Source organism: Rhodococcus sp. Z13_19A, assembly GCF_058133575.1.
The window spans coordinates 167,821-223,996 of the sequence record NZ_JBYUNN010000004.1 but is presented as its reverse complement, the minus strand read 5'-3'; the positions used below and the strand labels follow the sequence as shown (position 1 = coordinate 223,996).

Annotated in this window: 53 protein-coding genes and 1 riboswitch (2 of these 54 running past the window's edge); of the genes, 31 read left to right on the top strand and 22 right to left on the bottom strand. The window is 74.2% G+C overall.

Annotated features, from left to right (window positions below; all coding sequences use genetic code 11):
- A protein-coding gene (locus AC3YNX_RS16015) for a DUF2382 domain-containing protein (protein ID WP_489996121.1) crosses the window boundary here: on the bottom strand, nt 1–126 show its 5' portion. The gene continues 765 nt to the left of window position 1, outside the view; 126 of the gene's 891 nt are visible here — the first part of the coding sequence; the start codon lies at nt 124–126; its stop codon lies beyond the left edge, outside the window.
- Between the two features lie 311 nt (nt 127–437).
- On the opposite strand from AC3YNX_RS16015, the gene AC3YNX_RS16010 reads away from it, so the two are divergent.
- From AC3YNX_RS16010 to AC3YNX_RS16000, 3 genes are all read left to right on the top strand, one after another.
- Complete coding sequence (locus AC3YNX_RS16010; RefSeq protein WP_489996120.1) at nt 438–860, top strand: ChaB family protein; 423 nt, start codon at nt 438–440, stop codon at nt 858–860.
- A gap of 71 nt (nt 861–931) precedes the next feature.
- The gene (locus AC3YNX_RS16005; RefSeq protein ID WP_127783587.1) at nt 932–1,672 is read left to right on the top strand and encodes a histidine phosphatase family protein; all 741 of its coding nucleotides are present in this window, start codon (nt 932–934) and stop codon (nt 1,670–1,672) included.
- A gap of 10 nt (nt 1,673–1,682) precedes the next feature.
- Nucleotides 1,683–2,540 (top strand): NAD(P)H-hydrate dehydratase, encoded by an 858-nt coding sequence (locus AC3YNX_RS16000; RefSeq protein WP_489996286.1) that lies wholly within the window; start codon nt 1,683–1,685, stop codon nt 2,538–2,540.
- 10 nt (nt 2,541–2,550) lie between these two features.
- Here AC3YNX_RS16000 and AC3YNX_RS15995 read toward each other — a convergent pair whose 3' ends face one another.
- The 5 genes from AC3YNX_RS15995 to AC3YNX_RS15975 form a co-directional block, all read right to left on the bottom strand.
- The gene (locus AC3YNX_RS15995; protein ID WP_489996119.1) at nt 2,551–3,378 is read right to left on the bottom strand and encodes an MBL fold metallo-hydrolase; all 828 of its coding nucleotides are present in this window, start codon (nt 3,376–3,378) and stop codon (nt 2,551–2,553) included.
- A 71-nt stretch (nt 3,379–3,449) separates the two neighbouring features.
- Complete coding sequence (locus tag AC3YNX_RS15990) at nt 3,450–4,358, bottom strand: polysaccharide pyruvyl transferase family protein (RefSeq protein ID WP_489996118.1); 909 nt, start codon at nt 4,356–4,358, stop codon at nt 3,450–3,452.
- Nucleotides 4,359–4,371: 13 nt separating this feature from the next.
- On the bottom strand, nt 4,372–5,268 hold the full coding sequence (locus AC3YNX_RS15985; RefSeq protein WP_489996117.1) for a glycosyltransferase family 2 protein: 897 nt from the start codon (nt 5,266–5,268) through the stop codon (nt 4,372–4,374).
- Nucleotides 5,261–6,115, bottom strand: coding sequence for a glycosyltransferase family 2 protein (locus AC3YNX_RS15980; RefSeq protein ID WP_489996116.1), 855 nt, complete (start codon nt 6,113–6,115; stop codon nt 5,261–5,263). The genes AC3YNX_RS15985 and AC3YNX_RS15980 overlap by 8 nt, the downstream gene beginning before the upstream one ends.
- Nucleotides 6,115–7,539, bottom strand: a complete 1,425-nt coding sequence (locus AC3YNX_RS15975; protein ID WP_489996115.1) for an aldehyde dehydrogenase family protein — start codon at nt 7,537–7,539, stop codon at nt 6,115–6,117. The genes AC3YNX_RS15980 and AC3YNX_RS15975 overlap by 1 nt, the downstream gene beginning before the upstream one ends.
- A gap of 185 nt (nt 7,540–7,724) precedes the next feature.
- Here AC3YNX_RS15975 and AC3YNX_RS15970 point away from each other — a divergent pair, with 185 nt between their 5' ends.
- Genes AC3YNX_RS15970 through AC3YNX_RS15930 form a run of 9 tightly spaced genes read left to right on the top strand, consistent with a single transcriptional unit; the run spans nt 7,725 to nt 17,867 of the window.
- On the top strand, nt 7,725–9,386 hold the full coding sequence (locus AC3YNX_RS15970) for a carbamoyltransferase family protein (RefSeq protein ID WP_489996114.1): 1,662 nt from the start codon (nt 7,725–7,727) through the stop codon (nt 9,384–9,386).
- A complete protein-coding gene (locus AC3YNX_RS15965; RefSeq protein WP_489996113.1) occupies nt 9,379–10,941 on the top strand; it encodes an HAD-IIIA family hydrolase in 1,563 nt (520 codons plus the stop codon). Before AC3YNX_RS15970 ends, AC3YNX_RS15965 begins: the two co-directional genes overlap by 8 nt.
- Entirely contained in the window at nt 10,938–11,963 is a 1,026-nt protein-coding gene (locus AC3YNX_RS15960) for a glycosyltransferase family 9 protein (RefSeq protein ID WP_489996112.1), read from the top strand. The genes AC3YNX_RS15965 and AC3YNX_RS15960 overlap by 4 nt, the downstream gene beginning before the upstream one ends.
- Nucleotides 11,963–12,937, top strand: a complete 975-nt coding sequence (locus tag AC3YNX_RS15955) for a glycosyltransferase (RefSeq protein WP_489996111.1) — start codon at nt 11,963–11,965, stop codon at nt 12,935–12,937. The genes AC3YNX_RS15960 and AC3YNX_RS15955 overlap by 1 nt, the downstream gene beginning before the upstream one ends.
- The gene (locus AC3YNX_RS15950) at nt 12,937–14,166 is read left to right on the top strand and encodes a glycosyltransferase (protein WP_489996110.1); all 1,230 of its coding nucleotides are present in this window, start codon (nt 12,937–12,939) and stop codon (nt 14,164–14,166) included. Before AC3YNX_RS15955 ends, AC3YNX_RS15950 begins: the two co-directional genes overlap by 1 nt.
- Nucleotides 14,163–14,774 (top strand): D-sedoheptulose-7-phosphate isomerase, encoded by a 612-nt coding sequence (locus AC3YNX_RS15945; RefSeq protein WP_489982755.1) that lies wholly within the window; start codon nt 14,163–14,165, stop codon nt 14,772–14,774. Before AC3YNX_RS15950 ends, AC3YNX_RS15945 begins: the two co-directional genes overlap by 4 nt.
- Nucleotides 14,771–16,189, top strand: a complete 1,419-nt coding sequence (locus tag AC3YNX_RS15940; RefSeq protein ID WP_489996109.1) for a PfkB family carbohydrate kinase — start codon at nt 14,771–14,773, stop codon at nt 16,187–16,189. The genes AC3YNX_RS15945 and AC3YNX_RS15940 overlap by 4 nt, the downstream gene beginning before the upstream one ends.
- Nucleotides 16,186–16,908 carry an SDR family oxidoreductase gene (locus AC3YNX_RS15935; RefSeq protein WP_489996108.1) on the top strand — a complete coding sequence of 241 codons (723 nt, stop codon included), beginning with the start codon at nt 16,186–16,188 and terminating at the stop codon, nt 16,906–16,908. Before AC3YNX_RS15940 ends, AC3YNX_RS15935 begins: the two co-directional genes overlap by 4 nt.
- Nucleotides 16,905–17,867, top strand: coding sequence for a glycosyltransferase family 9 protein (locus AC3YNX_RS15930; protein WP_489996107.1), 963 nt, complete (start codon nt 16,905–16,907; stop codon nt 17,865–17,867). Before AC3YNX_RS15935 ends, AC3YNX_RS15930 begins: the two co-directional genes overlap by 4 nt.
- Here AC3YNX_RS15930 and AC3YNX_RS15925 read toward each other — a convergent pair.
- The 3 genes from AC3YNX_RS15925 to AC3YNX_RS15915 form a co-directional block, all read right to left on the bottom strand.
- Nucleotides 17,839–18,837, bottom strand: coding sequence for a UDP-glucuronic acid decarboxylase family protein (locus AC3YNX_RS15925; RefSeq protein WP_489996106.1), 999 nt, complete (start codon nt 18,835–18,837; stop codon nt 17,839–17,841). The genes AC3YNX_RS15930 and AC3YNX_RS15925 overlap by 29 nt on opposite strands.
- A gap of 99 nt (nt 18,838–18,936) precedes the next feature.
- Nucleotides 18,937–19,830 (bottom strand): HAD family hydrolase, encoded by an 894-nt coding sequence (locus AC3YNX_RS15920; protein WP_489996105.1) that lies wholly within the window; start codon nt 19,828–19,830, stop codon nt 18,937–18,939.
- Nucleotides 19,831–19,852: 22 nt separating this feature from the next.
- On the bottom strand, nt 19,853–20,728 hold the full coding sequence (locus AC3YNX_RS15915; RefSeq protein WP_489996104.1) for a glycosyltransferase family 2 protein: 876 nt from the start codon (nt 20,726–20,728) through the stop codon (nt 19,853–19,855).
- Nucleotides 20,729–21,063: 335 nt separating this feature from the next.
- Here AC3YNX_RS15915 and AC3YNX_RS15910 point away from each other — a divergent pair, with 335 nt between their 5' ends.
- The 4 genes from AC3YNX_RS15910 to AC3YNX_RS15895 all read left to right on the top strand — a co-directional run bounded on the left by AC3YNX_RS15910 (nt 21,064) and on the right by AC3YNX_RS15895 (nt 24,756).
- Nucleotides 21,064–21,987: an NAD(P)/FAD-dependent oxidoreductase gene (locus tag AC3YNX_RS15910; RefSeq protein ID WP_489996103.1), complete on the top strand. Its 924-nt coding sequence runs from the start codon at nt 21,064–21,066 to the stop codon at nt 21,985–21,987.
- 114 nt (nt 21,988–22,101) lie between these two features.
- Nucleotides 22,102–23,028 (top strand): ectoine hydroxylase, encoded by a 927-nt coding sequence (gene thpD / locus AC3YNX_RS15905; RefSeq protein WP_489996102.1) that lies wholly within the window; start codon nt 22,102–22,104, stop codon nt 23,026–23,028.
- Between the two features lie 190 nt (nt 23,029–23,218).
- A complete protein-coding gene (locus tag AC3YNX_RS15900) occupies nt 23,219–23,998 on the top strand; it encodes a GAF and ANTAR domain-containing protein (RefSeq protein ID WP_489996101.1) in 780 nt (259 codons plus the stop codon).
- 78 nt (nt 23,999–24,076) lie between these two features.
- A riboswitch (SAM riboswitch) is annotated at nt 24,077–24,188 on the top strand.
- 58 nt (nt 24,189–24,246) lie between these two features.
- Nucleotides 24,247–24,756, top strand: coding sequence for a cysteine dioxygenase (locus tag AC3YNX_RS15895; protein WP_489996100.1), 510 nt, complete (start codon nt 24,247–24,249; stop codon nt 24,754–24,756).
- Nucleotides 24,757–25,141: 385 nt separating this feature from the next.
- On the opposite strand, the gene AC3YNX_RS15890 is transcribed toward AC3YNX_RS15895, so the two are convergent.
- Nucleotides 25,142–26,044, bottom strand: coding sequence for a matrixin family metalloprotease (locus AC3YNX_RS15890; RefSeq protein WP_489996099.1), 903 nt, complete (start codon nt 26,042–26,044; stop codon nt 25,142–25,144).
- Between the two features lie 147 nt (nt 26,045–26,191).
- On the opposite strand from AC3YNX_RS15890, the gene AC3YNX_RS15885 reads away from it, so the two are divergent.
- Complete coding sequence (locus tag AC3YNX_RS15885; protein ID WP_489996098.1) at nt 26,192–26,779, top strand: isochorismatase family protein; 588 nt, start codon at nt 26,192–26,194, stop codon at nt 26,777–26,779.
- Nucleotides 26,780–26,798: 19 nt separating this feature from the next.
- Here AC3YNX_RS15885 and AC3YNX_RS15880 read toward each other — a convergent pair whose 3' ends face one another.
- Genes AC3YNX_RS15880 through AC3YNX_RS15860 form a run of 5 tightly spaced genes read right to left on the bottom strand, consistent with a single transcriptional unit; the run spans nt 26,799 to nt 31,097 of the window.
- Complete coding sequence (locus AC3YNX_RS15880; RefSeq protein ID WP_127783610.1) at nt 26,799–27,617, bottom strand: ABC transporter permease; 819 nt, start codon at nt 27,615–27,617, stop codon at nt 26,799–26,801.
- The gene (locus AC3YNX_RS15875; RefSeq protein WP_489996097.1) at nt 27,614–28,789 is read right to left on the bottom strand and encodes an ABC transporter substrate-binding protein; all 1,176 of its coding nucleotides are present in this window, start codon (nt 28,787–28,789) and stop codon (nt 27,614–27,616) included. The genes AC3YNX_RS15880 and AC3YNX_RS15875 overlap by 4 nt, the downstream gene beginning before the upstream one ends.
- The gene (locus AC3YNX_RS15870; protein WP_489996096.1) at nt 28,786–29,535 is read right to left on the bottom strand and encodes an ABC transporter ATP-binding protein; all 750 of its coding nucleotides are present in this window, start codon (nt 29,533–29,535) and stop codon (nt 28,786–28,788) included. The genes AC3YNX_RS15875 and AC3YNX_RS15870 overlap by 4 nt, the downstream gene beginning before the upstream one ends.
- Nucleotides 29,511–30,575, bottom strand: a complete 1,065-nt coding sequence (locus tag AC3YNX_RS15865) for an acyl-CoA dehydrogenase family protein (protein ID WP_489996095.1) — start codon at nt 30,573–30,575, stop codon at nt 29,511–29,513. Before AC3YNX_RS15865 ends, AC3YNX_RS15870 begins: the two co-directional genes overlap by 25 nt.
- 6 nt (nt 30,576–30,581) lie before the next feature.
- Complete coding sequence (locus AC3YNX_RS15860; protein ID WP_127783614.1) at nt 30,582–31,097, bottom strand: DUF4242 domain-containing protein; 516 nt, start codon at nt 31,095–31,097, stop codon at nt 30,582–30,584.
- Nucleotides 31,098–31,486: 389 nt separating this feature from the next.
- On the opposite strand from AC3YNX_RS15860, the gene AC3YNX_RS15855 reads away from it, so the two are divergent.
- From AC3YNX_RS15855 to AC3YNX_RS15825, 7 genes are all read left to right on the top strand, one after another.
- Nucleotides 31,487–32,032 carry a TetR/AcrR family transcriptional regulator gene (locus AC3YNX_RS15855; protein ID WP_489996285.1) on the top strand — a complete coding sequence of 182 codons (546 nt, stop codon included), beginning with the start codon at nt 31,487–31,489 and terminating at the stop codon, nt 32,030–32,032.
- Nucleotides 32,033–32,278: 246 nt separating this feature from the next.
- Complete coding sequence (kdpF, locus tag AC3YNX_RS15850; RefSeq protein WP_127783616.1) at nt 32,279–32,377, top strand: K(+)-transporting ATPase subunit F; 99 nt, start codon at nt 32,279–32,281, stop codon at nt 32,375–32,377.
- Entirely contained in the window at nt 32,377–34,062 is a 1,686-nt protein-coding gene (gene kdpA / locus AC3YNX_RS15845) for a potassium-transporting ATPase subunit KdpA (RefSeq protein ID WP_127783617.1), read from the top strand. The genes kdpF and kdpA overlap by 1 nt, the downstream gene beginning before the upstream one ends.
- On the top strand, nt 34,059–36,167 hold the full coding sequence (kdpB, locus tag AC3YNX_RS15840) for a potassium-transporting ATPase subunit KdpB (RefSeq protein WP_489996094.1): 2,109 nt from the start codon (nt 34,059–34,061) through the stop codon (nt 36,165–36,167). The genes kdpA and kdpB overlap by 4 nt, the downstream gene beginning before the upstream one ends.
- A 5-nt stretch (nt 36,168–36,172) precedes the next feature.
- Nucleotides 36,173–36,811 carry a potassium-transporting ATPase subunit C gene (locus AC3YNX_RS15835; protein ID WP_489996093.1) on the top strand — a complete coding sequence of 213 codons (639 nt, stop codon included), beginning with the start codon at nt 36,173–36,175 and terminating at the stop codon, nt 36,809–36,811.
- A 55-nt stretch (nt 36,812–36,866) separates the two neighbouring features.
- Nucleotides 36,867–39,383, top strand: a complete 2,517-nt coding sequence (locus AC3YNX_RS15830) for a DUF4118 domain-containing protein (RefSeq protein ID WP_489996092.1) — start codon at nt 36,867–36,869, stop codon at nt 39,381–39,383.
- A complete protein-coding gene (locus AC3YNX_RS15825) occupies nt 39,380–40,060 on the top strand; it encodes a response regulator (RefSeq protein ID WP_127783620.1) in 681 nt (226 codons plus the stop codon). Before AC3YNX_RS15830 ends, AC3YNX_RS15825 begins: the two co-directional genes overlap by 4 nt.
- An 82-nt stretch (nt 40,061–40,142) precedes the next feature.
- Here the strand turns inward: AC3YNX_RS15825 and AC3YNX_RS15820 are convergent, their stop codons facing one another.
- Nucleotides 40,143–40,835 (bottom strand): PaaI family thioesterase, encoded by a 693-nt coding sequence (locus tag AC3YNX_RS15820; RefSeq protein WP_489996091.1) that lies wholly within the window; start codon nt 40,833–40,835, stop codon nt 40,143–40,145.
- Nucleotides 40,836–41,193: 358 nt separating this feature from the next.
- Here AC3YNX_RS15820 and AC3YNX_RS15815 point away from each other — a divergent pair, with 358 nt between their 5' ends.
- Nucleotides 41,194–41,883 (top strand): ANTAR domain-containing protein, encoded by a 690-nt coding sequence (locus tag AC3YNX_RS15815; protein WP_127783622.1) that lies wholly within the window; start codon nt 41,194–41,196, stop codon nt 41,881–41,883.
- Nucleotides 41,884–41,935: 52 nt separating this feature from the next.
- Here the strand turns inward: AC3YNX_RS15815 and AC3YNX_RS15810 are convergent, their stop codons facing one another.
- The 3 genes from AC3YNX_RS15810 to AC3YNX_RS15800 are packed head-to-tail and all read right to left on the bottom strand — an operon-like array spanning nt 41,936 to nt 44,925.
- Nucleotides 41,936–42,355: a DoxX family protein gene (locus AC3YNX_RS15810; protein WP_127783623.1), complete on the bottom strand. Its 420-nt coding sequence runs from the start codon at nt 42,353–42,355 to the stop codon at nt 41,936–41,938.
- A gap of 38 nt (nt 42,356–42,393) precedes the next feature.
- Nucleotides 42,394–42,933, bottom strand: a complete 540-nt coding sequence (locus AC3YNX_RS15805; protein WP_489996090.1) for an MOSC domain-containing protein — start codon at nt 42,931–42,933, stop codon at nt 42,394–42,396.
- A gap of 18 nt (nt 42,934–42,951) precedes the next feature.
- Nucleotides 42,952–44,925: a DUF8017 domain-containing protein gene (locus AC3YNX_RS15800; protein ID WP_489996089.1), complete on the bottom strand. Its 1,974-nt coding sequence runs from the start codon at nt 44,923–44,925 to the stop codon at nt 42,952–42,954.
- A 318-nt stretch (nt 44,926–45,243) separates the two neighbouring features.
- On the opposite strand from AC3YNX_RS15800, the gene AC3YNX_RS15795 reads away from it, so the two are divergent.
- From AC3YNX_RS15795 to AC3YNX_RS15780, 4 genes are all read left to right on the top strand, one after another.
- Entirely contained in the window at nt 45,244–46,287 is a 1,044-nt protein-coding gene (locus tag AC3YNX_RS15795) for an iron-siderophore ABC transporter substrate-binding protein (protein WP_489996088.1), read from the top strand.
- Nucleotides 46,284–47,327 (top strand): FecCD family ABC transporter permease, encoded by a 1,044-nt coding sequence (locus AC3YNX_RS15790; protein ID WP_489996087.1) that lies wholly within the window; start codon nt 46,284–46,286, stop codon nt 47,325–47,327. Before AC3YNX_RS15795 ends, AC3YNX_RS15790 begins: the two co-directional genes overlap by 4 nt.
- 101 nt (nt 47,328–47,428) lie before the next feature.
- Entirely contained in the window at nt 47,429–48,394 is a 966-nt protein-coding gene (locus AC3YNX_RS15785; RefSeq protein ID WP_489996284.1) for a FecCD family ABC transporter permease, read from the top strand.
- Nucleotides 48,391–49,206, top strand: a complete 816-nt coding sequence (locus tag AC3YNX_RS15780; protein WP_489996086.1) for an ABC transporter ATP-binding protein — start codon at nt 48,391–48,393, stop codon at nt 49,204–49,206. Before AC3YNX_RS15785 ends, AC3YNX_RS15780 begins: the two co-directional genes overlap by 4 nt.
- A gap of 3 nt (nt 49,207–49,209) precedes the next feature.
- Here AC3YNX_RS15780 and AC3YNX_RS15775 read toward each other — a convergent pair whose 3' ends face one another.
- Nucleotides 49,210–50,955: an ABC transporter ATP-binding protein gene (locus AC3YNX_RS15775; protein ID WP_489996085.1), complete on the bottom strand. Its 1,746-nt coding sequence runs from the start codon at nt 50,953–50,955 to the stop codon at nt 49,210–49,212.
- Complete coding sequence (locus AC3YNX_RS15770) at nt 50,952–52,631, bottom strand: ABC transporter ATP-binding protein (protein WP_489996084.1); 1,680 nt, start codon at nt 52,629–52,631, stop codon at nt 50,952–50,954. The genes AC3YNX_RS15775 and AC3YNX_RS15770 overlap by 4 nt, the downstream gene beginning before the upstream one ends.
- A gap of 155 nt (nt 52,632–52,786) precedes the next feature.
- On the opposite strand from AC3YNX_RS15770, the gene AC3YNX_RS15765 reads away from it, so the two are divergent.
- Complete coding sequence (locus tag AC3YNX_RS15765; protein WP_489996083.1) at nt 52,787–53,818, top strand: zinc-binding dehydrogenase; 1,032 nt, start codon at nt 52,787–52,789, stop codon at nt 53,816–53,818.
- 61 nt (nt 53,819–53,879) lie between these two features.
- On the top strand, nt 53,880–54,560 hold the full coding sequence (locus tag AC3YNX_RS15760) for a nitroreductase (protein ID WP_489996082.1): 681 nt from the start codon (nt 53,880–53,882) through the stop codon (nt 54,558–54,560).
- 37 nt (nt 54,561–54,597) lie between these two features.
- Here AC3YNX_RS15760 and AC3YNX_RS15755 read toward each other — a convergent pair whose 3' ends face one another.
- Nucleotides 54,598–56,176, bottom strand: the 3' portion of a protein-coding gene (locus AC3YNX_RS15755; RefSeq protein ID WP_489996081.1) for a GMC family oxidoreductase N-terminal domain-containing protein. Its footprint extends 194 nt past the window's final position; only the last 1,579 of its 1,773 coding nucleotides appear in the window; the start codon falls outside the window, past its right edge; it ends in the stop codon at nt 54,598–54,600.

The window sequence follows — 56,176 nt, the reverse complement described above, 5'->3', positions numbered from 1 at the left end:
CCACTCCGGCTGGTTGGTCTCCACGTCGAGGTAGATCGCGTCCACCTTCCCGACCTTGCTGCCGCTGCCGTCCTTCACCTGCAGCCCTTCCAGCTGGTCGGGGCTCATGGTGCGGGGATTAGCCATCTCAGTTCTCCTCGTTGCGTGGGGGCCGCGCGCTGCTGGCGCGGTCCGGAAGTTCGTCGGTCCTCGTCGGCCCCCACCCACCGGCGCCGCACGCTGCGGACGCCGGCCCGACCTTCCCCACGGTAAGCGCGTTCGGCCCCCCGCGCCGTTCGACAAAACCCATGGTTACCTGGGGAAACAGTGTTGCCAGCCGCGTCCGAGCAGCGCCAGGAGAGGACCCGGAGGTGGCCGCGGTTGTCGGTCGTCGACGCGCTGGCGAGGATGGGCCGAGACCCACCCGACGGGTGCTGCGCGGACAGAGAGGACTGGAGATGCCGAAGACCACCAAGCAGGGCAAGGCGATCGAGGACGAGCTGCCGAGCACCTTGCAGCGCTCCGACGACAAGGCCAAGCGGACCTTCGCCAAGACGCACGACTCCGCCGCCGAGGAGTACGGCGACGAGCAGCGCGCCAACCAGGTGGCCTACTCCGCGCTCAAGCACACCCACGAGAAGGTGGGTGACCACTGGGAGCCCAAGGACGGCAAGGGCCCCTCGGACGAGCAGGCCGAGGGCGGCAAGGACACCAACCGGGAGACCGCCGGCGGGGTGGACGCCAACGCGTCCAAGGCCCACCTCATGGAGCTGGCCAGGCGCCTGGACGTCAGCGGCCGGTCCCGGATGACCAAGGACGAGCTGGTCCAGGCCATCGGCAAGGCGAACGACCGGGAGTCCGCCCGCGCCCGCAAGTCCTGAGCGGCGTGGGAGACCAGCGCCACGCAGGCCCGCACGGTGCACCCGAGGGGAACTCGGTACGGTCCTGGAACATGGGAACACTGGAGCTGCTGCTCGTCCGGCACGGGGAGAGCGTCGGGAACCTGGCGCAGCGCAAGGCAGAAGCAGCCAAGGCCGACCGGCTCGAGGTCGATCTCCGCGACGCCGACGTGGCGCTGTCGCCGCTCGGGCTGGAGCAGGCCCGGGCCTTCGGCCGGTGGCTGCGCGAGCAGGATCCCGACCAGCGTCCGCAGGGGCTCTGGGTGTCCACGTACGCCCGTGCCCGGGAGACCGCCAGCACCGCGCTGGAGGAGGCCGGGCTGCAGCTGCCGACCCGGGTGGACGAGCGGCTGCGCGACCGCGAGCTCGGCGTGCTGGACATGCTCACCACCCAGGGCATGCTGGCGCGCTACCCGGAGGAGGCTGAGCGCCGCGGCTGGCTGGGCAAGTTCTACCACCGCCCGCCCGGTGGGGAGTCGTGGGCGGACGTCATCCTGCGGCTGCGCACCTGGCTGGCCGACCTGGAGCGCACCACCCCGCACCAGCGCGTGCTCGTGGTCGCCCACGACATGGTGATCCTGGGCATCCGCTACATCTGCGAGCAGCTCAGCGAGGAGGAGGTGCTCGCCATCGGCAAGGGTTCCGGAGTCGCCAACGCCTCGGTCACCCGGCTGGTGCGCGAGCCCGACGGCCTCACCTGGCGCCTCGACGTCTTCAACGACCAGGATCACTTGACCGACAACGGAACTCCCACGACCGACCAACCGACGGAGCACGACGCCCGAGCACACTGACTCACCCGAGATCGTCACCCCCGCGCTGCTGCGCGAGTGGCGGCTGCCCGAGCTGGGCGGGTCCAAGAACAGCCGCGGACGGCTGCTGGTGGTCGGCGGCGCACGGACCACCCCCGGTGCGGTCGCGCTGTCCTCCGTCGCGGCGCTGCGGGTGGGCGCCGGCGTGCTCACCGCCGCGGTGGCCCGCTCGGTCGCCGTGCAGCTGGCGCTGAGCGTGCCCGAGCTGGGTGTGATCGAGCTGCCGGAGACCGACGCAGGATCGGTGCGTCGCGACGCCGCCGAGGCGCTGGCCGACCAGCTGGAGCAGGTGGACGCGGTGCTGTTCGGCCCCGGCCTGGACAACCCGGACGAGACCCGGCCCCTGCTCGCCGAGCTGGTGCGCCGACTGCCCGAGGACGTGCCGGTGGTGCTGGACGCCTACGGCATCGGGGTGCTGGCCGACGCCGAGGAGACCGCCGAGCGGCTGTCCGGGCGGCTGGTGCTCACCCCCAACACCACCGAGGCCGCCTTCCTGCTGCACTGCGAGGAGGACGAGCTGGACGACCCGCTGGACACCGCGGTGCGGGTGGCCGAGGCCTACGGCGCCGTGGTGACGGCGCACAACGGCATCGCCGACGCCAAGGGCGGACGGTGGGTCTCCCCCACCGGGCACTCCGGGCTGGGCACGGCCGGCAGCGGGGACGTGCTGGCCGGCGCGGTGGCCGGGCTGCTGGCCCGGGGCGCCGACGCCGCGCAAGCGGCGTGCTGGGGCACCTACCTGCACGGCACCGCCGGCGACCGCCTGGCCGCTCGGGTGGGCCGGGTGGGGTTCCTGGCCCGCGAGCTGCTGGAGGAGATCCCGCTGGTGAACACCGAGATGGACGCCTGACCCGGAGCCGCTACAGCGGGATGGTCTCCCCGCGCCTGGGCACGCGCAGGCGCTCGCCCAGGCCGGCGCCGCTGGCCGCGCTGAGGAACGCCGACAGCGGGGAGCGGAACACCCCGTAGTCGTCGTGGTGCACCGGCACGGCGATGTCCGGCTGGATGCGCTGCAGGAAGTCCACGCCCTGCGCGGCGTCCATGGTGACGGTGTGCAGCAGCACCCGGGTGCCGCCCAGGTGCACCACGGCCACGTCGATGTCGGGGTGGCGGCGGTGGATCTCGTCCAGGTGGTCCCCGGTGAGGGTGTCGCCGCTGACGTAGACCCGCCGGGTCACCTCGCCGCCCGCCCGGTGCACCAGCAGCGAGCCCATCACCGGGGGCAGCAGCCGACCCATCACCCCCCGGGCGTGGATGGCCGGCAGCGACTCCACGGTCAGCGTCTCGTGGGTGTGCACGGCGCCCGGGCGGGCCGCGAGCTCGGTGCTCTCCCAGGGCGTGAGGCCCGTGGTGACGAAGCCCCAGCTGTTCAGCCGGCGCCCGGCCTGCGGCGTGGTGATGATGGGCACCGCCTTGTCCAACCGGTGGCGGGCCACCCGGTCGAAGTGGTCGCCGTGCAGGTGCGACAGGACCACGGCGTCCAGCGCGGGCAGGTCGCCCGGCTGCATCGCCGGCTCGGTGAGGCGGGTGGACCACAGGCCCTTGCCCAGGTAGGCGCGCTGGCCCCGGTGCAGGAAGTTGGGGTCGGTGAGCACGGTGAAACCACCCAGCCGGATCAGCGTGGTCGCCGTCCCGATGAAGGTGATGCTGTCGCCGGTGGGCGCGCTGGATGAGCCGGGGGCCGTCATGGCGGGGGTGCTCCTCTGGGCTGGTGAGTCACGCCCTGCGATGAGACCACAGCCACCCCGCGCGTGCCGGGTCAGCGCGGCGCGCCACCGCCCTGCAGCACCGCCAGCAGCCGGGCCAGCTGGTCCTCGCCGGCGGGAGGCAGTGCCGCCCGCGCCGCGGCCGTCGTCCGCCCCGCGGCGGACAGGCACCACGCCAGCTGCTCGTGCAACCTCGCCGTGCCGACCTCCTCGGCGGGCACCACCGCGGGCCACTGCCAGGCGTGGGCCTGCGCGCTGACCTTGCCGCCGCCGGCCACCGGGTCCACGGCCAGTGCCGGCACCCCGTTCTTCAGCGCGAGCACCAGTCCGTGCATCCGCATGGTGACCACCGCGTCCAACCGCCGCAGCAGCGTCTCGACCTGCGCCGGGGTGGCGGCCAGCCGCCAGTCCCGCGGGTCCAGCCGGGTGTCCAGGTCCAGGCGCGCGGCGTCCACGGTGGAGAGCCAGCCCTGCAGGGCAGCCACCACCGCGGGGTGCCGCCGCCGCGGGCCGTACTCGGCCTGGCCCCGGGTGAGGTAGACCCCGAGCACCGGGACGCTGGCAGACCGGTGGCGGGCAGCGAGGTCGCGCTGGGCGGGCACCCCAGGGGCGTCCCTGGCGATCACGTGGTCGAACCCCGCGACCGCGGGGTCAGCGGCGTCGAGGACGCTCACGCCCACCGCGATGCGGCACAGGCCGGCGAAGCGCCGGTGCAGCTGCGTCGGGCCCGCCCCGGCCAGCGGTCCGCAGGCGAACACCAGGTGGGTGAAGCGCGCCGGGTCGGCGTCGTCCAGGCGCAACCCGTCCGGCGGGCACATCACCGCGCTCCAGGCCAGCTCGTGGGCGGTGCCCGCCCGCGCCAGCGCCCGGCCCACTGCCTGCATGCTGAGCACGTCGCCGGCGGTGGCCTCGCCGTGCAGCAGGCTGGGCCAGCCCACCACCAGCACCCGCACGGCGCTCACCACCGGTGCTCGCTCACGAGACGTAGCGGCGGGTGGTGGAGCCGCGCTGCATCTGCTCCAGCAGCCGGTAGCCCTGCTCCAGCTCCGGCGCCACCACCCGCCGCTCGGCCAGCACCCACGGCAGGCCGCGCACGGCCTCGGCGAACCCGGCCACCGACAACCGGTCCCGCGGAACCGTGCGCGCCAGGTAGAGCGTGCGCCGCACCGCGCTGGGCATTGGCCGGCGCAGCCAGGTGAACCACAGGGTGTTGCGGATGCCGTGCCGACGCCGCAGGTGCGGGTCCCGCGCCCGGGACGGGTGGTGGTGGCAGACCAGCTCGGGGACGTAGGCCATCGCCCAGCCGGCGGTGGCCAGGTCGGCGGCGAGCAGCTCCTCCTCACCGCCGAGCCACAGCCGGGCGGAGAAGCCTCCGGCCGCCTCGAACGCCGAGCGGCGCACCACCGACGCCCCCGCCAGGAAGCTGAGGAGCGGGTGGCCGGGCAGCCCCGCGGGGTGGTGCAGCGGCGAGCGGCGCAGCTCGTCGCAGATGGCGTCGTCGTGGCCGCCGGGCTCCACCACGATGCGGGCGGTGAGCACCGCCAGCTGCGGGTGCGCCTCCAGCAGGTCCGCCGCCCGCGCCAGGGCACCGGGGTCCCACCAGGTGTCGTCGTCGCAGAAGGCGACGTAGGGCGCGTCCACCGTGGCGACGCCCAGGTTGCGCCCGGTGGCACCCATGTTCCAGCCCGGGCTCAGCAGCGTCACCTCGGGGTGGCGGGTTCGCACCATCTCGGCGGTGCCGTCGGTGCAGCCGTTGTCCACCACCACCACGGCGGGCTCCTCCGGCAGCCCGGCCAGGCTGGCGAGCGTCCGGTGCAGCTCAGTGCAGCGGTCGTGCGTGATCACCACCACCGCCACCCGAGGCTCACCCACCGCTGGTCTCCAGCAGCCGCACCTGCGCCTCCACCTCCGCCGGCAGCCGGCGGCGGGTGCGCAGCGCCGCAGGCAGCCGCCGGGCCAGCTCCGGCACGGACGGGCGGGCGTCGCCGTCGCGCAGCGCAGCGGCGGTGTGCCGCAGCGCCACCGGCAGCGGACGGCGCAGCCAGGCGGAGAGCACGTCGTTGCGGGCCTGCAGCTGCCGCCGGCCCCGCCGGTCGGCCCCGGGCTGCGGGTGGTGGTGCGCCACCACGTCGTCGGCGTAGGACAGGCCCCAGCCGGCCGCGGCGAGGTCCTGGGCCAGCACCGCCTCCTCCCCCAGGAAGAAGATCACCGGGCTGAAGCCACCGGCCTGCAGGAACGCGCGGCGACGCACCACCGCCGCGCAGGCGACGAAGCCCAGCACCGACGGCCCCGGCAGGTCGGCGGCCACCGGCAGCGGGCTGGCGGCCATCGCGACGCTGACCGGGTCCAGCCGCTGCTGCGGGCCCACCAGGGTCCGCGCCGCCAGCACCGCCAGCCGGCGACAGGCGTCGAAGTGCTCCGCCGCCCGGCCCAGTGCGCCGGGCGCCCACCAGGAGTCGTCGTCGCTGAAGGCCACGCAGGGCGTGCTCGCCAGCTGCACGCCGAGGTTGCGCGCCCCGGCACCCAGGTTGCGCCCGGGCTCCACCACGCTCACCTCGGGGTGTGCCGCCCGCACCGCCGCGGCTGTTCCGTCGGTGGAGCCGTTGTCCACCACGATGATCGGGGGGCGCTCCGGCAGCGCCGACAGGTGAGCCAGCGAGGTCAGCAGCTGTGCACGCCGGTCCCGGGTCATCATCACCACCGTGGTGCGCGGGTCCATCAGGCGGGCGGAGCCGGCTCGAGGTGCACCGCCTTGAGGGCGCTCAGCTCGCCCAGCAGGGCAGGGCCGAACCCGGGCCCGGAACCGCTGGCACGACGGGGGTCGGCCGAGCCACCCGGGGCGCCGCCGAACACGGCGTTCACCTTCACCGTGCCCACCTCCAGGTGCTCAGCGGCGCGCAGGGCGTGGTCCATCCGCGGGGTGAGCACGGTGGCGGCCAGCCCGTGGGCGCCGGCCTCGGCCAGCTCCAGCGCCTCCTCGAAGTCGGCCACCACCACGATCGCGGCCACCGGGCCGAAGGTCTCCTCGGTGAGCACGGCCATGTCCGGGGTGCACCCGGTGAGCACGGTCGGTGGGTACCAGCTGCCCGGGCGGTCCAGGCGTGCGCCGCCGGTCAGGCACTGGGCGCCGGCCGCCACCGCGGCGTCCACCTGCTCGGCGACCACCTGCAGCTGGCGCTCGTCCACCATCGGTCCCAGGTCGCTGGCCGGGTCGGCCGGGTCACCGACCACCATCGTCTCGGCGATCGCGAGCAGCGCGCTGGTCACCGCGTCGGAGACGTCGCTGTGCAGGTAGACCCGCTCCACCGAGGTGCACAGCTGGCCGGCGTTGGTGAAGGCCCCGGTGGCGATCTGCTGGGCCGCCCAGCGCGGGTTCACCCCGGCGTCCACCAGGATGGGGTCCTTGCCGCCGTTCTCCAGCAGCACCCGTCCGCCGCGGGCACCGACCGTGGCGGCGATCGCCCGGCCGGTCGTGGTGCTGCCCACCTGGGCGACCACGTGCACCCGGGGGTCTGCCGCCACCGCGGCGCCCACCGCACCGTCACCGGTGAGCACGTTGAGCACGCCGTCGGGCAGGCACTGCGAGATCCGCACGGCCAGCTCCCAGCCCGCCGCGGCGCTGCGCTCGGAGGGCTTGTGCACCACCGTGTTGCCCATGACGAGCGCAGCGGCGAGCAGCCCAGCAGCGGCCGGGTAGGGGTCGTTCCACGGGGTGAGCACGGCGACCACGCCGCGCGGCTCCCGCCGCACCACGTCCACCGCACCCGGGTCGCCCGCCAGGTTCCTGCCCGCCGCCAGCAGGCCCGTCACCGCGGCCTCCGCCAGCAGGTCCGCGGCCACCTCCGCCGAGCCCCTGGCCTCGCCGAGCAGGCGGCCGGTCTCGGCGCTGAGCACCTCGCCCAGGTGCTGGGCATCGGCCCGCACCACCCGGGCCGCCTCCTGCAGCGCCACGGCGCGCTGGGCTGGCGGCGTCCGTCGCCACACCCCCCGCGCCACGTCCGCAGTGGCCACCGCTGCAGCCACCTCCTCCCGCGTCGCGGCAATGAGCACCGTGCCGGGCTGGCCGGTGGACGGGTTGGTCCCCCGCACCGCGCGGGAGCCCTCGGCGGGCACCACCTGGCCGGCAAGGAGGTGCTGCTCCACCCGCTGTCCTGATTGGATCCCCGGTGCGCCGTCCACCCGATAAACGCTACCCACGAACGGCGGAGCACCGCCGATCATGGGCGGGCAAAAGCCCCAAAAGTGCAGGTCACGCCCATGTTGCAGGTTCCTGGGGAGGGTGACGGCTTCGCCGTGCGAGCGTTGCTCCGCTGTGGAACGTTGACCGCGTGAGGGTGCTGGGAGTCAACGCGATCTTTCATGACCCGGCGGCTGCCCTGGTGGTCGACGGACAGGTCGTCGCGGCCGCCGAGGAGGAGCGGTTCAGCCGACGCAAGCACGGCAAGCGCCCGGTGCCGTTCTCCGCCTGGGAGCTGCCCGAGCTGAGCATGCGGTGGTGCCTGGAGACGGCGGGGCTGCGCCCGCAGGACCTCGACGCCGTGGCGTACTCCTTCGACCCGGCGCTGGCCAAGCCGGTGGACAGCGACCCGTGGGACCACCTGCGCCTGGACTACGCCCGCCGCGCCCCGAGCTTCCTCGCCACCGCGCTGCCCGGCCTCGACCCGGCGCAGGTGCAGTTCGTCCCGCACCACGTGGCGCACGCGGCCTCCGCCGGGCTGGCCGCGCCGCACCCGCGCAACAGCGTGCTGGTGCTCGACGGCCGGGGCGAGAGCACCTCGCACCTGGCCGGCACCTACCGCGACGGGGCGCTGCAGGTCCTCGCCGCCCAGCAGCTGCCGCACTCCCTGGGCCTGCTGTACGAGTCCCTCACCGAGCACCTGGGCTTCCTGCGCTCCAGCGACGAGTTCAAGGTGATGGCGCTGGCCTCCCACGGCACCCCGCGCCACCTCGAGGAGCTGCGCGAGCTGGTGCACGCCACCGGCGACGGTGGATTCGTGGCCCCGGAGCTGGACTGGCACCGGTGGGCGCCCCCGCGGCGGGGCGGCGAGGAGAGCTGGGCGGCCCGGCACGCGGACCTGGCCGCCTCGGTGCAGCAGCGGCTGGAGGAGGTGCTGGTCGACCTCGCCACCTGGGTGCACGCCCAGACCGGCGACCAGGTCCTCACCATGGCCGGCGGCACCGCGCTCAACTGCGTCGCCAACTCCCGCATCTGGCGGGAGTCGCCGTTCGAGCAGGTGTGGGTGCAGCCGGCCGCCGGCGACGCCGGCACCGCCCTGGGCGCGGCGCTGCAGACCAGCGCGGACGGCGGGCAGGTGCCGGCGCCGATGCCCTCGGCCGCGCTGGGCCGCGGCTGGTCCGACGCGGACCTGGCGGCGTGGCTGCGCCGTGCCCAGGTCCCCTTCACCACCCCCGACGACCTGGCCGGCGAGGTGGCCGACGTGCTGGTGGCCGACGGGGTGGTGGCCTGGTTCGACGGCCGCAGCGAGTACGGCCCCCGCGCGCTGGGCCAGCGCTCGCTGCTGGCCAACCCGATGCACGCGGCCAACCTGGAGCGGCTCAACGACGTCAAGGGCCGCGAGCAGTTCCGACCGGTGGCGCCCATGGTGCTCACCGAGCGGGCCGCGGAGATCTTCGGCAACGGGCCCGTGCCCAGCCCCTACATGCTCTTCGTGCACGACGTGAGTCCACTGTGGCGGGACCGCGTGCCCGCCGTGGTGCACGTGGACGGCACCGCCCGGATCCAGACGGTGGACGGCTCCACCAACGCCGGCATCGCCGCGCTGCTGCGCGCCTTCGCCGCCCGCACCGGGGTGCCGGTGCTGGTGAACACCAGCCTGAACACCGCAGGGCGCCCCATGGTGGACGACCCGCGCGACGCCCTGGAGGTGTTCGGCTCCGCACCGGTGGACGTGCTGGTCCTCGGCCCGCACCTGGTGCGCCGGGCCGCCACGTTCCGGAGTCACTCGGGGGGAGGCCGTGCCGATGAGTGAGCTACCGAGCAGCGAGCTGGCCCCGCCGGACTACGCCGTCGTCATCCCCTCGCTGGGCCGACCCAGCCTGCAGCGGCTGTTGGACACCCTCGCCGCGCAGCACGAGCCGCTGCCCCGCGAGGTGGTGGTGGTCGACGACCGGGCCGAGGCCCCGGACGAGCTGACGCTGACGGTGGACGCCGCGCTGCCGTGGGCCGCCCGGGTGCTGCGCGGCCACGGCCGCGGACCCGCCGCCGCCCGCAACGCCGGGTGGCGGGTGACCAGCACCCCGTGGGTGTGCTTCCTGGACGACGACGTGGAGCTGCCCGCCGACTGGTCGCAGCACCTGGCCGCCGACCTCTCCGCCGCCGGGCCGAGCGTGGGTGGCAGCCAGGCGCGCCTGCACGTGCCGCTGCCGGTCCACCGCCGGCCCACCGACTGGGAGCGGGGCACCGCCGGGCTGCGCGACGCCGCCTGGGCCACCGCGGACATGGCCTACCGGCGGTGCGCGCTGGAGCAGGTGCACGGCTTCGACGAGCGCTTTCCCCGCGCCTACCGCGAGGACGCCGACCTGGCGCTGCGGGTGCAGCGCGCCGGTTGGGTGCTGCAGCGCGGCCGACGCACCACCGTGCACCCCGTGCGCCCGGCCGACGACTGGGTGAGCCTGCGGGTGCAGCGCGGCAACACCGACGACGCCCTGGTGCGCCGGCTGCACGGGCGGGGCTGGCGCGCCGCCGCGCAGGCGCCGCCGGGCCGGCTGCGCTGGCACGCGGTGACCACCGCGGCCGGCGGGGTGGCGGCCGCAGCGCTGCTGTCCCGACGCCGACGGGTGGCGGCGAGCGCCGGGCTGCTGTGGGGCGGGCTCACCGGTGACTTCGCCCGCCGACGCCTGGCGCCCGGTCCGCGTCCGAGCGAGGAGCAGTGGTGGCCGGAGCTGCGCCGGATGGCCACCACCAGCGTGGCGATCCCGCCCGCCGCGGTGTGGCACCGGGCGCGGGGCGAGTGGCGCCACCGCCGGGGCGCGGACCCGTGGCCGCCACCGCTGCGGGCGGTGCTCTTCGACCGGGACGGCACCCTGGTGCACGACGTGCCCTACAACGGCGAGCCCGACGCGGTGCGCACCGTGGACAGCGCACGACCCGCCCTGGACCTGGTGCGCGCGGCGGGGCTGGCCACCGGGGTGATCAGCAACCAGTCCGGCATCGCCCGCGGGCTGCTCAGCCGGGAACAGGTGGACGCGGTGAACGCCCGGGTGGCCGCCGAGCTCGGCCCGTTCGACACCTGGCAGGTGTGCCCGCACGGACCGGCGGACGGCTGCCCCTGCCGCAAGCCCCGCCCGGGCCTGGTGCTGCAGGCCGCGCGCGAGCTGGGGGTGCGCCCGGCGCAGTGCGCGGTGATCGGCGACATCGGTGCCGACGTGCAGGCCGCCCGCGCCGCCGGGGCCCGCGCCGTGCTGGTGCCCACCCCCGTGACGCTGGCCGAGGAGGTGAGCGCCGCCCCCGAGGTGGCGCAGGACCTCTACGCCGCGGTCACCACGCTGCTGGCCGGACCTGCGGCGCCGGGAGCCCCGCGATGACCCGGGTGCTGGCCGTCCGCCTGGACAGCGACGGCGACGTCCTGCTCACCGGCCCGGCCCTGCGGGCGCTGGCGGCCGGCGCGCAGCGGCTGGACGTGCTGGTCTCCCCCGCCGGCCCCGCGGCCGCCCGCCTGCTCCCCGGGGTGGACGACGTGCTGGTCTTCGACGCCCCGTGGACCGGGTACCGTCCGCCGGCGGTGGACGCCGCGGCGGTGCAGGCACTGGTGCAGCAGCTGGCCGGGCGCGGGTACGACCTCGCCGTCGTGTTCACCTCCTTCCACCAGAGCCCGCTGCCCATGGCGCTGCTGGCGCGGCTGGCGGGCATCGGCCGGGTGGCCGCGACCAGCGCGGACTACCCCGGCTCGCTGCTGGACGTGCGCCACCAGCGCCTGCCGGGCCGGCACGAGGTGCAGGCCGCGCTGGACCTGGCCCGCGCCGCCGGCGCCGCGCCGCTGGCCGACGACCGCCTCGCCGTGCGCCACCCGCTGCCGCACGTGGACGCGCTGCTGCCCGCTGGTGAGCTGGTGGTGGTGCACCCCGGCGCCTCGGTGCCCGCCCGCGCGCTCGGGGCCGGCCACGCCGCGGCAGTGGTGGCCCGCCTGCGCGCCGAGGGCCGCACCGTGGTGGTCACCGGCGGGCCCGCGGAGACGGGGCTGGCCGCGGCCGCCGCACCGGGCGCCACCGACCTGTCCGGACGCACCACCCTGGCCGAGCTGGCGGCGGTGCTGCAGCGGGCGGCGTGCGTGGTGGTCGGCAACACCGGGCCCGCCCACCTCGCCGCCGCAGTGGGCACGCCGGTGGTGTCGCTGTTCTCCCCGGTGGTGCCGGCGCAGCGCTGGGCGCCCTGGCGGGTGCCGCACGTGCTGCTGGGCGACCAGCAGGCCCCCTGCCGCGACAGCCGGGCCCGCGAGTGCCCGGTGCCGGGGCACCCCTGCCTGAGCGGGGTTGCCCCGGAGGCGGTGGCCGCCGCGGTGACCTCCCTGGTCGGTGCGCCGGCCCCAGCCGTGGCGGGAGGGCGCTAGTGCGGGTGTTGCTGTGGCACGTGCACGGGTCGTGGACGACGTCCTTCGTGCAGGGCGGGCACGAGTACGTGCTCCCGCTGGTGGACGACCGTGGCCCGGACGGGCGGGGGCGGGCGCAGACCTGGAGCTGGCCCAGCTCGGCGGTGGAGGTGGCCGCCGACCGGCTGCCCGAGCACGGCGTGGACGTGGTGGTGCTGCAGCGCCCGCACGAGGCGGAGCTGCTGCAGCGGTGGACGGGGCTGCGCGCCGGGGTGGACGTGCCCGCGGTGTACGTCGAGCACAACGCCCCCATGGCCGCCGCGCCGGGCAGCCGCCACCCGTTGGCGGAGCAGGCCGCGATCCCCGTCGTGCACGTCACCCGGTTCAACCAGCTGATGTGGGACTGCGGCGCCGCGCCCACCACCGTGCTGGAGCACGGCGTGGTGGACCCGGGCCCGCTCTACACCGGCGAGCGCGCGTCGCTGGGCGTGGTGGTCAACGAGCCGGTCCGGCGCTGGCGGGTGGCCGGCACCGACGTGCTGCTGCGCGTCGCCAGGGACGTCGACGTCGAGGTGTACGGCATGGGCATGTCCGCCCTGCTCGAGCGGGCGCCCCAGCTGCACGGGCGGGTGCACGAGAACCTGCCGCAGGCGCGGATGCACGCCGAGCTGGCCCGGCACCGCGCCTACCTGCACCCGTACCGCTGGACCAGCCTGGGTCTGGCCCTGGTGGAGGCGATGACCCTCGGCCAGCCGGTGCTCGCGCTGGCGACCACCGAGGCCCCGGAAGCGGTTCCGGCGGCGGCCGGGGTGGTGACCAACGACCTCACCACCCTGGTGCGGACCGCGCGCCGGTGGATGCGGGATCCCCAGGAGGCGCGCGAGCGTGGAGCCGCCGGGCGCAGCCACGCGCTGCGCCGCTTCGGCCTGCCGCGGTTCCTCGACGACTGGGACGCGGTGTTCGCGGGGGTTGTTGCCGGCCAGGAGGTTGCCTGATGAAGATCGCCATGGTGTCCGAGCACGCCAGTCCACTGGCCACCCTCGGTGGGACCGACGCCGGGGGGCAGAACGTGCACGTGGCTGCGCTGGCCCGGGCGCTGGCCGCACGGGGGCACCGGGTGGACGTCTACACCCGCCGGGACAGCGCCACCCAGGCGGAGCGGGTGACGCTGTGCGCCGGGGTGGACGTGGTGCACGTGCCGGCCGGTCCACCGGTGGCCATGGCCAAGGACGAGCTGCTGCAGCACATGCCGGCGTTCGGCGAGTGGCTGACCACCGCGTGGACCCGCACGCCCCCGGACGTGGTGCACGCGCACTTCTGGATGTCCGGCGTGGCCGCGCTCGCCGCCGCGCGGGCCGTGGGGGTGCCGGTGGTGCAGACCTTCCACGCCCTCGGCTCGGTGAAGCGCCGCCACCAGGGGCTGGCGGACACCAGCCCCCGCTCGCGGGTGCGCACCGAGGCCGCGCTGGCCCAGCAGGTGGACTGCGTGGTGGCCACCTGCGCCGACGAGGTGACCGAGCTGGCCGCGCTGGGGGCGCCGCTGGAGCGGGTGCGGGTGGTGCCGTGCGGGGTGGACGTGCAGCACTTCTGCCCGGCGGGCCCCCCGTGGCGGGGGGACCCGGCGGGGCTGCGTCCGGCTGGCGTGCCGCGGCTGGTGTGCGTCGGCCGGCTGGTGGAGCGCAAGGGGGTGGACACCGCGGTGCGGGCCCTGGCTCAGCTGCCCGGGGTGGAGCTGCTGGTGGCCGGTGGCCCGCCCGCGGCGCAGCTGCCCGGGCACGCCGAGGCCCAGCGGCTCAGCGCGCTGGCCGCGCAGCTGGGGGTGGCCGAGCGGGTGCACCTGCTGGGCGAGGTCTCCCCCACCGACGTGCCTGCCCTGCTGCGCTCGGCGGACGTGGTGGTGACCACGCCCTGGTACGAGCCGTTCGGCATCGTGCCGCTGGAGGCGATGGCATGCGGGCGGCCGCTGGTGGGCAGCGCGGTGGGCGGGCTGCTGGACACGGTGCAGCCGGGCACCACGGGCGTGCTGGTGCCCCCGCGCGAGCCGGACGCCCTGGTCGCGGCGCTGACTCCCCTGCTGGCGGACCCGCTACGGCGGACGCGCCTCGGCGCCGCGGCTCGGCGCCGCGCGGTGCACCGCTACAGCTGGGACCGGGTGGCCGCGGAGACCGAGGATGCCTACGCCACCGTGTGCACCGGGCAGCGCGAGCCGGCGGAGGCGCTGTGAGCAGCGACTGGGTGCGCCAGCACGTGGCGGACCTGACAGCGGCGCTGCACGAGCTGGAGCGCGACGCCGCGCTGGTGCAGGCGTGGGGCGCCGAGCTGGCCCGGCTGCTGCCCGGCGGCGGACGGCTGCTGGTGGCCGGCAACGGGGGCAGCGCCGCCGAGGCTCAGCACCTCACCGCCGAGCTGGTGGGCCGCTACGTGGACGAGCGGCAGCCGCTGTCCGCGCTGTGCCTGAGCGCGGAGACCTCCAGCCTCACCGCGATCCTCAACGACTACGGCGCCGAGGAGGTCTTCGCCCGCCAGGTGCAGGCGCACGGCCGGGCCGGCGACGTCCTGCTGCTGCTGTCCACCAGCGGGGCCAGCCCCAACGTGCTCTGCGCGGCCGAGCGGGCCCGCGCGGGCGGGCTGCGGGTGTGGGCGCTCACCGGGCCGCGTCCCAACCCGCTGGCCGAGCTGGCCGACGAGGCGGTGGCGGTGGCGGCCCCGAGCACCTCCACGGTGCAGGAGGTGCACCTGGTGGCGGTGCACGCGCTGTGCGCCGCCGTCGACTCCCGCCTGCCCACCCGGCCCCGGGGCACCCCCGCCGCGATGCCGGTGGCCTCGGCATGAGCCGGCGCATCGTGGTGGTGGGCGACGTGCTGCTCGACCGCGACCTGCTGGGCACGGTGCAACGGGTGTGCCCGGACGCGCCGGTGCCGGTGGTGGACGTCACGGGGGTGCGGGAGAGTCCCGGCGGCGCCGGGCTGACGGCCCTGCTGTGCACCGCCGCGGACACCGAGGTGGTGCTGGTGGCGCCGGTGGCCGCCGACGACGCTGGTGCGCGCCTGGCCCGGCTGCTGCGGGCCGAGGTGGAGCTGGTGGCCCTGCCGCACGCCGGCGGCACCCGGCGCAAGACCCGGGTGCGCAGCGCCGGGCAGTCGCTGCTGCGCCTGGACGACGGCGGGCCCGGCGCCCCGGTCGACCCGCCGCTGTCCCTGGTGCGCGCCGCGCTGGCCGGCGCGGACGTGGTGCTGGTGGCCGACTACGGCGGGGGCACCACCCACCACGCGGGCCTGTGTGCGCTGCTGGCCGAGGCCGCCGCCCGCCGACCGCTGGTGTGGGACCCGCACCCGCGCGGTGGTGCTCCGGTGCCGGGCACCGCGCTGGTCACGCCCAACCGCGCGGAGGCCGCCCACGCCTGCGCAGGACTGCCCACCAGCTCCGCAGGCCCGTCCAGCACCCCCGATGCCCTCGCCGTGGCGCTGCGGACGCAGTGGCAGGCCCGCGCCGTCTGCGTCACCGCCGGCAGCGACGGCGCCTACCTCGCGCTGTCCGCCAGCGAGCCGATGTACGTCCCCGCACCCGTGGTGGCCGGCGGTGACCCGTGCGGGGCCGGCGACCGCTTCGCCGCCTCGGCCGCGCTGTCCCTGGCCCGCGGAGCGGTGCTCTCGGAGGCGGTGGTGGACGCCGTCGCCGACGCCTCCGCGTGGGTGCGCGCCGGCGGCGCGGCCGGCTACCGCGCTCGCCCGCCCCAGCCGCCCGCCGCCGACGCAGCCGGCCTGGGTCCCGTCCAGCCCACCGCGGCGGAGGTGGTCGCCCGGGTGCGCGCCCGCGGCGGGACCGTGGTGGCCACCGGCGGCTGCTTCGACCTGGTGCACGCCGGGCACGTTGCGTGCCTGGAGGCGGCGCGCCGCCTGGGGGACGCGCTCGTGGTGCTGCTCAACTCCGACGAGTCGGTGCGCCGGCTCAAGGGCCCGTCGCGGCCGGTGGTCACCCAGGACGACCGGGCCCGGGTGCTGCAGTCGCTGGCCAGCGTGGACGCCGTCGCGGTGTTCACCGAGGACGACCCGCGGGCCGCGCTGGCGCAGCTGCGCCCGGACGTGTGGGCCAAGGGCGGCGACTACGGCGGCACCCCGCTGCCGGAGACCGCCCTGGTGCGCTCCTGGGGCGGACGCGTGGTGCTGCTGCCCTACCTCGACGGGCGCTCCACCACCGCCCTGCTCGCCGCCCAGCCCAGCTCCCAGCCCAACCTGGAGGTTTCGTGACCGCAGCAGGCAACGGCACCACTCCGCTCGCGCCGCGCGAGCTCGGCACGGTCTACGTCACCGGCGGGTCCAGCGGTCTCGGTGCCGCCGTGGTGGCGGCGGTGTGCGCCCAGGGCGGCCGAGCTGCGGTGATCGACCGCGTCGCACCCCAGGCCGACGTCCCGCACGTGCTGGCCGACCTCGCCGACAGCGCCGCCGCCGAGGCAGCCGTGGCCGAGCTGGTGCAGCGGGTGGGCCCACCCACCGCCGTGGTCACCGCGGCCGGCACCGACGCCTGCGGCGGCCTGGGCGAGGTGCCCACCGAGACGTGGGAGCGGGTGGTGCGGGTCAACCTCTTCGGCACCGTGGCGGTGGTCCGCGCCTGCCTGCCGCACCTGCGGGCCAGCCGCGGCACCGTGGTGACGGTGGCCTCCACCCTCGGGATCAAGGCCGTCGGCGACGCCACCGCCTACTGCGCCTCCAAGTTCGGCGTGGTCGGCTTCACCCGGGCGCTGGCCACCGAGCTGGCCGGCACGGTCGGGGTCACCCTGCTGATCCCCGGCGGCATGAGCACCGCGTTCTTCGACGGCCGCACCGAGCAGTACCGGCCGGGTCCGGACGCCGTGCTCAACGACCCGGCGCACACCGCGGCCACCGTGGTGATGGCCCTGCGGCAACCGGTGGGCTCGGAGGTCCGCGAGCTGGTGGTGGCCACGTCCACCGAGCCGTCCTGGCCGTGACCCCGACGGTGCTCGCGCTGCGGGCCCTCGGCCTCGGCGACGCCCTCACCGGGGTTCCCGCGCTGCGCGGGCTGCGCCGGGCGTTTCCCGCCCACCGCCTGGTGCTCGCCGCCCCCGAGCCCGTCGGTGCCTGGCTGCACCGCCGCGGCGTGGTGGACGCGGTGCTGCCCACCGCAGGGCTGGCGCCGCTGCACTGGGAGGGCCCTGTCCCGGTGGCGGTGAACCTGCACGGCCACGGCCCGCAGAGCCACCGACTGCTGCAGGCCCTGCGCCCGCAGCAGCTCATCGCCTTCGGCTGCCCCGCCGCCGACCACCTCGGGCCCGCGTGGCGGGCCGACGAGCACGAGGTGCTCCGCTGGTGCCGGCTGGTGCGCAGCGCCGGTGGGGACTGCGGGCCGGAGGACCTGCGCCTGAGCCACCCCGCCGGCGCCACCCGCTCGCCGGACACCGTGGTGGTGCACCCCGGCGCGGCCTCGGGCTCACGCCGCTGGCCGGTGGAGCGCTGGGCCCCGGTGGCGCGTGCACTGCTCTCCCAGGGCTACCAGGTGGTGCTCACCGGCAGCCGCGCCGAGGCCGGGCTCTGCGCCCGCATCGCCGAGCAGGCGCCGGGTGCGCGCAGCACCGCCGGTCGGCTGGACCTGGCGGCGCTCACCGCCTGCGTGGCCGGAGCGGGCGTGGTGCTGTGCGGCGACACCGGGGTGGCCCACCTGGCCACGGCGCTGGCCACCCCGTCGGTGCTGCTGTTCGGACCCACCCCGCCGCACCGCTGGGGCCCGGCCGTCGACCCGCACCTGCACACCGTGCTGTGGCCGGGTGATCCTGCCGTCCCCGCCTGGGGCGATCCGCACGCCGAGGCGCTCGACCCACGCCTGGCCGCGGTGACCGTGGCGGAGGTGCTGCAGGCGGTGCGCGGCCTGGTGGGCGGGCCGGTCAGGCCGACTGCCGCACGGCCTGGCTGAACCACTCCACCGTCCGCGCCAGGCCCTGGGGCCAGGACACCTCCGGGCGCCAGCCCAGGGTGTGCTCGGCGAGGGTGGTGTCCGGCCGCCGCACCTGGGGGTCGTCCACCGGACGTCCGACGTGCTCGACGGTGGAGCCAGACCCGGTGGCCGCCACCACGTCCTCGGCGATCTGCCGCACGGTCAGCTCGGTGGGGTTGCCGATGTTCATCGGGCCGGGGTGTCCGCTCTCGGCCAGCGCGAGGATCCCCGCGATCAGGTCGGAGACGTAGCACACCGACCGGGTCTGCAGGCCGTCCCCGGCGACCGTCAGCGGCTGCCCGGCCAGCGCCTGGCGGATGAAGGTGGGGATGGCGCGGCCGTCGTGCGGGCGCATCCGGGGGCCGAAGGTGTTGAAGATCCGCACGATGGCGGTGTCCACGTCGCAGCTGCTGCGGTAGGCCACCGTCATGGCCTCGGCGTAGCGCTTGGCCTCGTCGTACACCCCGCGCGGGCCCACCGGGTTGACGTGGCCCCAGTAGCTCTCCGGCTGGGGGTGCACCTGGGGGTCGCCGTAGACCTCGGAGGTGGAGGCCAGCAGAAAGCGCGCACCCTTGTCCTTGGCCAGGCCGAGAGCGTGCAGCGTGCCGATGGCCCCCACCTTGAGCGTCTCGATGGGCAGCGTCAGGTAGTCCACCGGCGAGGCGGGCGAGGCGAGGTGCAGCACCAGGTCGACCGGACCGGGCACGTGCACGAAGTCGGTGACGTCGCAGCGCACCAGCCGGAAGCGCGGGTCGTCGAGGAGGTGGGCGACGTTGCCGGGGCTGCCGGTGAGGAAGCTGTCCAGGCAGACCACCTCCGCGCCGCGCCGCAGCAGCTCCTCGCACAGGTGGCTGCCCAGGAACCCGGCGCCGCCCGTCACCACCACCCGCTCGACGTCCCGAGCCGCGTGGGACGTGCGGGACCCGAGGTCACCCCCTGATGCACCCATGGACCACAGGTACCAGCCGTGCCGACCCCCCGCGACTCGACCGCAGGGGACTCGACCGCAGGGCCGGGGCCGTCCGGCAGCTCCACCCACCCACCGGGGTCACGGTGCGGCGGTCTCGCCCACCATCGCTGCCAGGCCGTCGCCGGGTTCGACGACGCTCACCGGTTCCGGTTCCCACCACCGCCGCAGCACCCGAGCCACCCCGTCCTCGGTGTTGGCGTCGGTGATCACGTCAGCCACGGCCCGGACCGAGGCGTGGGCGTTGCCCATGGCCACGCCGCAGCCCGCCCACCGCAGCATCGACACGTCGTTGGGCATGTCGCCGAAGGCGAGCACCCGCTGGGCCTGCACCCCGTGGTAGCGGGCCACCATCGCCAGCCCGGCTGCCTTGCTCACCCCGGCCGGCAGGATCTCCACCAGGCCGTCGCCGGTGGAGTAGGTCAGTCCCACGCTCTCCGGCAGCCGCGGGGCCAGCACCTCGGCCACGTCCTGGCTGCTCAGGCCGCACTGGCGCACCAGCAGCTTCACCGCCGGCTCGGCGCAGAGCTCGGCCAGGGAGACCTCGAGGTTGTCCGCGCTGGGCCAGTGGTGGGCACGGCGCGGAACCCACACCTCGTCGCGGGTCGACGGCTCGGGGTGCCCCAGGCGGTCGACGGCGAGGCCGCACCCCGGCAGCGCGGCCAGGGCCACCTCCGCCACCTCGGCCAGCACCGGCGGCTCCAGGCAGCGCTTCCACAGCACCCGCAGCGTCGCGGTGTCGAAGAGCACCGCGCCGTTGGCGCAGACGGCGAGCGGGGCGATGCCGAGCTGGTCGGTCACCGGCAGCACCCACTGCGGGGGACGTCCGGTGACCGGCACGAAGGGGACCTGCGAGGTCGCCAGCGCGCGCACCCCCGCGATGGTCGCCGGGCTGACCAGCCCGTCAGCGCCCAGCAGCGTCCCGTCCAGGTCGCTGGCCACCAGGTGCGGCAGCGGTGCAGCAGGTGGGTTCACCGGAGTCGCAGCAGCCCCCGGATCAGATGCTGACATCGGCACCCAGGCCACGGAACTGGTTCTCCTTGAACTCGCGAAAGCCGGGGATGCGCTCGCACGCGCGGTGCCAGTTGGGGTTGGTCTTCTTGTCCCGCTTGTAGCCGTAGGTGGCCACCTCGGCGTCTGCCGGCTCCTGGTGGAACACTCGCAGGTCCGGCGAGTACTCGGGCACGCAACCGGCAACGGTGATCATCCGGTGGGCGAAGTCGGCGTCCTCGTAGCCCCAGACCCCGTCGAACTCCTCGTCGTGACCGCCGATCTCCCGGGCCTTGGCCACGGGGTACAACAGGTTGCCCGCGTGCATGAACGCCCAGGGCTGCGGAACGTCCGGCAGCGCCACCATGTCCGGCATCCTTCGATCCTGCGGCAGCCCGTAGTTGGACACGCTGCCCACGGTCGGCAGCAGGTCCAGCACGCTCACGTCCCGCATGATCTGGGCGGGGCTGAGCGCGGCACAGGAGACGAAGACCCGCTCACCCGTGCAGATCCTGCTCTGCCCGCCCCGGGCCACGTACTGCAGCGCCGCGACCAGGTACCCCTCCTGCAGCACGCAGTCGGAGTCCAGGGACAGCACCCACTGGGCTCGGGTGAGCCGGAGGGCCAGGTTGCGCGCCCGGCAGAGCGCGAACGGGTGCGGCAGCTTGGGCTGCTGCACCAGAGTCAGCTGCATCCGGCTGGAGAACTGCCGGTGGAGCCGCTCGAGGGAGTCGACGTCGGAGTTGTTGTCGACCAAGATCACCTCGACGCGGTCCAGGGCAGGGCCCTGCCCGGCGATGCCGGCCAACGTCCTGGCGAGCAGGTCGGCGTCGTTGTGGCAGGGGATGGTGATGGCGATCAGCGGTGCTTCTGTTGCGGCCATGGCGCTCCACAGGAGAGAGGGAGGGTGCCGCCGGGGTGCACTCACCCGACGTGGGGTGTGCCGATGGCTACAGCTTCCCCCCGTGGCCAACGCTACGGTGGCGCCCCGGAACCCGCTCAACGAGAAGGCGACTGGGCGAACTCGTAGTCGATGTCGGTGAAGGAGTCGACCGCGAAGACGTAGCAGAACCGCAGCACGGACTCGCCTCGCTCGCCATGGTTCCAGGGTGGGACGGCTGGGCCGCGCTGCTCGGCTCAGTGGCCTTCGTCGCAGCACCGCGCTGCTGAGCCCCGCCAGCGAGCCGAGGACGCTCGGGCAGTGCATCCTTGGGCGCCATGACCCCCCCACAGCAGAAGACCGGTGAGGAGACCCACTACGAGGCCGTGGTGGTGGGAGGCGGCTTCGCCGGGCTCTCTGCCGCACTGTGGCTGGGCCGGTTCCACCGACGGACGCTGGTCCTCTCGGCCGGACCGTCCCGCAACGCGCCGGCGCAGGTAGCGCACGGCTACCCCGGCTTCGACGGTGCCAACCCCGGGGAGCTGCTGGACAAGCTCGAGGCGGAGGTGGACCAGTACCCCAGCGTCACCCGGCGCACCGCGTGGGTGGATACCGCCGCCCAGGACGGCGACCAGTTCTGCATCACCGCCGGTGAGCTGGCGGTCACCGCTGACCGAGTGGTTCTGGCCACCGGCATCCGCGACGTGCAGCCGGACCTGCCCGGCTTCGCCGACTACGAGGGCAGGAGCATCTGGCACTGCCCCGCCTGCGACGGCTACGAGTACACCGGCAAGCCGATCGTGGTGGTGGGCAACGGGGAGCACGTCGCCGGGTACGCCCAGGAGCTGGTGCCCTACGCCGACCCGCTCACCATCGTCACCCACGGCTCCACCCTGGCCGGCTCCGCCGAGGACCTCGCCGCGCTGGCGCCCCGCGGCATCGAGGTGCACGAGCAGGCGATCCACCGCCTGCACGGGGCCGACGGGCAGCTGGAGGCAGTGGAGCTGGCCGACGGCACCGTGCTGGAGGCGGCGGCGGTGTTCTACTCCCTGGGCCACGAGCCGCTCTCCGAGCTGGCCAAGCAGCTGGGCTGCGAGGTGGGCGCGGAGGGGCTCGTCGTCGACCGGCGGCAGGAGACCACCACCACGGGCGTCTACGCCGCCGGCGACCTGGCGCCGCTGGAGGAGCTGGTGGTGGTGGCCGCCGCGATGGGTGCGGTCGCCGCCAACAACCTGCACCAGAGCCTCGGCCCGGGCAGCTGAGCCAGCGCCCACCCCAGCCGCACTCACCTCGACTTGCGGCAGTGGGGCAGGCGGGCACGATCGGGCCATGCCCGCACCGCGGACGCGGTGGCTCGTGCGCCGAAGGAGGATGCCGTGACCGATCGCCTCTCCCCGCCGTCGACAGCCGTCACCGCTGGCTCGGAACCCGTGCTCGACCGCTACCCCACCCGCACCGCGGCGCGCCCGGAGCTGCTGGTCCGGACCGATCCCGCGGTGTGGGGCGGGCTCTCCGCACCCGGCCCGTTCTCCGCCGACGGGCTGGCTGACTACGACCGCACCGGCTTCAGCGCGGTCCCGGCGCTGCTCGGCCCGCAGGAGGTGGCCGACCTCGCGGCCGAGCTCGTCCGGTTCGCGGCCGACCCCGCCGTGCGGGAGGACCGCCGCACCGTCATCGAGAAGTCCTCCCAGGAGGTGCGCTCGGTGTTCGAGGTGCACCGGACGAGCCAGGCGGTGGCGGCGCTGGTCGCCGACGAGCGCGTGATCGGCCGGGCGCGCCAGGTGCTGGGCTCCGACGTGTACGTCCACCAGAGCCGCATCAACTACAAGCCCGGCTACGGCGGTGGCGGCTTCTACTGGCACTCCGACTTCGAGACCTGGCACGCCGAGGACGGCATGCCCGCCCCGCGAGCCGCGAGCATCTCCATCGCGCTGACGGAGAACTTCCCGCACAACGGCTGCCTGATGATCATCCCGGGATCGCACCGAACGTTCGTGCCGTGCGTGGGCGAGACACCCGAGGAGCACTTCACCACCTCGCTGCGCGAGCAGGGCCGCCAGGTCGGCACCCCCGACGACGCCAGCCTCGCCACCCTCACCGCGGCCGGCGGCATCAACCTGCTCACCGGCGCTGCGGGCTCGGCCACGATGTTCGACTCCAATTGCATGCACGGCTCGGCGAACAACATCACCCCGTACGCGCGGTCCAACCTGTTCGTCGTGTTCAACAGCGTGCAGAACCGCCTGGTGGAGCCGTTCGCCGCGCCGGCCCCACGGCCGGAGCACATCGCCGCGCGGGGGTGAGGCGGTTCCCAGCCGCACCCTCGTCGACCAGCACGTGCACCATCGCTTAAAGTTTCACCTGTCTGGCCCTGTGCGGGCCCGGCGCGGTCCAGCCGTCGGGCCACCCTTGTCGCTGAGGGTGTTCCGTGGCCGCGCGCCCGCTGCATCCTCGTGGATGGCCGCCTGTGCGGCCGCAAACGGGAGCACAACCATGAGTGACACACCCAGCGCCGCTGGGCGTCCAGCACCGAGCGTGAACCAGGCTGGCGCTGCGGGGGTGCCCCGCCCGGGCCCCGCGCGCGAGCTCATCGCCGCGATCCACGAGCTCACCCGGATCGTGGTGGGCGAGAAGCCGCTCGACGAGGTGTTCGCCCAGGTGGTCCAGCTGGCCCGGCAGGAGATTCCCGGCGCCGACGAGGTGTCGGTGACCATGGTGGACGGGTCGGACCCCACCACACCGGCCGCGACGGGCGAGCTCGCGTGCACGCTGGACGAGCGGCAGTACTCCACGGGGCAGGGTCCGTGCCTGCAGGCGGCCACCACCGGAGAGACGCTGCACATCCCGGACATGCAGGCAGAGCAGCGGTGGCCTGAGTACACCCCCTTCGCCGCGCGCAACGGCGGGCTGAGCTCGCTGTCGGTACCGCTGCCCGTGCAGGACACGACGGTGGGCGCGCTGAACATCTACGCCCGGGTGGTCGGCGCCTTCGACGAGCACAGCCGCGAGCTGGCCGAGCACTTCGCCGGCTACGCCGCGGTGGCCGTGCGCAACGCCAGCCTCTACACGGCCACCACGAACCTGGCCGAGCAGATGCAGGCGGCCATGGAGTCCCGCGCGGTGATCGAGCAGGCCAAGGGCATCATCATGGGCGAGCGCCGGTGCAGCCCCGACGAGGCCTTCCGGCTGCTGTCCAAGGTCTCCCAGGATGCCAACCGCAAGCTCCGCGACGTGGCGACCGCGCTCGTCGCCCAGGCCTACCAGTCGTCCTAGCCCGCCTGGACCTCTGCGCTGCGGGCCCGGCGGAAACCGCTTGACAAAGTTGACCGGTCCGGTCGACTATTGGTGGCAGGTCATGAGTGCCAGCGTCAAGCCCCGGCTCGCTGGCCGGCAACCCTCCTCCGCGGTGGGGTGCCCCGGGTGAGGACCAGGCTCCGGCGAGGTGTCGGAGCAAGCGCGGACCCCCGAGTGACGCACGCTGCCTCGGGCTCTCTGGGGTCCCTGAGCGGAACGAGAACGCCGTGACCACCACCCTGCTGCCCCGCCCCGCCGCTGCGGCGGCGACCGAGACCCCCACCACGCTGCGCCTGGCCACCCTGGTGCGGGGCATCGCCGCCCAGCCACACCGGTGGCACGACCAGGTGCGCTTCTCCACCCGGGAGCGCTGCTGGTCCCGGCTGGAGTCACCGGCCGGGGTGGACGTCTGGCTGCTCACCTGGACCAGGACGCAGAGCACCGACCTGCACAGCCACGGGCTGGCCAGCGCCGCGCTGACCGTGGTGCAGGGCACCATCACCGAGGTTCGCCCGGACGGCCGCGGTGGGCTGCACGCCGACCGGCTGGGGGTGGGCGGGCTGCGCACCGTCACCACCGGCGTGATCCACGACGTGCGCAACGAGCGGGACGAACCGGCGGTGAGCATCCACGCCTACTCCCCCCGGCTCACCGAGATGACGTTCTACCGGCTGGAGGACGGGCTGCCCGTCGCCGACCGCACGGTGCTCACCGACGAGCCGGAGGTTGACGCCTGAGACCTGTCGGTGGGCCGCACCCCGGGGTGCAACCGGTCACATCCCGGCGATCAATGGCCGCTGCACCGCCCTGAACAGGGCATTCTTGAGCTCATACCCCGCTCGGGGTGGTGAGGAGGACCGGCGATGAGCACCTCGTCAGGACGCGGCGGTCCCTGGGTGAGCGCGACGATGCGGTACTGCAGCGGCTGGCGCACCTCGGCCTCGGCCGGGTTGCAGCGCCGGGCCAGCACCCCGCGCCGCGTGCGCCGCACTGTCAAGGCCCTCCGCGCCGTGGATGGGCCGTCTGCAAGTACCACCAAGCGCGCCGCAGACCGTCGCTAACCGCTACCAGGTGCTGCTGCTCAGCCCCCGCCAGCAGCAACACCCGGTCAGCAGCACCCGGTCAGCGGAAGAAGCTGAGGAACAACGCCACCAGCCAGCTCCAGAAGTCCAGCCACGGGTTCGACGGCGCGGGGGCCACCACCGGCGGTGCCGGCTCGCCCGCGCAGGGCGCGCCGTCCAGTCCGCCCGCGGCCCGGCCCACCCGCTCCAGGCCCTTGCGGTCGCCCGCGGCGAACCCTGGGGTGGCGGCACCGCTCACGGTCGGGTTCATCACCTGGCCCGGCGTGCTGGTGTGGTCCAGGCCGATGGCGTGGCCCAGCTCGTGCAGCACCAGCCGGCCCCGGGTGGACGACGCGGCCGGCCCGAACCCGGGTGCCAGCTGCGGGTACGTGCGGCTGTCGAGCACCACGAACCCGGACACCACCTGCCACGGGGTCGCCTGCGCGGCACCCGGCGGGGTGTACGACCAGGTGGTGACGCCGCCGACGCCCGCGGCGCCGCCCATGCCGTTGAGCAGGCTGGACGTGCCCGGACCCGTCCCCGGCGCCGCCCAGGCGATCACCAGCGGGGTCCTGGGGTGGGCCGGCGTGCCGTCGAAGCCGTGGCCGCGCTGCGGAACCACGTCGGTGGTGCCGGTGTACACCAGGTTCAGCCCGGACTCCCGGCGCACGATGTCCACGGCCGCCGCCACGTCAGCCTCGGCCGTGGGACCGCCGTTGCGCGGGTTGACCTGGTACGGGATCGGCTCGCAGGGGTTCCAGCGGATCACCGACCCGTCCGGGTTGTGGTGCAGCGCGTAGCCGTCGTAGCTGACCGAGGCGGCCCCGGTGGTGGTGACCGGCGCCGGGTCCGGCGCCACGGGCGCGGGTGCCGACGAGGCCACCGCGGCACCGGAGGCCATCAGCAGCGCCGTGGTGGCACCGGCCAGCGCGAGCCCGCGGAGGCGAGGAACGGTCAGCGTCATGTGGGGTCTCCGTAGCTGTCTCGGCCGCCCTGCTCCGGGCGCACCGCCACCTCCCCCATCGGCCACCGAGCGACGGTGCTGAGCCGACACCGCGGCCCGGGCGACCTAGGGTGGGCGGCACTGGCCCTGAGCACGAGGAGACGACCAATGAGCACCGTCCGGGCCTGCCTCGTCGTGGACGCTCAGCCGACGTTCTGCGAGGGCGGGGAGCTGGCGGTGGACGGCGGCAACGACGTCTGCGTCCGCAGCGCGCAGTTCCTCGCCGAGCACGGCGACCGCTACCACCTGGTGGTGTCCAGCCAGGACTACCACGTCGATCCCGGCCACCACTTCTCCACCGAGCCCGACTTCGTCGACACCTGGCCCCCGCACGGCCTGGCCGGCACCGCCAACGCCGAGCTGCACCCCGCGCTGGCCGACACCGCCATCGACGTGCGGGTGCGCAAGGGTGCGCACGAGGCGGCGTACTCCCTCTTCGACGGCGCCGACCCGGACGGGCGACCAGCGCTGCAGGTGCTGCGCGCGGCCGGCGTCACCGACCTGGACGTGCTGGGCATCGCCGAGAGCCACTGCGTGCGGGCCACCGTGCTCGACGCGCTGGGCCACGGCTTCGGCGTCCGGCTGCTGCGCGACCTGACGGTGCCGGTGACCGCCGAGCTGGGGGCGGCCGCGCGCACCGAGATGCAGGCTGCCGGGGCCGCGCTCACCACCAGCGCCGCGGCGTTCGCCAGCTGACGGCAGCACCGGCTCAGGGTCAGGCTCCGGTGAGCACTCCCTGCTGCGCGGCGGCTGTGGTGGTGGTGCTGCGGCGGCTGGTGTCCAGCAGCCGCCGGGCCGCCCAGTCGAGCACGAAGCCGAGCACGCCGATCACCACGATCACGGCCATCACCTGGTCGTAGGCGAGCTGGTCGCGGGCGTTGAGGATCTGGTAGCCCAGCCCGGAGCGCACCCCCAGCATCTCCGCCGGCACCAGCACGATCCAGGCGATGCCCAGGCCCACCCGCAGCCCGGTGCGCACGTGGTCGCGGATCGCCGGCAGCACCACGGCGGTGAGCTGCTCCCACCGAGTGGCGCCCAGCGAGCGGGCCACCAGCAGGTGCCCGGGGTCCACGGCGCGCACGCCTGCGGCGGTGTTGATGACGATCGGCCACACCGCAGCGGCGGCAATGAGGAAGAACACCGGTTGGTGGCCGATGCCGAACAGGGCCACCGCGATGGGCGCCCAGGACAGCGGCGAGATCATCCGCAGGAACTGCACCACGGGCATCGAGGCGCGCTCGAAGCGGACGTTGAGCCCGATCAGCAGGCCCAGCGGGATGCCGATCACCGTGGCGACGAGCAGGCCGACGAGCAGCCGCCACACGCTGACCCCGACGTCGGGCAGCAGCACCCCGCGGTCGAACAGCTCCACCAGCGCCGGCACGACGTGCTGCGGGGCGAACTCGCGCACCAGCGACGTGCTGCCGGCGACCACCGTGGTGAGCAGCCACCACACGGCCACGGCCACGGCGATCGCGGCCGCGGGCGGCCAGCACGCGCTCCACCTCGGACGGGCAGGCTGCTTGGTGCTCACGTGGGATCCACTTCCTCGGTACGGGTGAGGGTCTCGGGCAGGCCGAACGCGGCGGGACCGCCGTGCCGGGTGATGCTCTGCCGCACGAAGCGGTCGTCCACCAGCTCGCCGTGCACCGCCGCGGCGTCCACCCGGTCGAGGAAGCCGGTGTCGCCGTCCACCACGGTGTCGTGCATGGCCTCCACCAGCGCCTGCGTGAAGCTGGGGAACGGGAAGGGCTGGAAACCGAGCCGCTGCGGCTGCCAGCCGGGGTGGCGCAGGTCGTACTTGTCGGCCGGATAGGTCAGCGCCTTGGTGATCGCCGGCAGCGGCTGCGGCAGGTACTTGCCCGCGGAGAGCTCCCCGGCGGTGGCCTGGCGCCCGCCGTCGATGCGCAGCTGGGCGGCGAGCACGGAGTCGGTGAGCGTCTGCACCCCGGCGGGGGCACGGTCGATGAGGTCGGCGTGCACCAGCAGCGCGCAGCAGGCGTGGTCGCGCCATACGTCGCCGACGAAGCGGTGGATGCGCCCGATCTTCCTGGCCTCGGCCGCGGCGTTGAACGGGTCGGCCACGGTGAAGGCCGCGATGGAGCCGGCGGCCAGCGCGGGCACCATGTCCGACGGGCTCATCACGATCAGCTCGACGGTGCCGGCGGAGCGGGACGCGGACTGGCGGATCACCGGACGCAGGCCGTTGGCCCGGAAGAGCTGCTGGATGGCGATGTTGTGGATGGACCACCAGAACGGGATGGCCACCTGCTCCCCCGCCAGCTGGCCCAGCTCGGTGACGTGCGGCGCCACCGTCAGCGCGGAGCCGTTGGTGTGGTTCCAGCCGAGGATGCGTGCGCTGGAGCCCACCGAGTAGCGCAGCTGCACGGCCATCGGCATCAGCAGGTGCACCACGTCCACCTGCCGGCTGACGAACGCCTCCGCCAGCGACGCCCAGCTGCGGAACAGCACCGGCTTCGCCTGGCTCACCACCGCCGGGTCGTAGAGCCCGGCGTCGTGGGCGATGAGCAGCGGGGAGGCGTCGGTGATGGGCAGGTAGCCGATGCGCAGCTGACCGGTGGTGTTGCTGCGGTCGGTGGCCGCGGCGCGGGCCAGGTCGGCCACCCCGGCCAGCCCACCCGCGACGGCCAGCCCGGTCGCGCCGCGCAGCAGCGTGCGCCGGCTCAGCCCACCACCAGCACTCACCGGGCCTCCACGGGCACACCGGTGGCGTCGCGGTAGCGGGCCATGATCTCCATCCGCAGCCGCTGCGGGTCGGTGCTGGTCGACCACTCCTGCTCGAACACCCCGGAGGCGCCGAGCAGCGCGATGCGGTCGCCCACCACCACGGCCTCGTCGATGTCGTGGGTGACCAGCACGGTGGTCAGGCCCAGCTCGGTGGTCATCGTCCGCAGCCACTGCTGCAGGTCGGCGCGGATCGCCGGGTCCAGCGCGCTGAACGGCTCGTCCAGCAGCAGCACCTGGGGCCGGATCGCCACCGCGCGGATCACCGCCACCCGCTGGGCCTGCCCGCCGGAGAGCTGGTCGGGGTAGGAACCGGCCAGCGCGGCCAGGCCGAAGTGCTCGAGCAGCTCCTCGGCGTGCGCGGGGTCGAAGCGGTCCCGGTTGCGGCCGAAGCGCCCACCCAGCGCGATGTTCTCCCGCACGGTCAGCCACGGCATCAGCAGCGGCTGCTGGAACACCACGCCGGTGTGCGGGCGGGGCTCGCCCCGGCCCGGGGTGTGCGGCTGCTCCCACTGCAGCGAGCCGCTGTCCAGCTGGTCCAGCCCGGCCAGGATCCGCAGCAGCGTGGACTTGCCGCTGCCGCTGACGCCGAGCACCACCAGGGTCTCCCCCGCCTCGACGGAGAGGTCGACCCCGCGCAGGACGGCGTCACCCCGCCCGGCGTAGCTCTTGTGGCCGTTGACTAGTTGGACTGCGCTAGTTCCCACCGCAGCTGTCCTTCCGAGGGTGACTGGATGGGGAGGAACGCCGCCTCGCGGAAGCGACGGTTGGTGGCGCTGCCGGTGGCGTAGCCGGCCCCACCCCGCAGGGTGGACTCCAGCCGGGTGGCGGTCACCGCGGCACCGGCGGCGTCCAGGCGCAGCTGCACCAGCTCGCGCCCGGTCATGGGGGGCGGGCCGTCGGGGGTGGTCTGCGCCGCCCACCGGTACAGCCGCTCGCGCACCGACGCGTGCTCGGCGGCCACCTGCCGGTGCTCGGCCTCCAGCAGCTTGCCCAGCTTGGTGAGCAGCGGCTCGGACTCCGCCAGCGCGGCCCCGGTGACGCCGCTGCAGAAGGCCGTCTGCAGCAGCAGGAAGGTGGGCCGCAACCGGGCGACGAACCCGACCAGGTCGGTGCTCACCACCTGTGCGGCGGGCACGTGCACCCGCTCCAGGGTCAGCGAGGTGGAGGCCGTGGCCCCCAGCGCCAGCAGCTGCGGGGCTGGGTGCACGGTGACGCCCGGGTCGTCGGTGCGCACCAGCGCGACGAAGGTGCGCCCGTCCTCGGTGCGGGTGGGCAGCACCACCAGGGCCGAGCGGAACACGTTGGACGCCCAGCGGATCGGACCGGAGACCTCGAGCCCGTCGGCCACCTCGGTGGCGATCAGCGGAGTCTCGCCCAGGCCGGCCGCGTGCTTGAGCCCGGCCGCCATGGCGGTGACACCCACCTCGGTGCCGTTCTCCAGCGCGGGCCGGAACGCGGCGCGCACCGGCTCGGGCGCCCGGTTGACGCACTCCAGCGTCACCCGGTGCGCCCACACCGAGAACCCGGCGGCGAGGCTCTCCGCCGCGACGTCCTCGATGACGGCGACCATCCGGTCCAGGCTCGTCCCGTCCAGGCCCAGCCGGAACAGGCCCCGCTCGCCGAGGGCGGCGATGTCGGCCCGAACGTCGGTCTCACCCCGGTCGAGCGCGTCGGCGCGGTCGCGCACCAGGGCGCACACCTCGCGCCGCCGCTGCTCCTCGGTGGGTGCGATGGCCGCAGTCATGGCTACCTATCCCTCGAGGGCGTGAATGCGGTCGACCGGGGTGCTGACGGCCTCGCGGGCGCGGAACACCGCAGCCTCGTCGGGGGCGTCGTAGAAGCACAGGCACTTGCCCATGTCCTCGCGGACGTAGGTGCGCAGGAAGGCGACCTCGGGCACGTTGGCGTACTTGGGCGCGTTGGCCTTCTTGCGCGCCAGGTAGGAGTCCATGTCCAGCTCCGCGGGCAGGTCCCACTCCACCAGGTAGCCGGCCTCCGGACGGGCGGCCTTGATCTGCGCCAGCTCGGCGCCCACCAGCCGCACCTCGCTGGGGCCCTCGACGCTGGCGACCCCCAGCGCGTCGGCGGCCAGCTCCGGGGCGCGGCAGGACTCGAACTCGGTGATCGCGAAGACGCGCTCACCACCGGCGGTCACCTGGGTCTCGATCAGCTCGCCACCGGCCTCGGCCGTGCGGGCGTCGACGTCCTTGATCACCTGGGCGGCCTGGCCGGCGGTGGTCACGAGCTCGTAGAGGTACAGCGACATGGGGGTCACCTTTCGAGAGACGGGTAGCGCGCAGCGCGCGTCAGGATGGAGAAGTGCGATTCGGACGACGGTGTCCGGAGAACCGGCAACGGTGGCCGGCAAGACCGAGGAGGGCGCAGCGCTGGTTCAGCGGGTGCGCGGGCGGTCAGCGAGTGCGACGACAGGCAGCGTTCGCCACACGCACGAGGTCCACGTGCAGGCGGCGGATCAGGAAGCTGCGGGTCACCTGCAGAACACTAGCAATAGACAGATCGTTCTGTCTAGAAATCCCCCCACGGGACGCGCTGGGGCAGTAACCTGGTGTCGTGCCTGCGCCTCACACCCTCCCCGCCCGCGCGGGCCGGCGACCCGGAAGCACCAAGGCTGGCAAGGCATCCCCCGCCGATCGCCTGCTGGACGCCGCGACCGCGCTGTTCGCGGCCGAGGGAATCCGCGCGGTGGGCATCGACCGGATCCTCAGCGGCGCGGGGGTGGCCAAGGCCAGCCTGTACTCCGCGTTCGGCTCCAAGGACGCGCTGGTGCTGGCCTACCTGCGCCGGCTGGACGAGCGCGACCGCACCCGCTGGACCGAGGCCGTCGCCACCGTCGAGGACCCGCTGGCCAAGGTGCTCACCTTCTTCGACCTGGCCATCGCCTCCGCTCCGGCGCGCAACTACCGCGGCTGCCAGTACGTCAACGCGGCCACCGAGTTCCCCGACGAGGAGCTCGAACCGGTGCAGGCGCACCGGACGTGGTTCCGCCACACCGTCAGCGCCCTGCTGCGCGAGGCCGGTCTGGCCCACCCCGACGACGCAGCGCAGCGCATCCAGCTGATCTACGACGGTGCGCTGGCCGGCTCCAAGGTGGAGCACTCCGAGGAGCCGCTGCGCCTGGGCCGGCAGATGGCCGAGCTGGTCATCGCGGCGGGCTCCGCCGCCACGGACCGGGACCGATAGCGCCGGGCATCAAGAACTCGTCAAGACGACGGGTGCCCGCGTAAGGAGCTCGTCAGGACCGGCTTCCGCACTCCCCCACCGGCTCACGCTGTCTTCCGGCGGAAGGTTTCCGCGCTGGAAGGGGTGTGTTCTGATGGCCGACCTGGCCTACCTGTCACTGGTCCTGGGTGGACTGCTCTGTTGCGTGCTGGTGCTTCGTGCCCTGCGCGACTCGGAGAGCCCCAGCTCCACGACCAAGGCTTCCCGGTGACGGGCGCGGGCGCGCTGAGCGTGGCGCTGATCGTCCTCGCGCTCCTCCTCGTCGTCTACCTGTTGGTGGCCCTGCTCGACCCGGAGCGGTTCTGATGAGCCCCGCCCTGGCCGCCACCCTCCAGCTCGGTGCGGTGCTCGCGGTGCTCGCCGCGGTCTACGTGCCCCTGGGCGACTACATGGCCCGAGTGTTCACCAGCACCAGCGACCTGCGGGTGGAGCGCGGCGTCTACCGGCTCTGCCGCATCAACCCGTCCGCCGAGCAGACCTGGGTCGGCTACGCGCTGAGCATGCTCGGCTTCACCACCGCCAGCGTGCTGCTGCTCTACCTGCTGCAGCGCGTGCAAGGGGTGCTGCCGCTCAACGGCGGCCTGTCCGGGGTCAGCCCGTCGGTCGCCTTCAACACCTCGATCTCTTTCGTGGCCAACACCAACTGGCAGTCCTACGTGCCCGAGACCACGATGAGCCACCTCACCCAGGCCGCCGGCCTGGCGGTGCAGAACTTCCTCTCCGCCGCAGTCGGGCTCTCCGTGGCAGTAGCCCTCATCCGCGGTTTCGTCCGGGTCACCGGACGGGGCGAGATCGGCAGCTTCTGGGTGGACCTCACCCGGGGCGCCCTGCGGATCCTGCTGCCGCTGTCCTTCCTGGTCGCACTGGTGCTGCTCAGCCAGGGCGTGATCCAGTCCTTCCACACCGGCTTCGCCTCCACCGGCCTGGACGGCGCGCAGTCCACCAACGCCCTGGCCCCGGTGGCCTCGCAGGAGGCCATCAAGGAGCTGGGCACCAACGGCGGCGGCATCCTCGCGGCCAACTCCGCGCACCCGTTCGAGAACGCCACCCCGCTGAGCAACGCCGTCGAGATCCTCGCGATCCTGCTCATTCCGGTGTGCCTCACCCGGACCTTCGGCACCATGGTCGGCAGCCGCCGCCAGGGCCTGTCGCTGCTCGCCGTGATGGCGCTGCTCTGGGGCGCGATGCTCGCGGTCACCTCCTGGGCCGAGCAGCACCAGCACGGCGTCGCCGCCCAGGCCGCCGGCGCCATGATGGAGGGCAAGGAGGTGCGCTTCGGCATCCCCGGCTCGGTGTTGTTCGGCGTCAGCACCACCGGAACCTCCACCGGCGCAGTGAACGCCGCCCACGACAGCTTCTCCGCCGCGGGTGGCGGGGCCCTCCTGCTGAACATGCTGCTGGGCGAGATCGCTCCCGGCGGGGTGGGCACCGGGCTGTACGGGCTCCTCGTGCTCGCCATCATCGCGGTGTTCGTCGGTGGTCTGCTGGTCGGTCGCACCCCGGAGTACCTGGGCAAGAAGATCCGCCGTCGCGAGATCACCATGGCGGCCCTATCAGTGCTGGTCATGCCGGCCCTGGTGCTCATCGGCACGGCCATCACCGTGGTGCTGTCCTCCACCACCGGGTTCCTCGGCAACAGCGGCGATCCCGGCTCGCCCGGCGCCATCCACGGCTTCACCGAGGTGCTCTACGCGTTCGCCTCGGCGTCGAACAACAACGGCAGCGCCTTCGGCGGGCTCACCGTCACCAGTGACTGGTTCCAGTCCTCGCTCGGCATCGCCATGCTGCTCGGCCGACTGCTGCCCATCATCTTCGTGCTCGCCCTGGCGGGCTCCCTCGCCCGACAGCCGAGGACTCCCACCAGCTCGGGCACGCTGCCGACCGGCGGGCTGGTGTTCACCGGCCTGCTGACGGGCACCGTCGTGCTCGTCGCGGCCCTCACCTTCTTCCCGGCGCTGGCGCTGGGACCCATCTCGGAGGCCCTGTCATGACCGCTCCCACGCTCGACGAGCCCGTGCTCCCGAAGGAACGCACCTCCACCACCGCTGCCGCACCGGTGCGGAGTGGGACGTTCAGCCCCCGGCAGCTGCTCACGTCACTTCCCGACGCGGTGCGCAAGCTCGACCCTCGCCACCAGGCGCGCAACCCCGTCATGTTCGTCGTGCTGGTCGGCTCGGTGGTCACCACCGCCATGGCGATCGGCAGTCCCAGCCTGTTCGCCTGGCTGACCGCGCTGTGGCTGTGGTTCACGGTGCTGTTCGCCAACCTCGCCGAGTCGGTGGCCGAGGGACGGGGCAAGGCACAGGCAGCCAGCCTGCGCCAGCTGCGCACCAGCACCACCGCCCACCGCCTCACCTCCTCTGGTGAGGTGGAGGACGTGGCCGGGTCCGACCTGCGCAAGGGCGACCGGGTGGTGGTCGAGGCGGGACAGGTCATTCCCGGCGACGGCGACGTGGTGGAGGGCATCGCCACCGTCGACGAGTCCGCCATCACCGGAGAGTCGGCGCCGGTGATCCGGGAGTCCGGCGGCGACCGGTGCGCGGTGACCGGTGGGACGACGGTGCTGTCCGACCGCATCGTCGTCACCATCACGGCCGAGCCCGGCGAGACCTTCGTGGACCGGATGATCTCCCTGGTCGAGGGCGCGGCACGCCAGAAGACGCCCAACGAGGTGGCGCTGAACATCCTGCTGGCCTCCCTCACCATCATCTTCCTGCTCGCGGTGGTGGCGGTCGGACCGATGGCGGCCTACGCCGGCCAGGCGCAGGACCCGGTCAAGCTGATCGCGCTGCTGGTGTGCCTCATCCCCACCACCATCGGGGCACTGCTCTCGGCCATCGGCATCGCCGGCATGGACCGTCTGGTGCAGCGCAACGTGCTGGCCATGTCCGGCCGCGCGGTGGAGGCCGCCGGCGACATCGACACCCTGCTGATGGACAAGACCGGCACCATCACCTTCGGCAACCGGCGTGCCACCGAGCTCTGCCCGGCACCGGGAGTGACGGCTGACGAGCTCGCGGCGGGGGCCCGGCTGTCCAGCCTGGCCGACGAGACCCCGGAGGGGCGCAGCGTCGTCGAGCTGTGCGCCGCGGACTTCGGGCTGGCCGCCGAGCCCGACGCCGCCGAGCGGGCCGCGGAGCTGGTCCCGTTCACTGCGCAGACCCGGATGAGCGGGGTGAACCTGACCGACGACGGCGGTGACCGCCAGATCCGCAAGGGTGCCAGCGACTCGGTGGCCGGCTGGGTCACCGCTGAGGGCGGCCGGGTGGAACAACCCGTGCTGGACCAGGTGAACGCCATCGCCAACGACGGCGCCACCCCGCTGCTGGTCGCCGAGGCCAGTGGCGGCACCGCCCGGGTGCTGGGCGCGATCCGACTGTCCGACGTGGTCAAGCCGGGGATCGCCGAGCGGTTCGCCGAGCTGCGGTCCATGGGCATCCGCACGGTGATGATCACCGGTGACAACCCCCTCACCGCCAAGGCCATCGCCGCCGAGGCAGGGGTGGACGACTTCATGGCCGAGGCCACCCCGGAGGACAAGCTCGCGCTGATCCGCCGCGAGCAGGAGGGTGGCCGGCTGGTCGCGATGACCGGCGACGGCACCAACGACGCACCGGCGCTGGCCCAGGCCGACGTCGGGGTGGCGATGAACACCGGCACGTCGGCAGCCAAGGAGGCCGGCAACATGGTCGACCTCGACTCCGACCCCACCAAGCTCATCGAGGTGGTGGCCATCGGCAAGCAGCTGCTGATCACCCGCGGGGCACTGACGACCTTCTCCCTGGCCAACGACCTGGCCAAGTACTTCGCCATCCTGCCCGCGCTGTTCGTGGGCATCTACCCGCAGCTCGACCGGCTCAACGTGATGCACCTGCACTCGCCGAACACCGCCATCCTCTCGGCGGTGATCTTCAACGCGCTGATCATCATCGGGCTCGTCCCGCTGGCGCTGAAGGGCGTGCAGTACCGGCCCGCCTCAGCCTCGCGGTTGCTGGGCCGCAACCTGCTCCGCTTCGGACTGGGCGGTGTCATCCTCCCGTTCGTGGCCATCTGGCTGATCGACCTCGTTGTTCGCATGATTCCCGGGATTGGGTGAGATCGATGAGAACTGCCATGAGCTACCTGCGCCAGGTGTGGGCCGGCGCCAGCGTGCTGCTGGTGCTGACCGTGATCCTCGGCGTCGCCTACCCCGCCGGGGTCTGGGCCGTCAGCCGCCTCGACTCAGCGAGCGCCGAGGGGTCGCCGCTGCGGGACTCCGCCGGGTGCGTGGTGGGCAGCAGCCTGCTCGGGGTGGACCCGCAGGTGCCCGCCGGTGAGCCCGACCCGTACTTCCACACCCGGGTGGTCGGCTCCGTCAGCGCCGAGGACGCGATGGCCCCGGGCAGCCCCGCCGCCGGGCTGCCCACCAACCAGGGACCGTCCAGCCAGGCGCTGGCCGGGTTCGGCGAGCAGCGGCGCGCGCTCGTCGCCGCCCGGGAGTCCGTGCCGCCGGAGACGGTGCCCGCAGATGCGCTCACCGGCTCAGGGTCCGGGCTCGACCCGCAGATCAGCCCGGCCTACGCCGAGCTGCAGGTGGCGCGGGTGGCGCGGGAGAACGGCATGTCCCCGGAGACCGTGCGCGGGCTGGTCGCCGAGCACACCGCCGGGCGGCAGCTGGGCTTCCTCGGCGAGGAGGGCGTGCACGTCCCGGCGCTGAACGTGGCGCTCGGGCTGACCGCGCCCGGCTGCACCACCCGGTGAGCGGCGCAGCCGGGTGCCCAGCAACCTTTTTCACCGTCACAGGGATGATGTGCCGGTGAGCGCTGAGCACCCGGCTGCCGGGTCCGCACGGGGGACGCTGCGCATCTACCTCGGCGCGGCCCCCGGCGCGGGCAAGACCTACGCGATGCTGGACGAGGCCCACCGGCGGGCCCAGCGCGGCACCGACGTGGTGGTGGCGGTGGTGGACACCCACGGCCGGGTGCACACCGCCGAGCAGCTCGCCGGCCTGGAGGTGGTGCCGCTGCGCCAGGTCAGCCACCGCGGCGTCACCCTGGAGGAGCTGGACGTAGCGGCGGTGCTCGCCCGGCGGCCCCGCCTGGCGCTGGTGGACGAGCTGGCGCACACCAACGCCCCGGGCAGCGTCAACCCCAAGCGCTGGCAGGACGTGGAGCAGCTGCTGGCCGCGGGCATCGACGTGCTGTCCACGCTCAACGTGCAGCACCTGGAGAGCCTGAACGACGTGGTGCAGCAGATCACCGGCGTGGTGCAGCGGGAGACGGTGCCGGACGTGTTCGTCCGCGCCGCCACCCAGGTGGAGCTGGTGGACATCACGCCGGAAGCACTGCGTCGCAGGCTCTCCCACGGCAACGTGTACCCACCGGAGCGGGTGGACGCGGCGCTGAGCAGCTACTTCCGCCCGGGCAACCTCACGGCGCTGCGCGAGCTGGCGCTGCTGTGGCTGGCCGACCAGGTGGACGCCGCCCTCGCCCGGTACCGCACCGACCACCACATCACCGCCACCTGGGAGGCCAGGGAGCGGGTGGTGGTGGCGGTGACCGGTGACGCGGAGTCGGAGACCCTGGTGCGCCGGGCCAGCCGCATCGCCTCGCGCTCCGCCGCCCAGCTGGTGGTGGCCCACGTGGTGCGCGGGGACGGCCTGGCCGGCGACGCGACGCTGACCATGACCAACGTGCGCCGCCTGGCCGCCGATCTCGGGGCCACGGTGCACACCGTGGTCGGCGACGACGTGCCGGCCACCCTGCTCGAGCTGGCCGCGTCGGTCAACGCCACCCAGCTGGTCATCGGCGCCTCCCGCCGCTCGCGGTGGGCCCGCATCCTGGACGAGGGCATCGGGGCGGCGGTGGTCCGCGGCGCCGGCACCATCGACGTCCACCTGGTCACCCACGAGCACTCCCGTCACCGCCCGCGCGTGGCGGTGACGGCCGGCTGGCCCCGCCGGGTGCTCAGCTGGCTGGTGGCCGTGGCGCTGCCGCCGCTGGCCACCGTGGCCATGCTCGGGGTGCAGGAGCGCCTGGGCGTCGGCGGGGCCAGCGCGCTGTTCTTCGTGGTGGTGCTGGCGGTGTCGCTGCTCGGCGGGGTGGCCCCGGCGGCGCTGTCCGCGCTGGTCTCCGGGCTGCTGCTGAACTACTACTTCACCGCCCCCACCCACAGCTTCACCATCTCCGAGCCCGCCAACCTCCTCGTCATCCTGGTGCTGCTGACGGTGGCCGTGGCCGTGGCGGCCCTGGTGGACACTGCGGCCGCCCGCACCCGGCAGGCCCGCCGGGCCGTGCAGGAGGCCGAGCTGCTCGCGTCCTTCGCCGCCTCGGTGCTGCGCGGCGCGGACCTGCCCGCGCTGCTGGAGCGGGTGCGCGAGACCTTCGGGCAGCACGGCGTGAGCATCCTCGACGCCGACGACGAGCCCCAGTGCGCGGTGGGCGACTGCCCGCCGCTGCGCCGAGCCGTCGCCGACAGCGTGGTGGAGGTGGACCAGCACGCCCTGGTGCTGGCCGGGCCGGCCGTGGCCGGGCACGACCGGCGGGTGCTCACCGCGGTGGCCAACCAGGCGGCGGCACTGCTGCGCCAGGAGCGGCTGTCGGCGGAGGCGGACACGGCCCGGGGGCTCGCCGCCGCCGACCAGCTGCGCCGGTCGCTGCTGTCGGCGGTCAGCCACGACCTGCGCACGCCGCTGGCGGCGATCAAGGCAGCGGCCTCCAGCCTGCGCAGCGACGACGTGGACTTCTCCCCCGAAGACACCGCCGAGCTGCTCGCGACCGTGGAGGAGTCCACCGACCAGCTCACCGACCTCGTCGGCAACCTGCTGGACTCCTCGCGGCTGGCGGCCGGGGCGCTGCACCCGCAGCTGCGCACCGTCTACCTGGAGGAGGCCGTGCACCGGGCGCTGCTCGGCCTGCGCAAGGGGGCGCTCGGCCGGGGCTGCGCCGGGCCCGAACAGGTGGTGGTGGAGGTGGGACCGGTGACGGTGCTGGCCGACCAGGGCCTGCTCGAGCGGGTGCTGGCCAACCTGGTGGACAACGCGCTGCGGCACGCGGCTGGCTCGGTGGTGCGGGTGCAGGCCGCCGAGGTGGGCGAGCGCACCGTCATCACGGTGGCCGACTCCGGCCCGGGGGTGCCGCGCGGCAGCGAGGACTCGGTGTTCGAGGCGTTCCAGCGGCTCGGCGACCACGACAACACCACCGGGGTGGGGCTGGGCCTGGCCGTGGTCCGCGGGTTCGTGGAGGCCATGGGCGGGACGGTGACCGCGGGTGAGACCCCTGGCGGCGGCCTCACCATGGTGGTCGACCTCGCCCGTGCCGAGGTGGCGGCATGACCACGGTGCTGGTGATCGACGACGAGCCGCAGATCCTGCGGGCGCTGCGGATCAACCTCAGCGTCCGCGGCTACGAGGTGGTCACCGCGGCCACCGGCGCCGCGGCGCTGCGGGCAGCCGCCGAGCGCCGCCCTGACGTGGTGATCCTGGACCTGGGTCTGCCCGACCTGGACGGCACCGAGGTGCTGGCCGGGTTGCGCGGCTGGACCAGCGTCCCGGTGATCGTGCTCTCCGCCCGCACCGACTCCGCCGACAAGGTCGAGGCCCTGGACGCCGGCGCCGACGACTACCTGACCAAGCCCTTCGGCATGGACGAGCTGCTGGCCCGGCTGCGGGCGGCGCTGCGGCGCTCCACCGCCACCGCCGTCAGCTCTGACCCGGTGGTGGTGACGGCGTCGTTCACCGTGGACCTGGCCACCAAGACCGTCACCCGGGACGGGGAGAAGGTGCGCCTGACCCCCACCGAGTGGGCCATCCTGGAGCTGCTGGCCCGCAGCCCCGGCAAGCTCGTCGGCCAGCGCGAGCTGCTGCTGGACGTGTGGGGCCCGGCCTACGCCACCGAGACCCACTACCTGCGGGTGTACCTGGCCCAGCTGCGCCGCAAGCTCGAGCCCGACCCGGCGCACCCGCGGCACCTGCTCACCGAGGCCGGGATGGGCTACCGCTTCGTGGTCTGAGCGCCGAGGATGGCCGTCCATCACCAGTGGGAGCCTCGCCTGGGCGGTCTGCGGCGGCGGCTGAGCGAGCACCGCCGGCGGACTAGCTGGCCGGGCTCTCCTCGGCTGCCTTCTCCTCGGCTGCCTTCTCCTCAGCTGCGGCCGCCAGCGCTGCCCGTGCCCAGCGCGGCAGGATGAAGACGCCCTCGGCCTCCACGCACACTCCGCCCTCGTCGGAGATGGTGCCGCGCACGAAGCACTTGATGCCCTCGACGCGGTCGATCTCGCCCTCCGCGTGCAGCGGCTCGTTCAGCGGGGTGGGCCGGCGGTAGCGGACGGTCAGGGTGCCGGTCATGCCCGGTGACCCGCCGGCCTCGGCGGCAGCCCCCAGGATGTTGTCCAGGATCAGCGCCGAGACGCCGCCGTGGGTGAGCCCGGCCGGGCCCTCGTAGGCCGCGCCCAGGGTGAAGTCGGCCCACACCCGACCGTCGGGGCCCTCGTGGATGTCCACTGGTGGGGCGATGGCGTTGCGAATGCCCCGCACGGCGTTGCCCCACTCCCGCTTGCGTCCGCTGGGCGACCAGCGCACGCCGAAGGAGCCCGGCATCTGCTTCTCCTGCAGCCGCGCGGTGAGCTCCCGGATCTCGTCGGTGGCCTTGAGCACCACGTCCTCGTCGGTCTCGGTGCGCAGCGCGGCGTCGATCAGCTCTCGCACGCTCTGCGCCAGCCCGCCGTAGAGCGCGGCCTGGCGGTCGATCTCGGCGTCGCTGACGTCGTCCTGGATGTAGCCAGACATGCGGTGGGAGTCCCTTCGAGCGAGCGTGGTGGTGAGTCGAGCTGTGGCCTGCGCCACCGGACACCCCCTGACATGGCAAGAGCCCCCGGGAGATCCCGGAGGGCTCGGTCAGGCGGCAGTCGCTGCAACCAGGTAACGGCGGTCACAGACCTGCTCAGCGTTGGTTGCCGCAGGTCAGTGGCCGACAGCAAAACGGTACTCGGGCGCCAGCCTCCGCTGGTTCACCGGGTTCTGGCTCCGCAGGTCAGTGGCCCACCCCGACGAGCGCGGGTGATCAGCGGCACCTCGCCTCGCACTGCGGGGCCGCGGAAGCCGTCCTACTGTCACCTCCAGTCACAACAGAGCTAAAGGGGTGTCCGTGTCCGAGCTGACCGAGCCTGGTGCCGCGAGCCAGCTGTGCACGCTGTGCCTTCGCGACGTCCCGGTGGACGGCGCCGCGGTGGTGATGCTGGCCGGGCAGAACACTCGCCGCCTGCTGCACGCCACCGACGAGACCGCCTACGTGCTCGACGAGCTGCAGTTCACCCTCGGCGAGGGACCGTGCCTGACCGCGTTCACGCTGCCCAAGCCGCTGTTCGAGAACGACATGGTCGGTGCCGCGGCGATGGCACGCTGGCCTGGATACGCGCGGGAGGCGGCGATTGCCGGCGCAGGCGCCGCCTTCGCGTTCGCCCTGCGGATCGACGGCACGGCGTTCGGGGTGCTCGAGCTCTACCGCCGTGCACCGGGACCGCTGAGCGAGGAGTCGGTGGCTACCGCGCAGCAGCACGCGGACTCCCTTGCCGGGCCCGTGCTCGACGAGGGCCTGGCCGGGCTCGGCACGGTCCTCTCGCCCACCTTCCCGGACAGCAACCCGGAGCGCATGCACCTGGCGCAGATGACCGACCGCAACGACGTCCACCAGGCCGCCGGCATGCTGGCAGTGCGCCAGGGGCTCTCCGTGCCCGATGCCCTGGCCGTGCTGCGCAGCACCGCGTACGCGGAGAACCGGTGGGTGGTCGAGGTGGCCCAGGAAATGTTGCGCGACAACGGCAACAAGATCGTCTGAGCCTCCCGGGGCCGGCGCGCAACGGCACCCGGCACGGGGTGGGGCGCTGGTGCTACCGGGGGCGGTCCCGCCAGGCCGCGGTGGACCACAGCGCCCAGGCGACCAGCAGCGGCTGGAAGAACAGCCGCACCAGGCGCTTGCGGTCGGTGTCCAGGCCGAAGGCGTCGGCGTGGTCGAGGTACTGGGCGATGTTGCCCGGGAACACGGCGACGAAGAAGGCGGCGACCAGCAGGCCCACCCCGATGCGCCCGCGGCCGAACGCGATGAGCGCCCCGCCGAGCCCGATCTCCACCAGCCCGCTCAGCAGCACCACCGGGTCCTCCCCGAGGGGCACCCAGCCGGGCACCTGGGCCTGGAAGTCCTCGCGGGCGAAGGTCAGGTGGCTCACCCCGGCGAAGGCCAGCACCGCACCGAGCGCGATCCGGGCAGCCGACCGGGGGCGGGAGGCGGGCGGGGCGCTCAGCACGGTCATCGACTCACCCTAGCCACGGATGCGCCGCACCCGGCGCCTCAGACCAGGCGCAGGGGTCGGTGCGGCGGCGCCGGCAGCTCCACCACCACCGGGTCGCCGGGCTGCACCTGCCCGCCGACGAGCACCACCGCCATCACCCCGGCCTTGCGCCGCACGATGCGTCCACGGTGGTCGCGGTCGGACACCACTCGGCGCAGCCCCGGCTGGAACCGGTCGATCAGCACGCAGGGGTTGCGCAGCCCGGTGAGCTCGACGACCGACTCCGCGCCCAAGCGCAGCCGGGTGCCGGTGGGCAGCGCCAGCAGGTCCACCCCGCGAGTGGTGACGTTCTCCCCCAGCGCCCCGGGGGCCACCTCGAAGCCCTCGGCGCGGAGCTCGTCGTGCAGCTCGGCCTGCAGCAGGTGCACCTGGCGCAGGTTGGGCGCGGTCGGGGTGCGCGACGCCGCCCAGCGGTGCTGCACGGTGGCGCCGGCGTGGGCGTCACCGTCCACGCCGAGCCCGGCCAGCAGCCGGATCGCGTCCTGGTTGGTCTTGCTGAACGCGTGCTTCGCCGCCCGGCTCACCGCTTCCACCTGCACGGCAGCAGACCCTAGCGCTCAGCCCAGCGGACGCACGGTGGTGGCGATCTGCTCCACCACCGCCGCACTCACCTCGTCCGGCACGCCCCGGGCGGCGTGCACCACCAGCACGAAGGCGCGCCCGGGGGTCGAGCCGGGCAGTGCGTAGGCGTACATCGCCCCCGCCGGCGCCGAGCACTCCTGCTTCTTGGCCAGCGGCGCGGTCACCTCCACCAGCGAGCCGGTACCGGCCGGGCTCACCACCGTCCGCGGGGCGCCGGGCGCCAGCGGGGGCACCACCCCGGCGTCGTCGGTGAAGGCCACCGTCGCCCACCGGGTGGCCACCTGGAGAGCCGCGGCGGCGGGATCAGCCTGGTCGGAGCCGGTGAGCGCGGAGTTGGCCTTGGACGTGAACTGGTCGCAGAAGTCGCTGGCGAAGGAGGTGTAGCCCTTGCCCACCACCCGGTCCCCGCTCTTGGTCTCGAAGCCGCCGATGGTGCCCTCCGAGGCCACCTTCCAGCCGGGCGGGACGTCGTAGGCCGCACCCCGGTCGGACGAGGCCACCGTCTGCCAGCCCGCCACCAGCGGCGGCGGTGCCGCGGCGGCGGTGGACGTCGTCGTCGGCGGCGTGCTGGTGGTGGTGGGAGCGGTGCTGGTGGTCGAGGGGGTGCTGCTGGTGGTGGGCGCGGGGGTGCTGCTGGCGGGCTGGGCGGTGGCCGGCGCGCTCGCTGGCTGGTTGAGCACCACCACCACGACGGCGACGACCAGCACCACCACCAGCGCGGCGGCCGCGGCGATGGCCGCCAGCGCCGTGCGGGAGCTGCCGCTGGTGGGCACGGGCTTGTGGGCGGGCGCTGCGGTCGCAGTCGGCCCAGCCCACCCAGTCGGCGGTGCCGCAACGGGAGGTGCCGCAACGGGAGGCGCAGCACCAGGCCGTGCCGCAACAGGAGCTGACGCAGCGGGGGGCTCCACCACGGACGCGCCCAGCACGGTGGCGCTCGTGTCGCCGTGGCCGAGCACGCTGAACCGGGTGGCGAGGGAGTCGGCGACCCCGGGGGTGCGGGCGAAGCCGCCCAGCAGGACCACGCCGGCCAGGTCGGTCGGCGCCACCCCGGCCTGCTGCAGCGCACCGCCGAGCAGGTCCAGCCCCCGGCTCAGCTGCGGCGCCAGGAGGTGGTCGAGCTCCTCGCGGCCCAGCGGCAGGCTCGCGAACGGCGGTGGCAGCGCCACGGCGGTCACCGACTCGGCGGAGAGCTGCTCGCGGGCGAGTCGCACCCGCTGCCGCAGGGCCAGGGCCGACCGGCGGCTGGGCAGGTCGCGCGGCTGCACCAGGCTCTGCCACGCCGCCGGGTGCTCCCCGGAGACAGCGGCGCCCACGTGCTCCACCAGCAGGGCGTCCGCCCCCACTCCCCCGACGCCGCCTGCGCCGGCGGCCGCCAGCAGCCGCGGGCCGCCCGCACCCACCACGACCACCGCCGTGCTCAGCCCGCCGGCGCCCACGTCGTGCACCACGAACGGCTGGTCGGTGGGGACCACCCCGGCGCGGTGGCAGTGCGCGGCCGCCGCCAGCACCGAGGGGACCACCCGCACCTCGGCCCGCGCCCACGGCGTCGCGGCGACGGCGCTGCGCAGTGCCTGCGTCTGAGCCGCCGACCAGTACGCGGGCACCGCGAGCAGCACCTGGCCGGGGTGCTGGTCAACCAGCTGGTGCACCGCCTCGCCCACTGTGGTCAGCACCGCGGCGAGGGCGTCGACCACCCGGACCGGTCGCCCGCCCAGCACCAGGGCGCTCTCCGGTGCCCGCAGCACCGGGTGCGCCTCGTAGCGGTCCGGCTCGTGCTGGCCCCAGTGCCGGGCCTCGCTGCCGGTGAGCAGGCTGCCGTCCTCGTGGGCGTACACCGCCGAGGGCATCGACGCTGCCCCGTCGAGCTCCACCACCCGCGGGGGGACGCCCGGCCCGGCCAGCGCAGCCTTGGTCCGGTCTGCACCCAGGTCCACAGCCAGTTGCCACATCATTTGTCTCCCAGTGAGTTCCGCGTGACCGTCATGCTGTCACGCGGAAGGCACCGGCCCGAGCAGCCGCACGACTCGCGTCACGCCGGCACCCGGCCCGTGGGCGAGCGCGTCGTCACCACCCACCCCCAGCAGGCACTATGGTTAGCCTCGCCTTAGTGTGTGCCGAGCGGTCTCTCCAGACTGGACGGTTCGACGTTCGGGACCGGACAGCGTTGTCCTCCCACCTGCACCACCTGTGCTCCGGCACGCCGAAGCCTCGCTCCAGCACGCGCGCGCGGACACCCGCCGCCGGTACCACCCTTCGAAAGGACGCACATGTTCCGCGCCAAACGCCTCGCCACGCTCACCGTGGCCGCGCTGCTGACGGCCACGCTGGCCGCCTGCTCGTCCTCGGCCACCGACACCGAGGCCAACGCCGGCACCACCAGCGGCGACACCTGGACCCCGGTGACCATCGAGCACGCGCTCGGGAAGACGGTCATCGAGAAGAAGCCCGAGCGGGTCGCGACGGTCAACTGGGCCAACCACGAGGTTCCCCTGGCTCTCGGCATCGTCCCGGTCGGCATGGCCGCCGCCAACTTCGGCGACGACGACACCGACGGGCTGCTGCCCTGGGTCAAGAAGAAGCTCGACGACCTCAAGGCGCCGACCCCGGTGCTCTTCGACGAGACCGACGGCGTGGACTTCGCGGCGGTGGCGGACACCAAGCCGGACGTCATCCTCGCGTCGTACTCGGGCCTGACCCAGCAGGACTACGACACCCTCAGCCAGATCGCCCCGGTCGTGGCCTACCCGGAGGCCGCTTGGGCCACGCCGTGGCAGGACATCATCAAGCTGAACAGCAAGGCGCTGGGCAAGGCCGCCGAGGGCGACAAGCTGATCGCCGACATCCAGCAGCAGGTCAAGACCACGGTCGCCAAGTACCCGCAGCTCACCGGCAAGTCGGCCATGTTCGTCACCCACATCGACCCCAGCGACGTGAGCCAGATCGGCTACTACACCACCCACGACACCCGGACCCTGTTCTTCGAGGACCTGGGGCTGACCACGCCGGCCAGCGTCGCGAAGGCCTCGGCCGACACCAAGAAGTTCTCGCTCAAGCAGAGCTCGGAGCAGATCGACTTCTTCAACGACGTCGACATCATCACCGGCTACGGCGACGCCGACGGCAAGCTCCTGCAGCAGCTGCAGAGCGACCCGCTGCTGTCCAAGATCCCCGCCGTCCAGCGTGGCTCGGTGACCCTGCTGCCCGGCAGCACCCCGCTGGCCACCGCCGCGAACCCGACCCCGCTCGCCATCTCCTGGGTGCTCGAGGACTACGTCAAGCTCCTCGCCGCAGCCGCGGACAAGGTGAAGTGACGAAGCTCGACCCTCTGCCGACGCCGGACGCCGCACTCGTGCGGCGTCCGGCGTCGGCGCGCACCCTGTGGCTGCTCGCCGCGCTCGTGCTGCTGGCGGCCGTCGCTCTCGCCTCGGTGGCCATCGGCTCGCGCACGGTCGGCTGGGGCGACATCCTCGCCGGCCTGAGCGGGAGCGAGGCCACCCTGGAGGAAGCCGCGGTCAGCAAGCGGGTTCCCCGCACCCTGCTCGCGCTGATCGTGGGTGCCGCGCTCGGGCTGTCCGGTGGCGTCATGCAGGGCGTCACTCGCAACCCGCTGGCCGACCCCGGGATCCTGGGCGTGAACATGGGTGCCTCGCTCACCGTGGTCCTCGGCATCACCTTCTTCGGCCTGACCTCCCCCACCAGCTACATCTGGGTCGCCATCGCCGGGGCCGCCGTCGCGGCCACCTTCGTCTACGCCGTCGGCTCGCTGGGCCGCGGTGGCGCCACCCCGCTCAAGCTCGCCCTGGCCGGGGCGGCCACCTCCGCCGCCCTCGCCTCGCTCGTCACCGCGATCACCCTGCCCCGCAACGACATCGCCGGGGGCATTCGCCTCTGGCAGATCGGCGGCGTCGGCGGTGGCTCGTACGACAAGATCGGGCAGATCCTGCCGTTCCTGCTCGTGGGCTTCGCCCTCTGCCTGCTCTCCGCCCGCGGGCTCAACTCCCTGGCCCTGGGTGACGACCTGGCCGCCGGGCTGGGCGAGAACGTCGTCGTGGTGCGCGCGCTCGCCGCGGTCGGGGCCGTGGTCCTGTGTGGCGCCTGCACCGCCGTGACCGGGCCCATCGGGTTCGTCGGGCTCGTCGTGCCGCACGCCTGCCGGCTGCTGGTGGGCGTGGACCACCGCTGGATGCTGCCGTTCTGCGCGCTCCTCGGTGCGTCCCTGCTCACCGCCTCCGACGTGGTCGGCCGGATCGCCGCCCGCCCCGGCGAGCTCGACGTGGGCATCGTGACGGCGCTGATCGGCGCCCCGTTCTTCATCTACATCGTCCGGCGGCAGAAGGTGCGGGCCCTGTGAGCGTGCAGACGGCGGCAACCCCAGCCCCGAAGCCGGCGACCCCGACGGCGGTGCTGGTCGCGCGGGGCCGGCGGCGGCGGGGCCGTCGGCGCCAGCTGGTGATGGCGGTGCTCGCCGCGCTGATCGTGGCCGCCTTCGCCGTCAGCCTGATGTGCGGCGACACCTTCTACCCGCCCGCCGAGGTGTGGCAGGTGATCCGCGGCGAGCAGGTGCCCGGCGCCACCTTCACCGTCGGCCGGCTGCGGCTGCCGCGCGCGGTGCTGGCCGTGGTGGCCGGACTGTGCTTCGGCCTGGGTGGCGTCACCTTCCAGACGATGCTGCGCAACCCGCTGGCCAGCCCGGACATCATCGGCATCAGCTCCGGGGCCAGCGCGGCGGCTGCCTTCGCCATCATCACGCTGTCCCTCGGCGAGACGCAGGTGTCCATCTTCGCGATCGTCGCCGGCCTCGGCGTGGCGCTGCTGGTCTACGTCCTGTCCTTCAAGGACGGCGTGGTCGGGACCCGGCTGATCCTCATCGGCATCGGCCTTGCCGCGATGCTCGACAGCCTGACCGCCTACGTGCTCTCCACCGCGGCCGAGTGGGACCTGCAGCTGGCCACCCGCTGGCTGACCGGCAGCCTCAACGGCGTGGCCTGGAAGCAGGTGGTGCCGGTGCTCGTCGCCCTGGTGGTGCTGGCGCCGGTGCTGCTGGGACAGGCCCGCAACCTCACCACCAGCGAGCTGGGCGACGACACCGCCTCGGCCCTGGGCGTGCGGGTGGACCGCACCCGCCTGGTCGTCATCATCGCCGCGGTCGGCCTGATCGCCTTCGCCACCTCGGCCGCCGGACCCATCGCCTTCGTCGCCTTCCTCTCCGGGCCCATCGCCGCCCGGCTGGTGGGCCCCGGCGGGTCGCTGCTGGTGCCCGCCGCCCTCGTCGGAGCCCTGCTGGTGCTGGTCGCCGACTTCTGCGGCCAGTTCGCCTTCGACACCCGCTTCCCGGTGGGGGTGGTCACCGGCGTGCTCGGTGCGCCCTACCTCGTCTACCTCATCGTCCGCACCAACCGCGCGGGAGGCTCCCTGTGACCACTACCCACACTCTCGCCGTCGAGGACCTCACCCTCGGCTACGGCGACCGGACGGTCATCGAGTCCCTCGACCTGCTGGTGCCGCCCGGCAAGATCACCGTGATCGTCGGGGCCAACGCGTGCGGCAAGTCCACGCTGCTGCGGTCGATGTCGCGGCTGCTGTCCCCGCAGGCGGGCCGGGTGGTGCTGGACGGGAAGTCGCTGCACCGCCTGCCGGCCAAGGAGGTGGCGCGCACGCTGGGGCTGCTCCCCCAGTCACCGATCGCCCCCGAGGGCATCACCGTCGCCGATCTCGTCGGACGCGGCCGCCACCCGCACCAGTCCCTGTTCTCCCGGTGGAGCAAGGAGGACGACGCCGCCGTCGCCGACGCCCTGGACGCCACCCAGACGGCGACGCTGGCCGACCGCTCCGTGGACGAGCTCTCCGGCGGACAGCGCCAGCGGGTGTGGATCGCCATGGCGCTGGCCCAGCAGACCGACCTGCTGCTGCTCGACGAGCCCACCACGTTCCTCGACGTCAGCCACCAGGTGGAGGTCCTCGACCTGCTCACCGACCTGAACCGCTCCCGCGGCACCACCATCGTGATGGTGCTGCACGACCTCAACCTGGGCGCCCGCTACGCCGACCACCTCATCGCCCTCGCCGGGGGCCGGCTGCACTCCGCCGGCGAGCCCAACGAGGTGCTCACCGAGGAGTGCGTGCGCACCGTGTTCGGCCTGGACTGCCAGGTGATCCCCGACCCCACCTCGGGCAAGCCGCTGATGCTGCCGATCGGGCGCCACCACGTCACCGCGGCGGCGCACCACTAGCTCCTAGGTGCCCGACCACGCCTTCCACAGGATGGCGTAGGGCCCGCCGGCCTCCACCAGCTCGGCGTGGGTGCCGGTCTCCACCACCCGGCCGTCGTCGAGCACCACCACCTGGTCGGCCGAGACGGCCTGGGTGAGGCGGTGGGCGATGGTCAGCGAGGTGCGTCCGCGGGTGGCGGCCAGCGCGGCCTGCTCCAGGTCGCGGGCGCCCACCGAGCCGGCCTCGGCGGTGGCCTCGTCCAGCACCACCACCAGCGGGTCGGCCAGCACCACCCGGGCCAGCGCCACCTGCTGGGCCTGGGCGGGGGTGAGCACCGCGGCGCCGTCGCCCACCACGGTGTCCAGCCCGCTCGGCAGCGCCGCCACCCATCCGGTGGCCCCCACCTCGGCCAGCGCGGCCGACACCTGCTCGTCGCCGGCGGCCGCGGCGGCCAGGGTGAGGTTGTCGCGCAGGGTGCCGGTGAAGACGTGCACCTCCTGGCTCACCAGGGCCACGGTCGGACGGCCGTCCACCGGCTGCACCTGCGCCAGCGGCACGCCGCCCACCCGGATCTCTCCCGAGGTGGGCTGCAGCCGGCCCGCGACCGCAGCACCCAGGGTGGTCTTGCCCGCCCCGGTCGCGCCCACCACGGCCACTCGCTGGCCGGCGGGCACGGTGAGGGTGACGTCGGCGAGCACGGCCCGGCCCGGGGTGTAGCTGTGGCCGAGCTGGTGCACGGTGACGGTGCTGTCCGCCGGGGCCCGCAGGCCCGCCCGGGCGGCCGGCGGGGGCAGCTGCGCCAGGCCCACCACCCGGGTCAGCGACGCTCCCGCCGACTGCACCTGGTCGAAGAGCATGATCACCGCGGCGATCGGGTTGAACAGGCGGTGGAAGAACAGCGCGGCCGCGGTGGCCGCACCGACGGTGCCCCAGCCGCCTCGCACCAGCACGAAGCCGGTGCCCAGCACCAGCAGCAGCCCGATCAGCTCGGAGCGGTTGGTGCGCGCGCCGAAGCGGGTGAGCAGCCGGTAGACGTCCACGGAGATCTGCACCGACCGCCAGGAGGCCGCGTCCACCTTCTGCTGGTGCGCCTCGGCGATGCCGAAGGCGCGCAGGGTGCGGCTGGCGTGCATGCCGGTGAGGAACGCCTCGGCCCGCTCCCCGTTGGCGACGCGCTCGCGCCGGTAGTACGGCCCGGAGCGGGGCAGGTACCAGCGCAGCCCTAAGGCGTAGAACGGCAGGATGGCCAGGCCGGCGAGCCCGAGGCGCCAGTCCAGGGTGAACAGCCCGCCCGCGGTGAACACGATGGCCACCACCGAGGTGACCAGCAGCGGGATCGCGGTGGTGAGGGAGTCGGCCACCAGCCGGACGTCGTCACCGATGCGGGAGAGCAGGTCACCCGAGCCCGCCTCCTCCAGCGTCGCGCTGTCCAGCCGCAGCGCGCGGTCCAGGGCCTCCTCGCGCAGCTCGGCCAGGGCCGGCTCGGCCACCCGGGCCAGCAGCAGGCTGGACAGCCAGGTGGTCACCCCGGTGGCCACCCCGGCGCCGGCGATCCAGGCCACGGCGACGGTCAGCTGCCCGGAGGTGCCGCCGGAGGAGACCAGGTCCACGATGCGACCCAGCTGCACCGGCCCGACCAGCCCCGCCAGCCCACCCGCGGCGAACGCGAGCAGGCAGGCCACCAGGGCGGCCCGGCGCTGGGTGAGCAGCCCGCGGGCCAGTCGCCAGGCCTCGCGCCCGGAGGCGATCGGCAGCAGCGTGCCGCTCATCGCAGCACCGCCTGCCGGTAGGCCTGCTGGTGGACGAGCTCGGGGTGGGTGCCGGTGGCGACCACCCGGCCCCCGCGCACGTGCAGCACCCGGTCGGCCTGGCTGAGCAGGGCCGGGCTGCTGGTGAGCACCACGGTGGTCCGCCCGGCGCGCACCGCCCGCAGCGCCTGCCCGATGCGCAGCTCGGTGACGGCGTCCACCGCGGTGGTGGGGTCGTGCAGCACCAGCACGTCGGCGTCGCCGGCCAGGGCGCGGGCCAGGCCCAGCCGCTGGCGCTGCCCGCCGGAGAGCGTGGTCCCGCCCACGGCCACCGGCTCGGCCAGGCCGAGCGGGGCGTGGTCCACCACGTCGTCGGCCGCCGAGGCGGTGAGCACCGCACGCAGCTGCTCGGGGTCGAGGTGGCCCAGCGGGTCGACGTTGGAGCCCAAGGTCCCCTCGAAGAGGTCGACGTGGTGGTCGGCGACCAGCAGCCGCCGCCGCACCGCCGTGGCGTCCAGGTCGGTCAGCCGCTGCCCGCCCAGGCACACGCTGCCGCGCTCGGGCACCGCCTCGCCGCGCAGCAGGGTCATCATGGCCACCGCGTCGGCGGGGTCCTCGACCACCACGCCCACGATCTCGCCGGGCCGGGCCACCAGGCTCAGCGCCTGCAGCGGGCCGTGGTGCACCTCCTGCAGCTCGAGCGGGCCGTCGGCGTCGGGCTGGTCGCCGAACACCACCAGGTGCGGGCTCGCCAGCACGGCCACGATCCGACCGGCCGAGGCCTTCGACTTGGCGACCTGGGCGACGAGGTAGGCCAGCGTGCGCATCGGCTCGGCGATGAACTGGGCCAGCCCCACCACGGCGATCAGCTCGCCGACGCCCAGCTCGCCGTCCAGGGCCCGGGTACCGGCCAGCAGGGCCACCACGGCCAGGAAGATGCCGCTGAGCCCGGCGGTGACGCCGTAGAGCACGCCCTCCCAGCGGGCGGCGGAGACGGCGGCGCCCGCGGCCTCGCGGCTCTGCCGCTGGTAGCGGGCCAGCGCGGTGCCTTCAGCGCTGATGCCCTTGAGCGGGCGCAGCCCCTGTACCAGGTCGGTGGCCACGCCGATGGCCCGCCCGGACGCGGCCTGGCGCACCTCGCTGCGCCGGGCCAGTGCGGGGGCCAGCAGCTGGGTGCAGGCCAGCACCAGCGGGACCCCCACCAGCACCACCACCGCCAGGACCGGGTCGATGCTGGCCAGCACCACCGCGGTGACCACCAGCCCCAGCACCGCGGCCACGGCGTAGGTCACCTGCTGCAGCACCCCGCTGGCCATGTCCGCGTCGGCGGTGGCGACGCTGAGCAGGTCGCCGGGCGGCTGCTCGGTGCGCGCGCCCCGGTCGTCGAGCACGTGCGCGGAGACCTCGGTGCGCAGGCGGTGCCCCTCGGTCTGCGTGGCCCGGAAGCCGATCCGCGAGCCCAGCCGGTAGGAGGTGCTGAGCACCCCGAAGTGCACACAGAGGACGGCACCCCACAGCAGGGCGCGGGACACGTCGCCGGTGGCCACGGCGGCGTCGATGACCACGCCGATGAGGACGGGGACGAAGACCTCGCAGACCTGCCACACCGCGATCAGGGCGACCGAGCCGGCGAGCGGGCGGCGGTTGCGGTGCACCGCGCGGCGGAGCAGGGCCCCGGCAGTGGCAGGAGGAGACACCGCGTGAGGCTAGCCTAACGGCGGCACGATCTCCGCTGGCCCCAGGCGTCTTCGCTCCGGTGCGCCGCGGTCGGCCGGGGTGGCGCACAGGTCCACGGCGCTGCCGCTCGGCTCGTCGTACTCTCGGTGTGAGCCGCACCCGAGAGGAGCCGCTCGTGCGCGCAACCCTGATGTACGGCGCCGGCGACGTCCGGGTGGAGCACGTCCCCGACTCGTCGATCAAGGAACCCACCGACGCGGTGGTGCAGGTGGCGCACTCCTGCATCTGCGGCAGCGACCTGTGGCCCTACCGCTCGCTGCCCCGCACCGACCACGGCCGGCGCATGGGACACGAGTTCATCGGCGTGGTGGCCGACGTCGGCGCCGAGGTGCTGGAGCTGCGGCGCGGTGACCTGGTGGTCGCCCCGTTCATGTGGGCGGACAACACCTGCGACTTCTGCCGGGAGAACCTGCAGACCTCGTGCCGGCACGGCGGCAACTGGGGTCACCACCGCGACGGTGGGCAGGGCGAGGCGGTGCGCTGCCCGCAGGCCCAGGGCACCCTGGTGCGCCTGCCCGTGCCCGCCGACTCCGCGCTGATGCCGTCCCTGCTCACGCTGTCCGACGTGCTCTGCACCGGCCACCACGCGGCGGTCTCGGCCCGGGTGGGCCCGCGCACCCAGGTCACCGTCATCGGAGACGGCGCGGTCGGGCTGTGCGCGGTGCTCGCGGCCAGGCGCCTCGGCGCCGAGCGAATCATCCTGATGGGCCGCCACCCCGACCGCACCGCCCTGGGCCGCGAGCTCGGCGCCACCGACGTGGTGGCCGAGCGCGGCGAGGAGGGCGTGGCGCTGGTGCGGGAGCTGACCGGCGGCGACGGCACCCACGCAGTGCTGGAGTGCGTGGGCACGGCGGAGTCGCTGGGGATGGCCCTGGACGCGGTGCGCGACGGCGGTGCCGTGGGGCGGGTGGGGGCCGCGCAGTACACCGAGGTGCCGATGGGCTTTGGCACCATGGCCCGCAACATCACCCTCTCCGGCGGCGTGGCCCCGGCCCGGGCCTACATCAACACCCTCATGCCCGACATCATCGAGGGCGCCATCGAGCCCGGCCGGGTCTTCGACGCACAGCTGCCGCTGGCGGAGATCGCCACGGGCTACGCGGCCATGGCCAACCGCGAGGCCCTCAAGGTCCGCGTCGTTCCCTGACCAGTCTCACTGGGAGGCAGCGCTCGTCCCCTGGCCGGCGGCGGCCACTCATACTCAGCACATGACTGATCGACATACTGCCGATGCCGTCGCCGACGTGCTCGCGGCCCGGTACAGCTGCCGCGGGTTCCTGCCGGAGGAGGTCCCCGAGGAGACCATGCGGACGATGTTCACCCGCGCCCAGCGCACGGCCTCGTGGTGCAACTCCCAGGCCTGGCAGGTGCACGTCTGCTCCGGGGAGCAGACCAGCCGCTTCGCCAAGGGCATCGCCGAGTGGGCCGCCACCCACCCGCAGCAGCCCGACCTGGAGCCGCCGGCGAGCTACGAGGGCGCCTACCTGGAGCGCCGCCGCAGCGCCGGGTTCGGGCTGTACCAGGCCATGGGCATCGGCCGGGACGACCCGGAGGGCCGGATGCGCCAGGGCGCGGAGAACTTCCGGTTCTTCGGCGCCCCGCACGTGGCGGTGATCAGCTGCCCCCGCGCGCTCGGCACCTACGGCGCCGTGGACTGCGGCGGCTACGTCGCCACCCTGCTCACCGTGGCCCAGAGCCTCGGGGTGGCCACCATCGCCCAGGCCGCCATCGCGCTGTACTCCGACTTCGTGCACGACTTCCTCGACCTCGGCGACGACCGCTCGGTGGTGTGCGCGGTGTCGTTCGGCTACGCCGACCCTGCGCACCCGGCCAACTCCTTCCGCACCGACCGCGCCGAGCTCGACCAGGCGGTCACCTTCCTGCGCTGACGCCCGTGCGGCGCAGGAAGGCGACCGCGGCGCCGAGTCAGATCCCCCGCTGCACCACTGCCTGGGTGACCCGGTCGTCGATCGAAGAGACCGGGTTCTCCTTGCCCACCCACGAGTCGCCACCGAAGTGCTTGGCGAAGATCTTCTCCGCCGTGCGGGTGGCGATGGCCTGCGTGGTCAGGGTGGGGTTGGGACCACCGAGGCTGTTCGCCAGGGCCGAGTTGTCGGTGATGTAGAGGCTCTTCACCCAGCGGGCCTCGGCGTCGGAGTCCAGCACGGAGTCCTGGTGGCTGATCCCCATGCGCATGCTCGACTGCACGTGCAGGATCAGCGGCGGCCAGTCGGAGCGGTGCACCGACTTGGCCCCGGCGGCCCGCATCAGCTCGACGGCGGTCCGCGTGCAGTGCTCGCGGTTGCGCCGGGTGCGGGCCGAGCGGGCGCGGTGGTTGATGGTGAGTCGCGGGACCCAACCGCCGTCGTCCGGGGGCAGGAACCCGGGCACCGTCACCCGGTTGCCGGGCTCGACGTCGTCATCGGTGATCACCAGCGCCCACAGCGTGCGGTCGGCGTCGGAGAGGGTGTTGAGCAGGTCGTGGCCGACGAGCCGGCCCATCGTGTCTGCCCCGGCCGAGCCGACCACACCACCGGCCCGGCCGTAGCCGTGGATGCCGGAGTCGCTGTAGTTCGCCGAGTACGCCTGCAGCGCGGGCGGCAGCGCCACCTGCTCGATCCCCCCGTACCCGGGCAGGTCGACCCGGGCGTTGGACCCGGCTCCCCCGGTCTGGCCGGTGTACTCGTCGAACACCCCGGCCACGCCGTCCAGGTGGTGGTCGGTCAGGCCCCGGCCCACCCAGTCGTTGGGGTTGGGCAGCCCGGAGTTGAACCACAACCGGGGCGACTCGAGGGCGCCCGCCGCCAGCACCACCACCTTCGCCTGCGCCTCGTGGAACACCCCGTCGGTGGTGCGGAACCGCACGCCGTGCGCGGTGCGCTGGCCCCAGACGTCGTGCGAGAGGATCTGGGTGACCATGGCGTCGGTCACCAGGGTGACCGGCTTGCCGGTCGGTGACCACGCGTCGGCGGTGAGCATCATCGGGACGTAGGAGTTGTCGGTCGAGCGCCGGGCCTTGAGGTTGCGTGGTGCCCCGAGCGGCAGGTAGCAGCCCTGGTAGCAGTGACCGCACATGGTGCACCCCTGCGCCTCGGGGTAGTGCAGCCGCGCAGTGTCGTCGGTGCGTCCCGCGGTGCCCCCGGGCTGCAGGATCGCGTTCTGCTGGGCGCGGTGGGACGGGCCGGTGGTGTCCAGGGTGGTCTGGTGCGGCAGCCCGATGGCGGCGGCACCGCGCAGGAAGATCTCCTCCTTCGCGCCCATGGGGGCGGTCTGGACGGGGAGGGTGGCTTCCACCCACTCGTAGTAGCGGCGCAGCTCCTCGTACCCGAAGGGGAACAGGTGAGCGGTGTCGTACATGTCGCGGTCGGCGCCGTCGTAGCCGAGGAACGCCCCAGGGGCCGCGCGCGGGGAGTTGCCGAAGAAGTGCAGCGTGGTGCCACCCACGGCGGCCACCTGCCACACCCAGGAGTTCTGTGGGAGGTCCCGCAGCCAGGGTCCCTTGGAC

Excerpts from the sequence above, each read along its gene's own strand:
- AC3YNX_RS16010 (WP_489996120.1), top strand. The coding sequence starts at position 438 with ATGCCGAAGACCACCAAGCAGGGCAAGGCGATCGAGGACGAGCTGCCG.
- AC3YNX_RS16005 (WP_127783587.1), top strand. The coding sequence starts at position 932 with ATGGGAACACTGGAGCTGCTGCTCGTCCGGCACGGGGAGAGCGTCGGG.
- AC3YNX_RS15995 (WP_489996119.1), bottom strand. The coding sequence starts at position 3,378 with ATGACGGCCCCCGGCTCATCCAGCGCGCCCACCGGCGACAGCATCACC.
- AC3YNX_RS15980 (WP_489996116.1), bottom strand. The coding sequence starts at position 6,115 with ATGGACCCGCGCACCACGGTGGTGATGATGACCCGGGACCGGCGTGCA.
- AC3YNX_RS15965 (WP_489996113.1), top strand. The coding sequence starts at position 9,379 with ATGAGTGAGCTACCGAGCAGCGAGCTGGCCCCGCCGGACTACGCCGTC.
- AC3YNX_RS15960 (WP_489996112.1), top strand. The coding sequence starts at position 10,938 with ATGACCCGGGTGCTGGCCGTCCGCCTGGACAGCGACGGCGACGTCCTG.
- AC3YNX_RS15950 (WP_489996110.1), top strand. The coding sequence starts at position 12,937 with ATGAAGATCGCCATGGTGTCCGAGCACGCCAGTCCACTGGCCACCCTC.
- AC3YNX_RS15940 (WP_489996109.1), top strand. The coding sequence starts at position 14,771 with ATGAGCCGGCGCATCGTGGTGGTGGGCGACGTGCTGCTCGACCGCGAC.
- AC3YNX_RS15925 (WP_489996106.1), bottom strand. The coding sequence starts at position 18,837 with ATGGGTGCATCAGGGGGTGACCTCGGGTCCCGCACGTCCCACGCGGCT.
- AC3YNX_RS15915 (WP_489996104.1), bottom strand. The coding sequence starts at position 20,728 with ATGGCCGCAACAGAAGCACCGCTGATCGCCATCACCATCCCCTGCCAC.
- AC3YNX_RS15910 (WP_489996103.1), top strand. The coding sequence starts at position 21,064 with ATGACCCCCCCACAGCAGAAGACCGGTGAGGAGACCCACTACGAGGCC.
- AC3YNX_RS15900 (WP_489996101.1), top strand. The coding sequence starts at position 23,219 with ATGAGTGACACACCCAGCGCCGCTGGGCGTCCAGCACCGAGCGTGAAC.
- AC3YNX_RS15890 (WP_489996099.1), bottom strand. The coding sequence starts at position 26,044 with ATGACGCTGACCGTTCCTCGCCTCCGCGGGCTCGCGCTGGCCGGTGCC.
- AC3YNX_RS15885 (WP_489996098.1), top strand. The coding sequence starts at position 26,192 with ATGAGCACCGTCCGGGCCTGCCTCGTCGTGGACGCTCAGCCGACGTTC.
- AC3YNX_RS15865 (WP_489996095.1), bottom strand. The coding sequence starts at position 30,575 with ATGACTGCGGCCATCGCACCCACCGAGGAGCAGCGGCGGCGCGAGGTG.
- AC3YNX_RS15860 (WP_127783614.1), bottom strand. The coding sequence starts at position 31,097 with ATGTCGCTGTACCTCTACGAGCTCGTGACCACCGCCGGCCAGGCCGCC.
- kdpA (WP_127783617.1), top strand. The coding sequence starts at position 32,377 with ATGAGCCCCGCCCTGGCCGCCACCCTCCAGCTCGGTGCGGTGCTCGCG.
- kdpB (WP_489996094.1), top strand. The coding sequence starts at position 34,059 with ATGACCGCTCCCACGCTCGACGAGCCCGTGCTCCCGAAGGAACGCACC.
- AC3YNX_RS15835 (WP_489996093.1), top strand. The coding sequence starts at position 36,173 with ATGAGAACTGCCATGAGCTACCTGCGCCAGGTGTGGGCCGGCGCCAGC.
- AC3YNX_RS15825 (WP_127783620.1), top strand. The coding sequence starts at position 39,380 with ATGACCACGGTGCTGGTGATCGACGACGAGCCGCAGATCCTGCGGGCG.
- AC3YNX_RS15820 (WP_489996091.1), bottom strand. The coding sequence starts at position 40,835 with ATGTCTGGCTACATCCAGGACGACGTCAGCGACGCCGAGATCGACCGC.
- AC3YNX_RS15810 (WP_127783623.1), bottom strand. The coding sequence starts at position 42,355 with ATGACCGTGCTGAGCGCCCCGCCCGCCTCCCGCCCCCGGTCGGCTGCC.
- AC3YNX_RS15800 (WP_489996089.1), bottom strand. The coding sequence starts at position 44,925 with ATGTGGCAACTGGCTGTGGACCTGGGTGCAGACCGGACCAAGGCTGCG.
- AC3YNX_RS15795 (WP_489996088.1), top strand. The coding sequence starts at position 45,244 with ATGTTCCGCGCCAAACGCCTCGCCACGCTCACCGTGGCCGCGCTGCTG.
- AC3YNX_RS15785 (WP_489996284.1), top strand. The coding sequence starts at position 47,429 with ATGGCGGTGCTCGCCGCGCTGATCGTGGCCGCCTTCGCCGTCAGCCTG.
- AC3YNX_RS15775 (WP_489996085.1), bottom strand. The coding sequence starts at position 50,955 with ATGAGCGGCACGCTGCTGCCGATCGCCTCCGGGCGCGAGGCCTGGCGA.
- AC3YNX_RS15760 (WP_489996082.1), top strand. The coding sequence starts at position 53,880 with ATGACTGATCGACATACTGCCGATGCCGTCGCCGACGTGCTCGCGGCC.